The sequence below is a fragment of the Desulfovibrio piger genome, assembly GCF_012843875.1.
GTDB lineage: Bacteria > Desulfobacterota > Desulfovibrionia > Desulfovibrionales > Desulfovibrionaceae > Desulfovibrio.
This window is the reverse complement of sequence record NZ_JABAFY010000013.1, coordinates 1-57,671: the sequence shown is the minus strand read 5'-3', so window position 1 is coordinate 57,671 and position 57,671 is coordinate 1. Positions and strand designations below refer to the sequence as shown.

Here is a 57,671-nt window from a genome sequence, read left to right as displayed (position 1 = left end):
GCGCCACAGCGACACGGCAGCCCAGGCCAACCGTGACGTCATGACCGGGATCATCAATACCATCCGGCAGACCGACGATCTGGGCGACCGCTTCGCGGACATCGCCCGAAAGAGCCTGGAAAGCAAACTGGCTGCCGGTCGTCCCTTGAGCGGACGTGACGCGGCCCGGGTGCTGCAGGACGTCATCCGTATCAAGACGACGGAAGACCAGGCCCGTCTGGAGACCCGGCTCATCAACGCCCAGGACCAGTTCCAGAAGCTCTGCGCCCCCCATGCCGACGGCTCGCCCTCGGATCTGGAAACGCAGACGGCCGCGCGGCGGCAGCGCTTCGGCCTGCCTCCGGCCACGGCGGAACAGCTCCGGGGCTACCGGGACACCGCCCTGCGCGATCTGGAAGCCAGGGCCCGGCGCGCCGACCATTCGCTGACACCGGCCGAAAGCCTGGATGCCCTTGGCGAGAGCGCCCGCATGCTGACCCTGAGGGAAGCCAAGGCCGGCATCGCGGCCATGGCGGAGCAGGTCAGCGGCGAAGGCCCCCACGGCTTCATGGCCCGTCTGGGGGCCGCCATGCAGGCCAGGGGCATCGTTGGCGACATCAGTCCCGCCACCCGCGATGTCCTGGTCCAGACCATCCATGACAAGCTCGTCGCCCGCTGCCTGAACGACAGCAACAACATGCACCAGCCCACACTGGCGGAAGCCACCACGGCGGCCGAAAACGTCATCAACAATTTCGTGGCGGCCCTGGACACGGTGGAACACGCCCGGGCCATGCCCCGGGAGGCCAAGCGCATCCTGCAGGACGAGATCCTGCACTCTCCCAAGCCCGTGAACGCGGCCATGGCGCAGGCCATATGCGACGCCGTACTGGATACGGGCCAGTTCCTGCGCACCCTGACGCTGGCCGAGGCCACCCCCGCCGGACTGAAGAGGGACTTCGATACCTATGCCCAGACCATGCACGCCGCCACCACACAGCCGGACGGCATGCTGCGTCCCGGCATCGAGGGCGGGCCGGAAGCCGGCCTGGTCCGCATCCTGACGGCCCGCGCCGCATGCAGGATGCTGGGCCTCGGCAATCTGGAGCCCCTGAGCAAGGACGAACGGAAGCTTTTCCAGCAGCTCGAACGGGCAAAGCAGCCCGTCCCGCCGGAGCTGGCCGCCCGCGTCGCTGCCCGTATGGACGCCGACTACGCGGCCCGCCGTGCCCTGGGCGGGGGCTCCCCCCTGCATGTCCTGCGCCGTGACCTTGCCCAGGAGGCCGACGAAGGCCTGCGTTCCCGCAACGAACTCCTGCTCATGAACGTCCTGGATACCCTGGCCCAGGCTACGGAAAGCGACGAATTCTATGACATCCTCGACCGGGCTCCCGGTCTTGGCCAGATGCGCATGGCCGAGGCGCGCCGGTTCGTGCCCCAGGGCCTGGGCCTGACCCTGCCCGAAGGTCAGGCCTTCGACATGGCCGCCGCCCGGCAAAAGATGCAGGACGGCCTCAATGCCACCGTCCTGTCCTCCCCTCCGGGCAACGGGGCCACCGCCCTGTCCAGAGAGGATCTGGCCTCTCCCGAACTCATCCGCAAGTGCAACTACTTCTCGGACCAGTTCCTCAAGGACTTCGCCCGGAACGGCATCACCATCAACGGGCACAAGTTCGGCGGCGGGAGATTTACCCATGAGCCGCAACAGATGGAACGGGAGCTGGACGCCCTCATCGCCATGTTCCCCTCCGCCGAAGAGGCCGGACGCATCTGCAGCCCGCTGCATCAGGCCAGCGGCGCCGATATCCTGATGCTCCTCATGGCCGACCCGGCCACCGCCAACGAGACCATGCGCATCGCTGCCCTCCAGTCCCGGCCCCTCGCCAACAGCCTGCCCATCGAGATCATCCGGCACTCTGACGGCTCGTATCACGTCAATATCGAATTCTGCTTCCAGAAGATCGATGCGGAGATGGGCCCCCGTGCCTCCTCCGGCATCAACGCGAGAGCCTCCTTCCTGCTGCCCAATGGCCGGGAACCGCTGCAATTCCGCATCGAGGATCTCGACGTGCTGTTCAACACCCGGCAGGACTAGTGCGGCCAACGGCCGCCTCCGCGCTGGGCTGACCGCGTGCCCGCCTGAAAACGGAACGGGGCATCCGCCTGGCGGATGCCCCGTTTTTCGTTGGCCTGTGGCGCTGCCTGTGAGTGTCCCTGTCCGGCCTGAGAGGCAGACCACAGGCACAAAAAAAGCCCCCGCGAGGCTTTCCTCGTGAGGGCTTGAAATCTGTGGCGCGCCCGGCGCGATTCGAACGCACGGCCTTTGGCTCCGGAGGCCAACGCTCTATCCGACTGAGCTACGGGCGCACACATGTCTTTCTAGGCAAAGGGCGTGCCGCTGTCAAGCCCTGCCCCTGCCAGCTTCGGGCGCATCCGCCCCAGTCCCGAAAATGGGCCGTGCCCCTCTTCCGGGCGCGACGCCGCCCGACATCACGGCAGGCCTGCTCCTTTTCGTGACAGTCTCCTAGTCTTGCGCTATACTTTCTTTCCCCGTTTTGGGGCGCCCCCAACAAGGAGAACGATCATGAGCCAGATCCTCTGGTACGGCCATTCGGCCTTCAATATCAGTTGTGACGACAAGCATGTCGTCGTGGACCCCTTCCTGACGCCCGCTTCCGGTACCACGGCCGAGACCATCGGCCCGGTGGACGTGGTGCTGGTCACCCATGACCATGCCGACCATGTGGGCGATGCCGTGGCCATCTGCAAGAACACCGGCGCCATGCTGGGCGCCATCGTGGGCACGGCCCAGAAGCTGGAGGCCGCCGGTGTGCCCTCGGCCCAGCTGCTCAACTACATCGGCTTCAACATGGGCGGTACCGTGGCCCACGCGGGCTTCGAATTCACCATGACCCAGGCGTATCACTCCAGCGAGTCGGGCTCCCCGGCGGGCTACATCATCCGCACGCCTGACGGCAAGCACATCTACCATGCGGGCGATACCTGCATCTTCGCGGGCATGGAACTGTGGGGCCGCCTCTACCCCATCGACGTGGCCCTGCTGCCCATGGGCGGCGTCTTCACCATGGACGCCCGCCAGGCGGCCCTGGCCTGCAAGCTGCTGGGCTGCAAACAGGTCATCCCCATGCACTGGGGCACCTTCCCGGTGCTGGCCCAGGATACGGAAGCCTTCAAGGCCGAACTGGCCCGCGTGGCTCCCGGCTGTACCTGCATCGACCTGCTGCCCGGCCAGTCCGTGCAGATCTAGCGTTTTGTGGGGGAGCCATCCCGCGCATCAGCGATGTCTCCTCCTCCAAACGCTTCCCGACCCATCAGTAAAAAAGCCCTTCCTGCCATGGCAGGAAGGGCTTTTCGCTTTTTCCAAAAAACGGGAGTCGGGCAATCCCTTAAACAGGATATCGGCCCCACCCGGACATATCGCTTTTTACTTTTTCTCGTCGTCGCTCTTGCCGCGGGCCTTGTCCAGCAGCTCGCCCGCCTGCTGGCCCAGCTCACCGGCTTTGCCGCGAGCTTCCTGCAGCAGTTCCCCGGCCTTCTGGCGGGCACCGTCCACCACTTCACCGCTCTGGCGGCGCAGCTCTTCGGCCTTATGACGGGCTTCCTCCATCATCTCTCCGGCCTGGCCGCGCAGGGAGCCCATCTTTTCCCGGGCCTCGTCCAGAAGCTCGCCCGCCTGCTGGCCCAGTTCGCCCGCCTTGCCGCGGGCCTTATCCACCATCTCGCCGCTCTGGCGACGCAGTTCGCCAGCTTTCTGGCGCGCTTCTTCCATCATCTCGCCGGCCTTGCCACGAGCTTCGTCCAGCAGTTCCCCGGCCTTCTGGCGGGCCTCGTCCACCACTTCGCCGCTCTGGCGGCGCAGCTCACCGGCTTTCTGACGGGCTTCCTCCATCATCTCTCCGGCCTGGCCGCGCAGGGAGTCCATCTTTTCCCGGGCCTCGTCCAGAAGCTCGCCCGCCTGCTGGCCCAGGGCCTGGGCACGGGTGGGCGCGGCCGCGGGCTGGTCCGGCGTGGGCAGCAGACGGTCCTCGTCCCCCTGTCCCTGGGCCACGCGCGCGGCCTCCTCGTCACGCAGGATGCGGCGCAGCACCTTGCCGATGAGGCTCTTGGGCAGTTCCTCGCGGAACTCGAAGAACTTGGGCACCTTGTAATTGGCCAGACGCGCCCGGCAATGGGCCGTCAGCTCGGCCGTGGTCAGGGTCTCGCCGGGACGGGGCACCACATAGGCCTTGAGCACTTCACCGCGGGTGGGATGCTTGACGCCCACGGCCACGGCCTCGGCTACTTTGGGGTGCTCGTACAGGACCTCGTCCACTTCGCGGGGGTAAACGTTGTAACCGCCCACGATGACCAGATCCTTCTTGCGGTCCACGATGTAGTAGTAGCCTTCTTCGTCGTAGTAGGCGATGTCGCCGGTATGCAGCCAGCCGTCGGTCAGGGTGACGGCCGTCTCTTCGGGACGGTTCCAGTAGCCCTGCATGACCTGCGGGCCGCGCACCAGCATCTCGCCCTCCTCATTGGGGCCCAGGACATGGTTGCTGTCGTTGATGTCCACGATGCGGATCTCGGTATGCGGGAAGGCCACGCCGATGGAGCCTTCCTTCTGCGGGCCGTCCAGCGGGTTGGCCGTGACGCAGGGCGAGGCCTCGGTCAGGCCGAAACCTTCGGTGATGCTGGCGTGGGTCATGCTCACCCAGCGGCGCAGGGCCTCGGTGGGGAACGGCGCCGAACCGGAGACGCAGATCTCGATACAAGTGAGGTCGTATTTCTTGATGTCCTTCTGCTGCATGAGCGACATGTAGACCGAAGGCGCGCCCACGAAGAAGGTGGGACGGAAGCGGGCGATGGTCCGCAGCAGGTCGGCGGGCGTGTAGCGCGGCACCGGGATGGTGGTGGCCGCCAGGGCCGTGGGCAGGATGATGTTGCCCACCAGGCCGAAGACGTGGAAGAAAGGCATGATGCTCAGGAAGGACATGGGCTTGCAGTTTTCCCAGTCCATATGGAGGATGGCCAGCAGCTGCTGCATCTGGGCCGAGATGCAGGCATGGCCCAGCATGGCGCCCTTGGGCTGGCCGGAGGTGCCGCCCGTGTACTGGAGCAGGGCCAGGGCGTCACCGGGGTCCTCGTCGGTGGGCACGCTGAAGCGGCCGCGAACCTTGATGAAATCTTTCCAGCGCAGCACTTCCTGCCCGTAGGGCACCTGCGGCACCTGGCCCTGACGGCGGGCCTTGATGCGATACAGCCAGTTGAGCGGGAAGGCCAGACCGTCCGAGATGTTCGTGACCACGGTCAGGCGCAGGGGCAGGCGGTCGCGCAGGGGCTCCAGCTTGGCCCAGAGCAGGTCCAGGGTCACCAGCACCTCGGCCCCGGCATCATTAAAATGATGCAGCAGCTCCTTTTCCATATAGAGCGGGTTGGTCATCACGGCCACGGCCCCGGCCTTCATGATGCCCCAGAAAGCGATGACGGTCTGCGGGATGTTGGGCAGCATGACGGCCACCCGCTGGCCGGGCTTGACGCCGCGCAGGCGCAGGGCCTCGGCAAAGCGTTCCGCCGCTTCGTGCAGACGGCTGTAGGTCATCTGGAAATTCTGGAAACGGATGGCCAGACGGTTGCCGTGCGTCCTGGCGGCCCTGTCCAGCAACGAGGCCAGATGCATGGGCCGGATGACGCATTCCGTGTCCTCGTGACCCGCAAAATGCCGCCACCAGCCGGGGCGTTGACCGTCGTCCAGGATATTTTCCATGGCGCCGTCCAGGGGGCGGGCCGTTTCCGTCTGCGAAGGGGTAGTCATGCGCTGCTCCAGATGCATGCTGCAAGGGTTGGGCGCGGCCTCACGGCACACGCGTTGTCATCCCCCGGCCCGGAGACCGGGGGCCGTCATCAGGAGGGGCGCCGAAGCGCCCCTGTCGAACACTATCGAGAAAAGGATCAGGCCAGGGCGGTCAGGTCGTAGGTGCTGCTCTCCACGATGTCGCCCTGCACCAGCGCGCCGGGGGCCACGCCCAGGCCGCTCACGTAGGTGATGCCGTCCACCTCGGGCGCCTGGAACCAGACACGGCCCACATGCAGGCCCGGCCATTCGTCATGCGGCGCATCCACCAGCACCGGCATGGTCTGGCCCACCGCTTCCTGCAACTGCCGCTCGCTGATCTCGGCCTGGATCTCCATGAGCGTGGCGCGGCGTTCCTCGCGCACTTCCATGGGCACCTGGTCGGGCATGGCCGCCGCGGGCGTGCCTTCCTCGGCCTGATAGGCGAAGACGCCCAGATGGCGGAAGCGCGTCTCTTCCACAAAGCGGCACAGGGTCTGGAAATGCTCCTCGGTCTCGCCGGGATAGCCCACGATGAAGGTGGTGCGCAGGGCGGCCTCGGGCAGGGCCTCGCGCACGCGGTCCACCACGCGGCGGGGATCATTGGCGAAGGGGCGGCCCATGCGGGTCAGCACCTCGGGATGGGCGTGCTGCAAGGGGATGTCGAAGTACGGCAGCAGCCGCGGCCCGGCTTCGCGCATGTAGCGCAGCAGTTCGGGCGTAACGCCGCTGGGATAAAGGTAGAGCAGGCGCAGCCAGGTCAGGCGGTCCAGGGGCAGCAGCTCGTCCAGCAGGTGGGGCAGGCTTTGGGGCGTGTCGAAGTCACTGCCCCACGAGGTCAGGTCCTGGGCCACCAGGACCAGTTCGCGCACCCCGCCGGCCAGCAGGCTGCGGGCCTCCTCGCGCAGGTCGGCCGCAGGCACGGAGCGCAGCGGGCCCCGGATGGACGGGATGGTGCAGAAGGCGCACTTGTGGCGGCAGCCTTCGCCCACCTTGAGCCAGGCATAGGACGGGCCCGTGGAGAGCAGGCGGCCCGGCGCGGCGGGAGCCGCGGGCAGGCCCAGGGCCTCGCGCACCATGGCGGGCCAGTTTTCCAGCTCGCCGGTGGGCAGCCACAGGTCCACCTCGGGCAGGTCGGCGGCCAGATCCTTGACGCCGTAGCGCCCCACCATACAGCCGGCCACGGCCAGCAGGGGGCGGCGCTTGCAGCGGCCCAGACGCTCCACGGCATCGAGGATGGAGCGGATGGACTCGCGTACGGCAGGCTCGATGAAGCCGCAGGTATTGATGAAGACCAGACGTGCCCGGCCCATGTGTTCCACGCTGTGCACGGGCATGCCCAGCGAGCCCAGCAGATGCTCGGTATCCACACGGTTCTTGGGACAGCCCAGGCTCAGGGACCACACCGGCAAAGAGCCGGACACACGGGCGCGCGTCAGGGGCGCGGCCGCTCCGGCTGCGGAAGAAAAGGAATGGACAGTCATGGAGATAGCCTATCCGTCTCTGTTTTTTTTGTCATCACAAATTGCGCGATATGGTTGCGCAGGCAACGGGATAGGCTGTGTCCGGCGGCAGAGGCGCCGCCGTGCGGGACCGCCCCGCAGGAACGGGGCAGAACGGGAAGATGTCAGGCTAGAAGGCGTGGACGCGCCACGGCAGGGCCAGGAAGCGCAGACTGTTGGGCTGGATGACCAGCAGGCGTTCCCGCTGCACGTCGGCGCTGCGGGTCACGAAGCTCTCGCGCGGGATCAGCGTCACGGCTTCGTCCTCGTGGCTGCAGTCGAAAAGATGCAGCAGGTCCCCGTCCATGCGGTCGGCGCAGGTCCAGTGCCGGTTCATGGGCGGCGTCTCGGGCGTCAAATGCCGCAAAAAGCGGAACAGGATGCAGCGGCCCTCGCCCGGTGCCAGCCACTCGCGGCAGGCTTCCCACAGGGCGTCGGGCGAAACGGCCTCGCCTTCGGCAAAGGGCTTTTCCACCAGCAGGGGGTAGCGCTGCTGGCGGGCCTGGATCATGTCGTCCACCAGCTGCATGTAGTCCGTGTCCTGCTCCAGCACGGCCCGCAGGGCACCGGGCTTCCCGGCCAGGGAAAGCAGGGTCTCGTTGAGGATGTCGCGCGCCTTGAGCGTCTGGATGCCGTGGGTCAGGCGCAGGGCGTTGAGCACGGCATAGATGGCACAAAACGTATCCAGTTTCCCCTGGAAAAAAGGTTTGAGCATACGAACCTCCGCATGCTGTTATGCCTGTTCCCCACGGGCAAGGCAACCGGAAACGCCGGACAGCACAGAAGTTTTTTCTCCCCGGCCCGGCTGCGGGGCTTTTGCGGCTTTACAAGGCCTGCCGCAGCAGGTATAAGGGAATCCCCACTAACTATATCACCATACCTTGATATGCAGATATTCACCAATCCCCAAGATCTGGCGGCCCAGTGCCGCTCCTGGCACGCGGCCGGCGAGGACATCGCCCTTGTGCCCACCATGGGCTATTACCATGCCGGTCACGAGGCGCTCATGGACCAGGGCCGCGGCCTTGCCAAGCGTCTTGTGGTCAGCCTTTTCGTCAACCCCACCCAGTTCGGCCCCAATGAAGACCTTTCCGCCTATCCGCGCGACATCGAGCGCGATACGCAGATCGCCGCCGCCCACGGCGCGGACGCCATCTTCATCCCCGAACCCGCGTCCATGTATGCGGAAGACCACGCCACCTGGGTGGAAGTGCCGGACCTTTCCCGCATCATGTGCGGCCTGAGCCGGCCGACCCATTTTCGCGGTGTCTGCACGGTGGTGCTGAAGCTGTTCATGATCACCCAGGCCGACGTGGCCGTCTTCGGCCAGAAGGACTGGCAGCAGCAGGCCATCCTGCGCCGCATGGTGCGCGACCTCAACGTGCCGGTGCGCATCGAGACCTGTCCCATCGTGCGAGAGGAAGACGGCCTGGCCCTCTCCTCCCGCAACGTCTACCTCACCGAGGAAGAACGCCGCCAGGCCCCCTGGATCCATCGCGGCCTGCAGCTGGCCCGCGACATGGCCCAGAAGGGACAGACCCACGCCAAGATCCTGCGTGAGGCCGCCCTCTGCACCTGGGCGGACCACCTGACCCTGGGCCGTCTGGACTACCTCAGCGTGGTGGACCCCGTGTCCATGGAGCCGCTGGACACCGTGGATGGCCCGGCCCTCATGGCCTGTGCCATCCGCATGGGCAAGGCCCGCCTGATCGACAATATCCTGCTCAGGGACTAGCGGACAGGCCATATGTTTTTTCGGCAGGGGCCGGACCGGGGCTGATGTCCCGGCCCGGCTTCCCCATGCCTGCCCGGCCGCCCGCACGGGCGGTGCAGGCGACCTGCGGTCCGGCAACGGCCGCGGGCCATACTGAACCATGGAGAACAGACCAATGCAAACCAAGGGCAAATATTTCTTCACCTCCGAGTCCGTGACCGAAGGCCATCCCGACAAGGTGGCGGACCAGATCTCCGACGCCGTCCTGGACACCCTGCTGGCCCAGGACCCCAACGCCCACGTGGCCTGCGAGACCCTGGTGACCACCGGCATGGCGGTCATCGCCGGCGAGATCACCACCACGGGCTATGCCGACCTGCCCCACGTGGTGCGCGAGACCATCCGCGAGATCGGCTACACCAGCTCCGACATGGGCTTCGACGCCGACACCTGCGCCGTGATCTCCTCCATCGACCACCAGTCCCCCGACATCGCCCAGGGCGTGCTGCGCGCCGCTCCCGAAGACCAGGGCGCCGGTGACCAGGGCATGATGTTCGGCTTTGCCTGCAACGAGACCCCCACCCTCATGCCCGCCCCCATCTTCTGGGCCCACCAGCTCTCCCAGCAGCTGACCAAGGTGCGCAAGGACGGCACCGTGCCCTTCTTCCGTCCTGACGGCAAGACCCAGGTCTCCTTCGAATACCTGGACGGCAAGCCCGTGCGCATCAACAACGTGGTGGTCTCCACCCAGCACGCCGCTTCCGCCTCCCAGGCCGACATCATCGAAGCCGTGAAGAAGCACGTGATCCGCCCCGTGCTGGAGCCCTCCGGCTACTTCGATGAAAAGGACTGCGAGATCTTCATCAACACCACCGGCCGTTTCGTGGTGGGCGGTCCCATGGGCGACTGCGGCCTCACCGGCCGCAAGATCATCCAGGACACCTACGGCGGCAGCGGCCATCACGGCGGCGGCGCCTTCTCCGGCAAGGACCCCTCCAAGGTGGACCGCTCCGGCGCCTACATGGGCCGCTACATCGCCAAGAACGTGGTGGCCGCCGGTCTGGCCCCGGTGTGCGAAGTCCAGATCGCCTACTGCATCGGCGTGGCCGATCCGGTGAGCGTGCTGGTCTCCTCCCAGGGCACCAGCGAGATCCCCGACGAAGTGCTGACCAAGGCCGTGCGTGAAGTCTTCGACATGCGCCCCTACTTCATCACCAAGCGTCTGGACCTCAAGCGTCCCATCTACTCCAAGACCTCCTGCTACGGCCACTTCGGCCGCGAGCTGCCCGAGTTCACCTGGGAAAAGACCGACGCCGTGGCCGACCTGCGCACCGCCGCCAAGGTCTAGTCCGCACGACTGATCCTGTTGAAGGCCGGGGCTTTCCCCGGCCTTTTTTGTATCCGCCGCCCGGCTCCCGCCCTCCCCGCGGACGGCCATTCCCGCGGGCGGCCGCCACGATGACCGCAAAGGAGAGGGAGCGGCCCCTCCCCGGCATCCTCGCCACCGACAGCGGGCACCGGCGTTTACGGGCTCCCCTGCCGATCCTCCTGCAGGGCCGGGATGCGTCAGACCTCGTACCGGCTCCGCCTTCGGCCCGCTGCCATGCCGCAGGGCACCCGCCCCGGCCAGGATACCGGGCTCCCCCCGGGCGCTCGCGTCCGGCCTGCAACTTGCAAGCCCTGTGCGGATTAAGTACATTGAGTGATTACGGATGCCGTGACATCCGCCGCCGCGCCCGGCGCGCGGCACAGCCACTGACCCGCAAGACCGGCGGGGCCCGCGGGCCTGCCGCCATCCCATCCACCTTTCCGCGTGCCGAGGCATCATGAACCCGCAAACCTACACGGCCCCGCAGGAACAGCAGGAGGCGCCGGCCTCCTTTGCCGCCATCCTGCCCCTGCTGCTCTTTTTGCTCATCTTCATCGGTACGGGCGTCAGCCTGAGCCTGGCCGGTGTGGACATGGCCTTCTACCAGCTCTCCGCCACGGTGGCCATCCTGCCCGCCATCGCTCTGGCCCTGATGCAGGGCCGGGCCCGCCTGTCCAAAAAGATCACCATCTTCCTCACCGGTGTGGGCGAGATCAACATCATCACCATGTGCATGATCTACCTGCTGGCGGGCGGTTTTGCCGCCACGGCCACGGCCATCGGCAGCGTGGATGCCACGGTGAACTTCGGCCTTTCGCTGGTGCCGCCGGCCTTCATCCTGCCCGGCCTGTTCCTCATCGGCGCCTTCGTGTCCACGGCCATGGGCACCAGCATGGGCACCGTGGCCGCCATCACGCCCATCGCCCTGGGCGTGGCCGCCCAGACAAGCATCGAAGTGCCCGTGCTCATGGGCGTGGTGCTGGGCGGGGCCATGTTCGGCGACAACCTGTCCATGATCTCGGACACCACCATCGCCGCCACCCGCACCCAGGGCTGCGAGATGGGCGACAAGTTCCGCATGAACTTCCTCATCGTCCTGCCCGCCGCCCTGCTCACCGTGGCCCTGCTCTGGTTCTCGGCCTCGGGCGGTACCGAAGTGACCCTGCACGACTTCGAGCTGATCCGCGTCCTGCCCTACATCGCCGTGCTGGTGCTGGCCCTGACCGGGCTCAACGCCTTCATCGTCCTGGCCACGGGCATCCTGTTCAGCGGCCTGGTGGGCCTGTTCTGCGGCATCCCCGGCGCGGACGGCCAGATCGTGCCCTACAGCCTGCTCCGCTGGGGGCAGGACATCTACAAGGGCTTCACCGGCATGAACGAGATCATGGTCCTGTCCATGCTCATCGGCGGCCTGGGCGAGCTCATCCGCTACCACGGCGGCATCGCCTGGCTGCTGGCCCGCGTGGACGGCCTGGCCCGCCGCCTGGCCGGGAAAAGCGGCGGCAAGGGCTCCTCGCGGGTGGGGGAATCCTGCATCGCCCTGCTGGCCAGCCTGGCCGACATCTGCACGGCCAACAACACCGTGGCCATCATCCTCACCGGCGGCCTGGCCCGCGAGATCGCCCTCAAGAACGGCATCGACCCGCGCCGCAGCGCCAGCCTTCTGGACATCTTTTCCTGTGTCTTCCAGGGCCTGATCCCCTGGGCCGCCCAGCTGCTGCTGGCCGGTTCCCTGGCCAAGATCTCGCCGCTGGAGATCACCATCAACAACTGGTACTGCATGCTGCTGGCCGTGGCCGGCATCCTGGCCATCATCCTGGGCCTGCCCCGCATCAAGGCCCGCAGCACGGAGGCGTGATATGGCAGGCAATTCCTTTGGGCGCATCCTGCGCCTCACCTCGTACGGCGAATCCCATGGGCCCGGTCTGGGCGGCGTGCTGGACGGCTGCCCCGCAGGCCTGCCCCTGAGCGAGGAAGACCTGCAGCGCGAGCTGGACCTGCGCAAGCCCGGACAGGGCGCCACGGCCACCAAACGCAAGGAATCCGATACCGTCCGCATCCTTTCCGGCGTGTTCCAGGGCCTGACCACCGGCACGCCCATCGCTTTCCACATCGCCAACGAGGACCAGCGCTCCCGCGATTACGGCAATCTGGCCCAGGTCTTCCGGCCCGGGCACGCGGACTGGGGCTTCTTCAAAAAGTTCCACGGCATCCGCGACTACCGCGGCGGCGGCCGCTCCTCCGGGCGCGAGACCGTGGCCCGTGTGGCGGCCGGGGCCATCGCCAAAAAGCTGCTGGCCACGCGCGGCATCCGGATCGTGGCCGGGGCCGTGGAGCTGGGCGGCATCGCCGTGCCCCCCGAAGCGTGCGATCCGGACGCGGCCCTGAGCCGTCCCTTCTTCGCCGCCGCCGACAGCGTGGTCCCGCTCTGGGAAGAACGCGTCGCCGCGGCCCGTGCCGCCGGGGACACCCTGGGCGGCGTGGTGCAGGTGGTGGCCCGCAACGTGCCCGCCGGTCTGGGCGAGCCCTGCTTCGACAAGCTGGACGCCCGGCTGGCCTACGCCCTCATGGGCGTGGGCGCGGTCAAGGCCGTGGAAGTGGGCGAAGGCTTTGCCGCCGCGCGCCTTACCGGCTCGCAGAACAACGATCCCATGCTGCCCGGCGGCCGCTTTGCCAGCAACCATGCGGGCGGCATCCTGGGCGGCATCTCCAGCGGCCAGGACATCGTGCTGCGCGTGGGCGTCAAACCCATCGCCTCCATCGCGCAGGAACAGCAGACCATCGACGTCCACGACCAGCCCGCCAGCGTGCTCATCGGCGGCCGTCACGACCTTGCGGCCATCCCGCGCATCGTGCCCGTGCTCACGGCCATGACCGCTCTGGTGCTGGCCGACGCCCTGCTGCTGCAGGAGCGCATGGCCGTCCTGCCCGTGCCCGACGGCGTGGACTGGTTTTAGCAGTGTTTGTTGAGGGGGAAGGGGCCCTTTTTCCTGCGGTAAAAAGGTCTCCCTTCCCCTCGAACTCCCCCATCCCTCCAAAAACCGCTCTCCTGGTCTGCCATGTCTGACGATCTTCCCCTGCTGCGCGATCCCGATGCCGTGGAGCTCACCGGCACGCTGGAACGTGTGGTCTTCCACAACGAAGAGAACGGCTATACCGTGCTGCGCCTGCTGCCCGACAGGGCCCTGCCCGTGGAGGCCAAGGTCAAGGGCGCGCCCAGCCGCACGGTGAGCCGCGATCCCGTGACCTGCGTGGGCCACATGGTCAACCCGCAGGTGGGCGTCCAGTTGCAGGTCAGCGGCCGCTGGGTCAACAACGCGCGTTTCGGCCGCCAGCTGGCCTTCGACATGGCCGAGGAGATGCTGCCCGCCACCAGCGAGGGCATCCGCCTGTACCTGGCCTCGGGCCTCATCAAGGGCGTGGGCGAGGAGATGGCCGGGCGCATCGTGGCGGCCTTCGGCACGGACACCATCCGCGTGCTGGACGAAGAGCCCGAACGCCTGCTCAAGATCAAGGGCGTGGGCAAGAAGAGTTTCGAGAAGATCAAGGAAAGCTGGGCCGAGCACCGGGGCATCCGCGACCTGCTGCTCTTTTTGCAGCCCCACGGCATCACGCCCGCCTATGCCGTGCGCATCTACCGCGCCTACGGCGGCGAGGCCCTCAACGTGGTGCGCGAGAACCCCTACCGTCTGGCCATGGACATCCGGGGCATCGGCTTCGTGACGGCCGACGCCGCGGCCCGCAAGCTGGGCTTTGCCGAGGATCATCCCCTGCGCATCCAGGCGGGGCTGCTTTATGTGCTGCAGAAGGCCACGGACGACGGCAACGTCTTCCTTCCCGAGGAGGAGCTGCTGGATCAGGCCTGCCAGCAGCTGGCCGTGGATCGCGACCTGGCCCGGCAGGCCGTGCTGGCCCTGGAGCAGGAAGAGCGCGTGGTGCGCGAGAGCCTGGACGAGCTGCCCGGGCGCCTGCCCGCTGTCTTCCGCGAGGACGGCGAGGAGGCGGAAGCGCCGGAAGTGGCCGTCTACCTGCGCCGCTACCATCATTACGAATCCAAGACGGCCTTCTATCTGCACCGCCTGCTGCACTCGCCCAAGGCCGTGCGTTTCGCCGAGCCCGACGCCCTGGTGGAAAAGGTCACGGAGTCCCTGTCCATCAGCCTGGCCCCGGAACAGCTGGAGGCCGTGCGCACCGCGGCGCGCAGCAAGGTCATGGTGCTCACCGGCGGCCCCGGCACGGGCAAGACCACCATCATCAACGCCATCATCCGCCTGTTCGCCGAGGTCAAGGCCAAGATCCTGCTGGCCGCGCCCACGGGCCGCGCCGCCAAGCGCATGAGCGAGACCTCGGGCCGCGAGGCCCGCACCATCCACCGCCTGCTGGAATACAGCCCGCAGGAGGACGGCTTTGCCCGCAACGAGGACAATCCGCTGGCCTGCGGCCTGCTGGTGGTGGACGAGGCCTCCATGATGGACACCCTGCTCTTCTACCACCTGCTCAAGGCCGTGCCCATGGGCGCCACCGTGGTGCTGGTGGGCGACGTGCACCAGCTGCCCTCCGTGGGGCCGGGCAACGTGCTGGCCGACATCATCGCTTCCGGGGCGGTGCCCGTGGTGGAGCTGACCGAGATCTTCCGCCAGTCGGCGGAAAGCGAGATCATCTACAACGCCCACCTCATCAACAAGGGGCAGGTGCCCTCGCTGGAATCCAGCAAGGACAGGCTCTCGGATTTCTATTTCATCCACCAGAACGACCCGGAACGCGCCGCCGACATGGTGGTGGATCTGGTGCGCAACCACATCCCGCGCCGCTTCGGCCTGGACCCGGTCAACGACATCCAGGTGCTCACGCCCATGCACAAGGGCGCCGTGGGCGCGGCGCAGCTCAATCTGCGCCTGCAGGCCAGCCTCAACCCCAACGGGCTGGAAGTGCGGCGCGGCGAACGCAGCTTCCGCCTGCACGACAAGGTCATGCAGATCCGCAACAACTACGACAAGGACGTCTTCAACGGCGACGTGGGCCGCATCGTCTTTCTGGACAGCAAGGAGCGGACCCTGAGCGTGCGCTACGACGACCGCGTGGTGCCCTATGACTTCGAGGAGCTAGACGAACTGACGCCCGCCTACGCCATCTCCATCCACAAATCGCAGGGCTCGGAATACCCTGCCGTGGTCATCCCGCTGATGATGCAGCATTACGTGCTGCTGCAGCGCAACCTGGTCTATACCGGCGTCACGCGCGGCAAAAAGCTGGTGGTGCTGGTGGGCGAGAGCCGCGCCCTGCACATGGCCGTCAAGAACAACAAGACCCGCACCCGCCACACCCGCCTTGCCCTGCGTCTGCAACCGTTGACATAGCCCTGACATAGCCCGCCATCCGGTTTAGGAGGCAATAATCCTTATCTGCAAAGTAAGGAATTTCGCCACTCCTGCGCCGGATGACCGGCCGGATCAAAGGTACTGCATGACGCCAAAAAATTATGACCTGACCTTCCACTATTTCAGGGCCTTCGCCATCGTCTCCGTCATGCTCACCCACATGTGGGTGGGCCCCGTCCTCGCGGGCAGCGAGGACGCCGCCAAGCTCCAGGACAGCCTGCGGCTGTGTCTTTTCCACTCCGCCACCATCTACTTCGTCTTCATCTCCGGCTATCTGTTCGACTTCGTGAACCGCAGGAAAGGCCAGTTCTCCCCCCTGCGCTTCTACAAGTCCAAGATCGTCAACGTCTTCTGTCCCTACTTCATCCTGTCGCTGCTCCTGCTGGCCGCGGGCTGGATCTCCCACCACTGGTTCGGCTACGACATCCCCTTCATCAACGACGGCACGCCCGTGGCCTCCCTGTGGGACGTCCTGCGCTGTCTGGCCTACGGGTCGGCCAGTCTGGTGCCCTACTGGTACATCCCCTTCATCATGACCGTGTTCAGCGTCGGGCCGCTCATCTTCCACCTGCCCACCGGGCTGCTGCAAAAGATCCTGCTCCCGGCCTCCGTCCTGCCCCTGATGGTGCCGCGCCTGCTGGTCTCGCCCTTGCGCAACCTCTGCTTCTTCGTGCCCATCTTCCTCATGGGCGTGTACTGCGCCCGCAACCGTGACGCCTGTATGGCCTTCATCCGCCGCCACCTCAGCGCCATCCGCGTGACGGCCGTACTGACCTCCCTGCTCATCGTGGCCGACCATTACTTCGGCAGCTTCATGCCCAACATCGAAGGGGCCTACTCTGTGCAGAAACTCTGTATCGGCTCCTGGGTGCTGGAACTGCTGGAAGGCATGGACAGGGAAGTGCTGGCCCTGGACTTCCTGGCCCGCTACAGCTTCCCGCTCTTCTTCCTGCATGCCATCTTCCAGGGCATCTTCCAGGCGCCCCTGTTCCAGGTGCTCGGCGCCGCGCTGCCCGGACAGGTCTTCACCATCGCCAACCTCACCGTGACCGTGGAGATAGCCCTTTGCATCCTCTGCATCCTGGGCATCAAGAAAGTCATGGGCAAACGCTCGCGCTATCTCATCGGCGGCTAGGCCAAAGGAAAGCCTGCCGCGGGTACAGCACTGACAGTGCTGGAGGATGCCGCCGGCAATGACGGGACCGGGGCCGCCGGAAAGGCGGTCCCGGTCTTTTTTTTTCGGCAGGGAACACGCTGGCGACGCACAAAAAAAGGGGGACATGGTCCCCCATCGATGTTTCGTGTCACGCCGGTCGCCTGTTGTGGAGCTGTCCCCGCATCCCTGCGGCGGGCTCATGCCGGGGTTCTCCCTTCCTGAAGATGCGGGGAAGGAGCCGTGGAAAGCCGCCCGCCCGGACAGCGCCTTCCGGGTGGTGCAGGGCCCGTCCCCGTTTGCCCGAAGTCCCGGCAGACGGCAGCGGAGCAAAGGACTCCCTCCCCTTCAAAAACACGCCCCGCCCAAGGGCGAAAAATACAAAATCAACAAGTTATTTCAATTAGATAGACAACATCCGAACATATCTCCAGTGAAGGGCCTGCCGCAGGTCCAGCGCTCATCTGAAAAAGCGCGCCGGGGAAAGGATGGGCGCGTTGGGGAATAGGCCCCTCGCGCACGGGCGACGACCGAAGGCGGCTGCAGACCTTAGCCGTGAGCGACGAAGGCGCTTTACGGGCATCGGCAGCAGCGATGAGGGCTTTCCCTTCCCCCAGCAAATGCGGCGAGCGTTCCCCCTAGCAGGCCTGGGCCCAGCCCGCCGGGAACACGTCCAGCGGCATGGGGCGGCACAGGTCGCAGGCAGGCTGCAACCAGTGCAGGACCACACGACCTTTGCGCCGCAAACGCAGGGGCGGCAGGCACAGCAGCCCGGCCCTGTCTGCCAGGGCGTTGAGCTCGTCCACCGTATGCCCGGCCGGTACGGGGCGGCCGTTTTCCCGTCCATCCGCGTACACCAGCACGCACTGGCCGCCGGGACGCAGCAGACGCCGGATCTCGCGCAGGCAGGCGGACAGATCGCCTGCCCAGAACGCGGGCTCGAACGCGGTGATGACGTGGAACATCTCCGCCGGGAACGGCAGGGCGGGGAACGCGCCCCGGCAAATGCGGATCCTGCCCCGGGCCACGTCATGGCGGTTGCGCACCGTGGCGGCCGATACCGCCGCAGCGGTGGCGGCCACGCCGTAGACGGCCCCCGAATACAGGGCAAGCTGGGCCAGGGCACGGCCGCCACCGCCCAGATCGAGGACCACGTCGCGCACCCGCAGCCGCAGGGAACGCACGACCTCCCGCTGCACGGCAGCCTGCCCGTTCTGCTTCAGGTACAGGGTAAAACGCCCCCAGACGTCCCCGGGGCGGATGATATGCTGCCAGATATCCATGCTTTGCTCCTTGCATGCGGCCGCCCCCCAGAAAAAACTTGCCTTGCATGCCCTTCCCGTATATCTTAATTGAAAATGAAATTCCAATTTATTTAAAAGGACCCCTGCATGAGACCCAGCCACGTCTGTGAGGCATTGCATCATCTGGTGCGCATCCGGCAACCCGTGTTCCTCTGGGGGCCGCCCGGTGTAGGCAAAAGCCGGCTGGTGGCCGACGTGGCCCGCCGCCAGGGCCGCAAGCTCTACGACCTGCGCGCCGTGCTGCTGGACCCGGTGGACCTGCGCGGACTGCCCCGCATCAGCGATGAGGGCATCACCTCCTGGTGCGTGCCGGAATTCCTGCCCCATCCGCAGGACACGGAGGAAGGCATCCTCTTCCTGGACGAACTCAACGCCGCCCCCCCTCTGGTACAGGCCGCCTGCTACCAGCTCATCCTCGACCGGCGCGTGGGCCAGTACCGCCTGCCCGACGGCTGGGCCGTGGTGGCCGCGGGCAACCGCGAGAGCGACCGGGCCGTGACCTACCGCATGCCTTCGGCCCTGGCCAACCGCATGGTGCATCTGGATGTGGAATGCCATATCGACGACTGGCTGGACTGGGCCCGTGACAACGGCATCCGCGAGGAGATCCAGGCCTTTTTGCGCTTCCGGCCGCGCCTGCTGCATGATTTCGATCCCCGTTCGTCGGACAGGGCCTTCGCCTCGCCGCGCTCCTGGGAGTTCGCCTCCCGCATCCTCGATGCCGCCCCGGACGGCCCGCTGGAAGAAGAGCTGCTGGCCGGGACCATAGGTCAGGCGGCCGCGGCGGAACTGAGCGGCTTTTTGCGGGAATGGCGCCACCTGCCCAGTGTGGAGAGCGTCCTCAGCGATCCCGAAGAAGCCCCCGTGCCTGCCGACCCGGCCTCCCTTTACGCCCTGTGCGAGGCCCTGGCCCTGCGCACCGCGCCCGCCACCATGGAAGCCCTGGCCGCCTATGCCGGACGCCTGCCCGCCGAGTTCGGCGTGCTGCTCATGCGCGATGCCGTCCGGCAGGATCCCGCCGTGGTGGAAAGCGAGCCCTTTGCCCGCTGGGCCCGCGACAATGCCGAGGTCCTGATGTGAACAGGGACGATCTTCCTGCCCTGCCCCGTGCACCCCTCTCCCGGGGCGTGCGTGTCCCCTCCTCCGTCAGCCGCCGGGTTCCCGCCCCCGCGGCCAAAGACACCCGCTCCACACCAGACGCCGCGGTATGCCCGCCTTCCCCGGAAACGCCCGGGACGACACGGCAGGATCCCCGGCCGGAGCGCCCGTCCGCGTCACAGGGCATGCGCCACAGCCCTGCGGCGGACGTTCCGGCCCCTCCTCTGGAGCAGCGCGCCCTCACAGCCATGATCCGGGCCCGGGCGGATCTGGTGCTCCGGCAGCCCTTTTTCGGCTCCCTGGCCCTGCATCTGGCCCTGAAGCCGGACAGCACCTGCCGCCACCTCTGGACCGACGGCCGCACGCTGGGCTTCAATCCTGTCTGGGCGGCCACCCTGCCCCACGAGCGGCTGGTGGGGGCCCAGGCCCACGAAGTCATGCATCTGGCCTGCGCCCATCATGTCCGGCGCAACGGACGCGATGCCCGGATCTGGAACGAGGCCTGCGACGTGGTGGTGGACGCCCTGCTGCTCGGTGCCGGCTTCCGGCTGCCGCAGGGCCATCTGGAACATCCCGAATATGCGGGACTCAGCGTGGACGAGGTCTACAGCCGTCTTGCCTCCCTGCAGGACACGCCCCTGCACGGCGGCGCGCAACAGCAGGCCGCCGGACGCAGCCCCCGGGAAAAGGGCTCCGACCAGCAGAGACATGACGGCCGGGAGCGGCAGGACGCCCCCGCGGCTGCGCCCTCCCGTGCAGGAGAGACTGACGAGGCAGCCGCCCCGGAAGCCGCGGGCACCGCCCGCCCTGCCGGGGACAAGCCGGAAAGGGAGCAGCCTGTCCCGTATTTTTCCGGTGAGGTCCGTGACCATCCCCTGCTGGAAGACGGCCAGGGAGACGCGCACCGCAAGGCGGAACAGGAGGCCGAGCTGCGTCTGGAGCAGGCCCTGCAACGGGCGCGGCACATGGGCCGCGAGCCCGCGGGCTTCAGCCGCCTGTTGCGCGGCGGCCGCCACGATGGCGGCACGGACTGGCGCGGCCTGTTGCGCCGCTTTCTGGAGAACTGCGCCCTCAACGACTACACCTGGAGCGCGCCCAACCGGCGTTACCTGCATCACGGCATCTACCTGCCCGGACGGCAGGAGCAGCGCATCCCGCAGCTGGCCGTGGCCGTGGACTGTTCGGGCTCGGTGGACGATGCCGCCCTTTCCCTGTTCTGCGAGGAGCTGTCGTCCATCCTCGCCGCCTACGAGACGGAGCTGGTGGTCATCTTCCACGACAGCCGCGTGCAGGCCGTGCAGACCTTCCGGCGGCAGGACCTGCCCCTGCATCTGGCCCCCGTGGGCGGCGGCGGTACGGACTTCAGGCCCGTGGGCCGCTGGCTGGACGACAACGGCCTGCGCCCGGCCTGCCTGCTCTGGTTCACGGATCTGGAATGTTCGTCCTTTCCCGACGAGCCCGCCTGCCCCCTGCTCTGGGCCGTCTGGGGACAGGGAGGGGAACAGCCCCCCTTCGGCGAGCTGCTGCGCCTGCCCGCCGGAGCCTGACCATCAAGGAGCCTGTATGCGGATCACCTGGAAAATAGAAAAAAAGCGCGGCAACCTGCGCCCCGTCCTGACCTATACCGTCACCCTGGAAGACTTCGAACGCCAGCTGGCCACGCCGCCGCTGAGCATCACCTCGCTCATCCCCGAACCGCCGGAATCCTGGCAGGAACACTGCTGGCCCGGGCAGCACGAACGGGCCGGACAGGACGATGCAGGCGAGCGGCCCTGCTACCAGCTCTCCATCCCGTCCCACAAGGGACGGCACGGCAGCCAGAGCCTGCGCCTGCCCTGGCGTGAGGACAACAGCTATCCCGAAGTGGAGGCCTCCTTCCGCCTGCTGCGCGAAGCCTTTGCCAGCGAACTGGAACGGGCCGGGGCCAGCCGCCCCATGCATGAGGAAAACAGCCTGGAGCTGGGCGGTACGGCCCTGCGCTCCGTGGCTCCGGCCATCCTCGGCCAGCGTTTCCTGGAAGCCGTGGGCAAGGCCTAGGCCTGCCCGGGATCTTTCTTCTTTTGCCCTTCCTCCAGCCTGCCTGCCGGATCGCGATGCTCCCGGATCACCGGACAGCTTGCGCTCCGGCAGGAAATCATGGAACAATCCGCCATCGCGAACCATGAAGCCGCAGGACATGACATGGCCAGGAACAAGGAAGGCAAGCAGCCCCTGTGCCCGCTCGAATACGGGCTGGACATCTTCAACGGGAAATGGAAGACCCGCATCATCTGCCTGCTGGGTGCCAGCGGCACCTTGCGCTACAAGGAGATCAGGGACAACCTCGACGGCCTGACGGACGCCGTGCTTGCCGCCACCCTCAGAGACATGGTGAACGACCGGATCGTAGACAGGCGCCAGTACAACGAGATCCCGCCGCGCGTCGAATACTCCCTGAGCGAAAAGGGCGCCTCCGCCCACAAGATACTGCGCAGCATCTGCTGCTGGGCCGTGCGCTACTGCCCCCTGCCGGAAGAATCCCTGCCCCCCTGCAAAAAGGTCGGGGGCTGCCCTCTGTAAAAAAACAGGGGCGGTCTCCCGCCCCTTTCCGCATCTGCCCGTTTCCGGGCTTCTTCTAAAAGATGTATTCGTTCTCCCGCCGAGCCTTCAGGCGCCGGCTGAAATCCCGCGCGAAATCGAGGTAGCTTTCCACATCCATGTGCTTGGCCCCCGCAGGGCAGCTGCGGATGCAGCGGAAGCAGGAAAGGCAGCGCGTGCCGTCGATGCTGCGATGGTCGGCCGCGATGGCCTGCACAGGGCACAGGGAGGCGCACAGGCCGCAGTCCGTACAGGCCTCGGAGGTCAGCGGCACGAAGCCCACGCCCCTGCCCTCTCCCCGGTACGGACGCTGCCCCTTGATGGCCAGCGCCACGGGCGAGGCAAGATCGCCCTGCCTGGCTGCCAGCAGCTGCTGCACGAAGCGGCGGTTCTCGGCGGCATCCCCGGCATCGGGACGCCCCACCTGGATCTCCCCGAAGGTATGCTGCCCCACCAGCGCCGCCGCGCCCTGGACGATGAAGCCCTGACGCTGCACGATGTCCTGCAGTTCCAGCAGGGAATCATCATAGTCACGGTTGCCGTAGGTGATGCTGATGATGCAGGGGGTCCGGTGGCCGTGCACCTGCTCCAGACGCCCGGCGGCCACTTCCGGTACCCTGCCGTTATAGCAGGGCACCGAGAACACGACGACGTCCCCGGGACCGAAATCCCCGGCAACGGCGCCACAGGTGATGTCCAGCTCGGCAAAACCTTCAGGAGCCAGGGCCGCGGCAAGGCTGAGCGCGGAGCGCTTGCTGCCGCCGGTGGGAGAAAAATACAGGGCTGTGACGTTCACGGATGTCTCCTTTGCATGATTTTGCGGCAGCATAGCCCGTAACCACGGCATCCCCCAACAAAATCAGCCGGCCATGAGCCACTATGCTCCGGCAAAGCGACCCCGGAACAACGTCCCCGCCCTGCGGCAGGACGGCCTGAGCCCTGTCGGCTCAAGTCCTCACAGCGCGTCCCCGGCCGCAGCGTCTTCGGTGAGCATGTCGCGCAGGCGGCGTGCGGCCAGGCTCAGGGTATGGCCGTCGTATTCCAGCAGGCTGATGCTGCGCGACGGCAGCTCCTCCGCGAGCCGCAGGGCGAACACCTCCCCGGCGGCCAGGGCCTCTCTGGCGGCCACTTCCGGCAAAAAACCGATGCCCAGGCCGTGCCGGGCCAGATCCAGCACCAGCCCCGTAGTGTCCGGCTCCATGGCCGGGGCAAAGTCCACGCCCCGCGTCTTGCACATGCTCTCCAGGAATTCGAAGGTGAGGCTGCCCTGCTTGTGACAGATGAAGGGGTGCCGCATCACTTCATCCAGGGGCACGTCCCTGCCGCGCAGCTGCCCGAAGGCCGACGAAGCCACGAAGACGTCCCGCAGCGGGCACAGGCGCGTCTCCTTCAGGGCCCGGAAACCGCCGCCGGGCACGGCGGCCACGGCAAAATCGATGGCCCCGGACTTGAGTTCATCGATGGCCTGCCGGGACGTACCGCCGAACAGCCGGAGCCGCACCCCCGGATACAGGGCATGGAAGCGGTCCAGCCGCGGCAGCAGCCAGTGGCGCAGGGCCGTCTCGCTGGCCCCCAGGGCGATGCTGCCCGATTGCAGGCCCACGGCCTGCTCCAGCTCTTCCCGGCCCCGGCGGAACTGCTCGCAGCCCGCCTCCACATGGGCGTAGAACATGCGGCCTTCGGGCGTGAGCTCCACGCCGCGCCGGTTGCGGATGAACAGACGGCAGCCCAGCTCGCGCTCCAGGGCCGCCATGGAGCGCGATACCGCGGGCTGGCTGGTGAACAGCATGGCCGCCGCCCGGCTGAAATTGCGGCAGCGCGCCACCTGGTAGAATATCCGGCAAAGCTCCCAGTTCAGCTCCATGCGCTCTCCTGTTATGCATTTTTGATATATCTACGATATCAACTAAGCATTTTACCGTATCAGGGCCCCTTGCTATAGGCAAGCGCAGCACTTCTCCAGCAACAGATTTCCAACCAGGGACCTTGAACGATGAACCGCGGATACATTTTCATCTTTCTTGCCACCGTGTTCTTCAGCTCCATGGAAGTGGCCCTGAAGACCGTGGCCCATGATTTTAACCCCATGCAGCTCAACTGCACCCGCTTCCTCGTGGGTGGCCTGCTGCTCATCCCCTTTGCCCTGCGCGGCCTGCGCCAGCACGGGGCACGGGTCACCGCCGCCGCATGGAAAGGCTTTGCCTGGCTCGGCTTCGTGGGCCTGGTGGTGAGCATGATGTTCTACCAGATGTCCATCCTTTACGCCCCGGCCTCGGTGGTCAGCGTGCTGTTCAGCTGCAACCCCGTGCTGGTGTTGGCCTTCGCCTATCTCATCCTGCGCGCCGACATCCGGCCCCAGCACATCACCGCCCTGGTCATGGAAGTGGCGGCCGCCCTCATCATCATCGACCCGCTGCACACTACGCTCGATCCCGTGGGCATCACGCTGGTGCTGCTCTCGGCCGCCACCTTCGCCCTTTATGCCGTGCTGGGCAAAAAGCAGTGCGCCCAGTACTCCGGCGTGGCCGTCACCTGCTTCAGCTGCCTGGCCGCCAGCGCCGAGATGATCGTCCTCATGCTCATCAGCCACATCCCCGCCGTGGCCGATGCCCTGCAGGCCGCCGGTCTGCCCATGTTCGCCGCCATGCCCTTCTTCAGCGGCTACACCACGGGCAACCTCCTCAACGTGCTCTATATCTGCGTTTTCGTCACCGCGGGCGGCTATGCCTGCTACTTCATGGGCATGGAAGCCACCTCCGCCATGCAGGGCTCGCTGGTCTTCTTCTTCAAGCCCGTGCTGGCGCCCATCCTGGCCATGCTGATCCTTGGCGAGGAGATCCCCTGGAACATGTGGGCCGGTATCGGCCTCATGCTCGTGGCCTCCGAGGTCTCCATGATCCCCACCTGGGAAACGCTCCTGTCCGTGCGCCCCTTCATCATCGACCGCATCCTTCACCGCCAGCATTGATCCGGCGGGGGCGCCCCTCCTCCGTCCCCCGCCGGTATCCGGCCCGGATAAAACCGGGCATAAAAAAAGGACGCTGTACAGCGTCCTTTTTTTCATACTTGCCCGGCCGGCCGCCGGCAGCTTTCTTTCCTGGTATTCATCAACTCCAGCCGGCGACCACGGCAAGCCCTGTCCTGGGACAGGAAAAGAGGATCAGACGGCTGGGGCTCAGGCCCGGCCTTCCTGCCGTTCACGCCAGCGCACGATGTCCGCCACGGCCAGCAGGGGCAGGTCGTTGGCACGGGCAAAGTCCGCCACCTGCGGCAGACGCGCCATGGTGCCGTCATCGTTGGTCAGCTCGCACAGCACACCGCAGGGCGGCAGGCCCGCCAGGGACATCAGGTCCACGGTGGCCTCGGTATGGCCGCGCCGTTCCAGCACGCCGCCGGGACGGGCCCGCAGCGGGAACACATGGCCGGGATGGCGCAGGTCCTCGGGACGCGCGCCCTCGGCCACGGCGGCCTTGACGGTGGTCACCCTGTCGGCGGCGGAAACGCCGGTGGTCACGCCCTCGGCGGCCTCGATGGAGATGGTGAAAGCGGTCTGCTGGGTATTGGTGTTGTGGGCCACCATGGGCGGCAGGCCCAGGCGGGTGGCGCGCTCGTCGGTAAGGCACAGGCACACGATGCCGCTGCAATGGCGGATGAGGCGGGCCATCTGCGCATCGGTCAGGCTGTGGGCGGGATAGATGAGGTCGCCTTCGTTCTCGCGATCCTCGTCGTCCACCACCAGGACGCCCCTGCCCGCACGCACGGATGCCAGGGCGCGTTCCATACGCGTTTCCCAATCACCAAAAGAAGCCAGGATATCGGGGGACTGATGCATCATCGTCTCCTTGGTCGGCCCGGACGGGCCGGAAGATGTGCATCAGGGCACGGCTGCCGTGCGCGCTGCGGGGCGGCCGCCAAGACCGTCCTTTTTTGCGCCCCACACGGCAGAAAAACGAACCGTTCTCTTTCATCCGGACTGTTACCGTCGGCTCCGGGATCTCACCGGTATCTGCTGACCCGCACCACGTTGCATGGTACGGCGCTCGCGGGCTCATGCGGAAAACCGCCATCACCGCCGGTGGGGACTTGCACCCCGCCCTGAGAATGGAGCCACCATACGCCCGCCTCCCACGTTTGGCAATCCCCGGCCATAAAAACCGGAAACCTCCCAGACTGCCGGGAACAGGCCAAAACGTATGGTTGAAGCGCATGGGGCTACCTTTCCCCGTTTTTGGAAAAGTTTTCCACAGCATGTTGACAACTAGCCGTCCCACCTTACTTCTATGTCAACAAGGAAAAATATCAGGAGGCATTGAAATGAGCCTTATCCGTGTATATCCCCAGCATTGGTTCTCTCCCCGCAACGCCCAGCAGCCCGAACAGAGCTTCCAGCCCCTGGACCGCCTGCATCACGATATCGACCGTCTGTTCAATGGTTTCTTCACGCCCGGCTGGCCGACCAGCCTGATGGACAAGCCGCAGGCCGACATCCGTCCCAGCCTGGACATCCACAGCGACGACAAGGCCTACACCATCCACATGGAAGTGCCCGGTGTGGACCCCGATGAGGTCAAGGTCGAAGTCCGTGACGGCATGCTGACCGTTGAAGGTGAAAAGAAGATGGAAAGCTGCGCCGCCCCTGCCGCCGAAGGCGAAAAGGCGGAAGCCAAGGAACCCGTCTGCCATGTGCAGGAACGTGTCTACGGCTCCTTCTGCCGCCAGATCGGCCTGGCTGAAGATGCTGATGTGGAAAACATCAGCGCCAGCCACAAGAACGGTGTGCTGACCATCGTCATCCCCCGCAAACAGCCTGAAGCCCCCGCCGCCCGTTCCATCACGGTGCAGAAACAGTAATCCCCCCTCTTGAAGGACCCTCCTCCGGCTCCCACTCCTCGGGGAGCCGGACCGCCCGCAACGGGCGGACTCCACGGCCTGCCGCGCACGCGGCAGGCCGCTTTTTTTATGCGCGACCGGACAGCGGCCGCGTGTCCCGCCTTTCCCCGCCCTGCTGCGCACCCGGACACCCCCGCCGAAGGTAAGGACTGCACGACGCCCTGCGGCACGCCCGGCTTCGGGCAAAGCGCTTCCCCGGCCCTTTCCGCCTTCCGGTCCTTAAAAAAGCCTGCGCGCCCCCGATCCCGCAACATACGGCTCCCGGCGGACCGCCTGCCCCACGCCCGGCACTGCAAGTATCCCCCCTTCCCCCGCTGCATCCCGGCCCCTCCACAGGACAGGGATGCCCGATTTCCCGGCGGGCCCGGCGTTTTCCGCAGCACGGGCACGAAAAAAGGCGGCATCCCGCGCAGGGACACCGCCTTGTCAGATTCGCTGTTCGGCTGTGGACTACTTCTTGCCCGCAGGCTCGATGACTTCCACGCCGTCCATGTAGGGCACCAGGGCCTTGGGCAGCACGATGCTGCCGTCCTTCTGCTGGCCGTTCTCCAGGATGGCGGCCATGGCGCGGCCGGTGGGCAGGCCGGAACCGTTGAGGGTGTGGCAGTAGGTGCTCTTGCCGCCCTTGGGCTTGAAGCGGATGTCCGCACGGCGGGCCTGGAAATCGATGCAGTTGGAGCAGGAGGAGATCTCGCGGTAGGTGTTCTGGGCAGGCAGCCAGACTTCCAGGTCGTAGGTCTTGGCGGAACCGAAGCCCATGTCGCCCGTGCACAGGGTGATGACGCGGTAGGGCAGCTCCAGCTTTTCCAGCAGGGTGCGGGCATGGCCCACCATGATCTCCAGCTGGTTGAAGCTGTCGTCAGGATGGGCAAAACGCACCATCTCCACCTTGGTGAACTGGTGCAGGCGGATCAGGCCGCGCGTGTCCTTGCCGGCGGCACCGGCTTCGGAACGGAAGCAGGGCGTGGCGGCGCAGTAGGCGCGGGGCAGGTCGGCCTCGTCCAGCACCTCACCGGCGTGAATGTTGGTCAGGGGCACCTCGGCGGTGGGGATGAGGTAGTAGTCCCAGGCGGGCATCTTGAAGAGGTCTTCCTCGAACTTTGGCAGCTGGCCCGTGCCGGTCATGGTGGCGCGGTTGACCATGAAGGGAGGACAGACTTCGATGTAGTCCTCGTGCTTCACATGCTGGTCCAGGAAGAAGTTGACCAGGGCGCGGTCCAGACGGGCGGCCCAGCCCATGTACAGGGCAAAGCGGCTGCCGGCCAGACGGGTGGCGCGCTCGAAATCCAGAGCGGCGCCGCCCAGCTCCCAGTGCTGACGGATATCGAAATCGAACTGGCGCGGCGTGCCCCAGCGGAGCACTTCCACGTTCTCGGTCTCGTCCTTGCCCACGGGCACACTGGCGTCCGGGATGTTGGGCACACCCATGAGCCAGTTTTCCACAGCGGCCTTGGCTTCGGCGGTCTGCACGTCCAGGGCCTTGATGCGGGCCGACAGGGCGCCCAGTTCTTCCATCATGTGGGAGGCGTCCCCGCCTTCACGCTTGATCTGGGCCACCTGACGGGAGGCGGCGTTCTGCTGCTGTTTCAGGCTTTCCACTTCGGCCAGCAACGCACGACGGCGGCCGTCCAGTTCGAGGAACTCATCCACTTTCAGCGGCGACTGCCGGTCGGCCAGGGCCTTGGCCAGCACTTCGGGCTGTTTTTGCACCAGTTTGAGGTCGATCATAAAAACTCCTGCATAGCATGCGCAATGTGGAGGCCACGCTACCACGAGCCCCCAGACCTTGCAAGACAAGGGCATTGCGTATATAAAAAGTCTCAAAACTTTTTAAAACATCTATCCTGCGAGACCTTGCCATGAAATCCGCCCGTATCACACGCCTTCTTTTCCTTTTGCTGGCGCTCATGCTGGCCATGTTCCTGACTGCCTGCGGTCCCAGCAATACCGTGCGCCTGCTTTCGCCCGCGCCTGCGGTCAATCCCGTGCTGCCCGCTCCCAATGCTCCGCGCGTGACCGTGGTGCCCTTCACCGATAACCGTCAGGACACCACCAACCTCGGCGTGCGCCGTGACGGCAGCGCCTTCGTGGCCAGCGACGACCTGGCCCAGTGGGTGAGCCGCGGCCTGGCCGACGAGCTGCGCCGCCAGGGCGTGCAGGTCTCCTACGCCATGGACGAGAACCAGGCCCGCAGCGGCAACCCCGACTATATCGTCACCGGTACCGTGGAACAGGCCTGGCTGCGTGAAGTCTCCGCCACCGAACTGGCCACCTCCATGCGCGCCACCTACCGTCTGGCGCCCCGCAGCGGCCGCGTGGTCAAGGAGACCCTCAACTCCAGCCAGAACCGCAGCGGCATCCCCACCGGCGGCGCCGCGGAAGAGATCATGCTCAACAGCATGCGCGAGCTGGTGCAGCCCATGGCCCGCAAGATCAAGGCCATCGTGGACGGCAAGTAGACAGGATATCTCAGGGGCTCCCGAAAGGGAGCCCTTCGCTTTCCGGGGCCCCGCCGCAAGCGGGGCCTTTCTTTTTTGGGACACTTGCCCCAAAATGAGACCTCGCCCCGGCCGCCGGACGCGCCGCGCCCCTGCTGTCCTCCTGCCGCAACCCCTTTCCCCGGAGCCTGCTGTGCGCGATCCCCTGGTCAAGGCCTACGGCCATGTCTACCCTGTGACGCCCGCCCTGTACGCGGCGCTGGAATCGGCCCTGCACGATGCCCTCAACGACGACGAGGACGTGCCCCTGCTCTGTCAGGAAGGCGATATGGCCCGCATCTCCATGGAAGGTTCCTACTTTCCCGAAGACGAGGTGGTGGAGGCCTTCCGCGCCCATCTGACACCGGACATGCAGGGCAAGCTGGACGTGCTCGACATGGACGGCTGGCGCCTGACCCGGCATGTGTTCACCGGCGGGCAGGTCAAAAGCAGCAGCGCGCCCCTCAACAATGTTCTGGACTATTCCGGCCATTGATGCCGGAGCCTCGCCCTTTTTCCACATTTTCCCCAAGGAGCCCGCATGGATATCGCCTCCTTCATCCGCCACGTCCCCGACTACCCCAAGCCCGGCATCCTGTTCTACGACATCACGCCCCTGCTGGCCTCGCCCGAAGCCTTCGGGGACGTCATCGAACGGATGGCCGATGCGGCCCGTCCCCTGCGGCCCACCCGCATCGTGGCCGCCGAAGCGCGGGGCTTCCTGTTCGCGGCGCCGCTGGCCCAACGTCTGGGCGTGGGCCTGGCCCCGGTGCGTAAGCCCGGCAAGCTGCCCTGTGAAGCCTTCGAGGCCAGCTATGACCTGGAATACGGCTCCAATACCCTGTGTCTGCACAAGGATGCCCTGACGCCGGAGGATCGCGTCCTCATCGTGGACGACATCCTGGCCACCGGCGGCACCCTGGATGCCATGATCCGTCTGGTGGGCCAGAGCGGCGCCACCGTGGCGGGCTGCTGCATGCTCATGGAACAGGATGCCCTGGGCGGCCGCAAGGTGCTGGGCGACATCCCCCTGTCCGTGCTGCTGCACGTGTAGTCTGGAGCTTTGCCTTTTGTGACGGTGCAACTGTCGATGCCATAAGGCTTTTATTTTGAGGGGAGAACCCCTCGCCTAGCGCGAGAGGGGTTCCCCCCTCAAGCTCCCCCTTCCCCAGCGCGCTTTATGCAACGGCCAGTCCCTCCTGCTTTTGCAGGAGGGACTAGCCGTTTCACATGGAACAGGAAGATATGCACGGGAAAAGATACAATGTCATGGGAGATGGAGGGAGAAGATACGCTCCCTCTGGATGAAGCACATTTGGAGGAGGGATGCGAGAGAGTTGAACGCGACTGAAGGCGGCCCGCAAGCCCCTTACGGGCATCAGCAGCAAGGATAAAGGAGGCTACTCCCCCGCAACGCCTCCCTTTGGAAAACAAAAGGCCCCTGGCGCGAAAACTCGCCGGGGGCCTTGGCATCAAAAACGAAAGGACAGCCTACAGGGTGGCGGCGTACCAGTCGCCGGCCAGACGCAGGCCGGTGCGCACGTCGAACTGGGGCTCATAGCCCAGCAGGGTGCGGGCGCGGGTGATGTCGGCCAGGGAGTGGCGCACGTCACCGGCACGGAAGTCGCGGTGCGTGGCCGTGGCCGTGGCGGCTTCGGGCATGTGGCGCACCACTTCCTCACGGATAAGGTCGAACAGTTCGTTCAGGGTCGTGCGCTGGCCAAAGGCCACGTTGTAGACCTTGTTGCGGGCTTCGTCCGTGGCGAAGCTGGCCAGCAGGTTGGCCTGCACCACGTTGTCGATGTAGCAGAAGTCGCGGCTGGTCTCGCCGTCGCCGTTGACGAAGACGGTCTCTTTCTTCAGCAGGCTGGCGAACCACTGGGGGATGACGGCGGCGTAGGCGCCGTAGGGATCCTGACGCTGGCCGAAGACGTTGAAGTAGCGCAGGCCCACGGTGGTGAAGCCGTAGCAGCGGGCGAAGACGTCGGCGTAGAGCTCGTCCACATACTTGGTCACGGCATAGGGCGACAGGGGGTTGCCGATCTTGTCTTCCACCTTGGGCAGCTCGGGGGAATCGCCGTAGGTGGAGGAGGACGCGGCGTAGACGAAGCTCTTCACGCCCGCATCGCGCGCGGCCACCAGCATGTTGAGGTAGCCGGTGATGTTGCAGCTGTTGGACAGGATGGGATCGTCGATGGAGCGCGGCACGGAACCCAGGGCGGCTTCATGCAGCACATGATCCACACCTTCGCAGGCCTTGCGGCAGGTATCCAGATCGCGGATGTCGCCTTCGATGAAGGTGAAGCGGCTCCAGGCTTCGGGGCCCACCAGGGCTTCCACCATGTCCAGGTTCTTCTGGTAACCGGTGAGGAAGTTGTCCAGACCCACCACGGTCTGCCCCATCTTGAGCAGATGTTCCAGCAGGTTGGAGCCGATGAAACCGGCAACGCCGGTCACCAGCCAGGTGGAGGGTTCGGCACGCATTTTTTCGCACAGTTGGGTATAGGCGGTCATATTGCCTTCCTTATCAGAGGTCGTGGTTGCCCGCCGGGAGGCCGCGAAAACGGGAGGACCCGCCTTCGCGGCACAGACGGCGTGCTTTCCTTGTACGCTGTGCCGACGCCGCTGTCAAAAGACGGCCCCCCTGCCCCGGCAGGAGCTTTTTTGCCGCATCCTGCCGGAATCGCGTTTTTTTGTTCACATCCTGTCCCCGCCCGCAGGGCCCCTTTGCCTCTTTTCAGCGGCAAGGGATGCTGGTATAGCCCGTGAAGAGCCCACCAAACAGGGGGCCGGCCGCACCCGGCCGACACGTCTCCCCTTTCCGGTCCGGCCAGGCGGGGACGGTCTTTGCCCCGCAGGACAGACAGCGCCCCATCACGGAGCGTACCCGCCGGACAGGTGGGCAAAGGATATGCCGTGAAAATACTCATCCTGGGCAATCAGGCCCGTTCCACTTCCAATTTCTGGACCGTCCTCATGCGCCGCATGCGTGCCGCCGGGCATGAGGTCCTTTGCGCCGTGCCCGCGGGCGACGACGCTGCCGAGGCCGCCATCCGCGCCATCGGCGAAGAAGATCCCGCCTTCCGGAAAGGCCCGGCCGTGCGCCTGTGCCATTATCCCCTGGACCGCAAGGGCCTCAATCCCCTGCGCGACATGGCCACCATGCACGCCCTGTACCGCCTGTTCAGGCAGGAAAAGCCGGACCTGCTCTTCGCCACCACCATCAAGCCCGTCATCTACGGCTGCATGGCGGCGCGTCTGGCGCGGGTGCCGCACATCTACGCCACCATCACCGGCCTGGGCTACGCCTTCGAGGCGGACAACTTTTTCAAGAAATGCGTCAACCGCCTGAGCATCGGCCTGTACCACTGCGCCCTTGCCGGGGCCGAAGGCGTGTTTTTCCAGAACCGCGACGACGCGGAGCTGTTCCGCAAGGTCGGCATCCTGCGCCGCAGCGCGCGCGTGCTCATGGCGCGCGGCACCGGTGTGGACATCCGCCGCTTTGCCGAAGCGCCCCTGCCGCCCCTGCCCGCCGAAGGCTGCGCCCCCGAAGAACGGGAGATCATCTTCCTGCTGGTGGGCCGCCTGCTGGAGGCCAAGGGCCTGCCCGAATACGCCGCCGCGGCCAAGGAACTGAAAACGCAGTACCCCGCCGCCCGCTTCCAGCTGCTGGGCCCGCCGGAACAGGGCCTGGGCAGCGTGGATCTGGCCCAGGTGCGCCGCTGGCAGGACGAAGGCAGCATCGAATACCTGGGCGAGACCCGCGACGTGCGCCCCTATGTGGAGGCCTGCCACGCGCTGGTGCTGCCTTCGTGGCGTGAAGGCACGCCCACGTCCATCATGGAAGGCATGAGCATGGGCCGCGCCGCCGTGGTCACGGATGTGCCCGGCTGCCGCGAGGTGGTGGAAGACGGCGTCAACGGCTGCATCTGCGCCGCCCACGATCCGCGGGCGCTGGCCGCCGCCATGCGTCGCCTGCTGGACGAACCCGGACTGCTGGTCCGCATGGGGGCCGCCGGCCGGGATCTGGCCTGCCGCGAATTCGATGCCGAAGTCGTGGCCGAGAAGATCCTGGTCGACATGCGCGTGCCCCGCGCGGCCGGATAAACAAGCAACCATGCGGGCCCGTGGTGGCCCGCTCCTGTCCCGGCCCCGCCGGGACGACGGTGTCTCGCGGTCACAGGGACAGCCCGTCCGCCGCAGGCGGCCCACGGGCCTGTCCCGTCCACTGTACGAAAAAATGGAGAAACTATGATCAGCCGTTACCGCATGGCATTGATGCAGGTGGTGGACCTGTGCTGCATCCTGCTGGCCCTGGCCGTTTCGGGCATGGTGACCATCGCGCCCGACCTGAGCGTCTTTGACGACTACACCGGCGCCTCCCTGTTCACCATCTTCTTCTATCTGCTGTTCTTCTACATCCTCGATGCCTACAGCGTGGGCATGGAAGACTTCAAGGACACCCTGGGCCGCATCCTGGTGGCCTGCGTGCTGGGCATCATCAGCTCGGCCACGGCGTCCTTCGCCCTGGAGAACTGGCGCTTCGACCGCGTGACCGTGCTCCTGCTCTTCGCGCTCTCCTTCGTGTTCTGCCTGGGCTGGCGCTTCCTCTACTACCTCAATGCCGACAAGCTGACCCATCCCCTGCGCGTCCTGCTGGTGGGCGTGGACCGCGGCGGCAAGGTGCGCAAGCTGCTGGCCGAAGGCCTGCCCAAGGCCCGCATCCTGGGTTATGTGGGTGAAAAGGACCAGGATCCCGACGCCGGTGAGTGCTTTGGCCCGCCCTTCATGGCCCTGGAAGCCGCCAAGAAGCACGGCGCGACCATGATCGTGCTCCTGCCCGACGCCCCCATCGACGACGACATCGCCCATGACCTGCTGGAAGCCAAGCTGCACGGCGCCATGGTGGTGGACATCCGCACCTTCTACGAGCATGTGGTGCAGCGCCTGCCCCTTTCCCAGATCACCGAGGAATGGCTGCTGCAGACCGAAGGCTTTTCGCTCAACACCCGCGGCAGCCTGCGCCGCCTGAAGCGCGCCTTCGACCTGTTCCTGTCCCTGATGCTGCTCATCCCGGCCGCGCCCATCATGCTCATCACCGCCCTGCTGATCCGCCTGGAATCGCCGGGCCCGGTCATCTACCGTCAGGATCGTGTGGGCCTGTATGAAAAGGAATTCACGGTCTACAAGTTCCGCTCCATGCGTACCGACGCCGAAAAGAACGGCGCCGTCTGGGCCGCCGCCAATGACGCCCGCGTGACCCGCGTGGGCAAGTTCATCCGCAAGGTGCGCATCGACGAGCTGCCCCAGATCTGGAACATCATCAAGGGCGACATGAGCTTCATCGGTCCCCGTCCCGAACGCATGACCTTCGTGAAGCAGCTCAAGGAACACATCCCCTATTACAGCCTGCGCCATACCGTGAAGCCCGGCCTCACCGGCTGGGCCCAGGTCTGCTACCCCTACGGCGCCAATGAGGAAGATGCCCGCCACAAGCTGGAATACGACCTGTTCTATGTGAAGAACATCTCCATCCTGCTGGACATCCACATCATCTTCAAGACCGTGGGCGTGGTGCTCTTCCCCAAGGGCGCACGCTAGGCCGGACATCCCGGTACACGCACGACGGGGCGGATCAGCCGGCTGATCCGCCCCGTTTTTTTCTTCCCGTCCGAATGCAGAGGGGCCCAAAGACGGCCCTGCGGGGCTCAGGGATGCTCCTGCCCCGTGCGCTGCTGCCGTGCCTGACAGTACTGGCAGTTCTCGCCGTCGATGAGGCTCTTCAGGATGCCGCAGCCTCCTTCCCGGCTGCCGTCGCATTTGTGGTACAGGGATTCAAGATGCGCCCTGAGGTGCTCAAGATCCCGTATCTGCTGCTCCACCGCTTCGATATGCGTGCGGATGAGCCTGTTGATCCAGTCGCAGCTGCCCGTGGGATGGTCGCTGTACACCAGCAGGGTGCGGATCTCGTCCAGGCTCATGCCGTGCCGGCGGCAATGCCGGATGAAGCGCAACCGCGCGATGTCCTCGTCCCCGTAAAGACGATAGTTCCGTTCCGTGCGTTCCGGGCGTTTCAGCAGCCCTTCCTTCTCGTAATAGCGGATGGTGACCACCTGACAGCCGGTCATCTTCGCCAGCTCGCCTATCTTCACTTTCATGCGCGTCCTCCGGTCCGGGCCTGTCCGGGACGAAACGGCAGCTGCCGGAAAAAATTTTTTTCCAACGCTTCCTCCCCTCTTGACCCTATAGTGACTATAGGCCCTATGGTCTGTCTATAGCAAGAACGACCAGGGGACGCCGGACACCGGCATCCCCGTGGAGGAACGACCATGAGCAGTGAAACACTGTTTTTATGCCCCTGCGGTGCCCGGCACCCGCACGGCTTCGTATGTGACAAGGTACTTCATGCCACCCTGCCCGCCGGGCACGAACACCACGGCCACGAGCACGGCAGCCACAGCCATGACCACAGCCACGAGTGCTGCGGCCATGACCACGGACACGGCGACCACCCGCACGCCCATGCGGAAAGCTGCCATGCGCATGACCACAAAAGCTGCGACCACGACCATGCGCACGAGCACGGCTCCTGCTGCTGCGGCCATGACGCGCCCCAGGCCGTGGACTGGAGCACGCTGGCGGCCCCTTCCGCCACGCGCGCCGTATACCGCATCCTCAACATGGACTGCCCCATGGAAGAGGCGCTCATCAGGAAGAAGCTGGCCACTGTGCCCGGCATCACCGGCCTCACCTTCAACCTCATGCAGCGCGTGCTCACCGTGGAACATGAGCTCCCGTCCACCGCGTCCATCGAGGCGGCCCTGAAGGCCATCGACATGACGCCGGAGCCGCTGGATGCCGCCGAAGGCGCCACGGCCGTCTTTGCGGTGAGCGGCATGGACTGCCCCACGGAAGAACGCCTCATCCGCAAGGCCCTGGAGGGCCTGCCGGGCCTGCTCGGCTTTGAGATCGACCTGATGCAGCGCCATGTGCGCGTACGGCACGAGCCCGCGGCCCTCCCGGTCATCACCGCCGCTCTGGAAGGACTGGACATGGGCGCCCGGCTGCTGGAAGGCACGACACAGGCGCACGATGCCATCCCGGCCCCCCGCATCCCCTGGAAGCGGCTGGCCGTGGCCGGCGGCTTTGCCGCCCTTTCCGAGATCCTGGAACTCATCCAGCACTGGGGGGCGCGTCCCTTCGGCCTCGACATGGCCTCATGGAGCGTGGGCGGCTGGCCCGTGCTGACGCTCCTGCCCCTGTGCTGCGCCCTCATCGCCATCCTGCTGAGCGGCCTGACCACCTACCGCAAGGGCTGGCTGGCCGTCTCCAACCTCGACCTGAACATCAATGCCCTCATGTCCGTGGCCGTCACCGGGGCCGTGCTCATCGGGCAGTTCCCGGAAGCCGCCATGGTCATGGTGCTGTTCAACGTCTCGGAAGCCATCGAGGCCAAGGCCCTGGACAGGGCCCGCAACGCCATCAAGGACCTGCTGGCCCTGGCGCCCGATACGGCCACGGTGCTGCGTGAGGACGGCAGCTGGCAGGAAGCCGACATCCGCACGGTGGCCGTGGGCAGCCGTGTGCGCGTGCGCCCCGGCGAAAAGATCGCCCTGGACGGTCTGGTGCTGGACGGCCGTTCCCTGGTGGACCAGTCGCCCATCACCGGCGAGAGCATGCCGGTGGAAAAGCAGGCCGGGGACACGGTCTACGCCGGGACCCTCAATACCTCCGGCTCCTTTGAATTCCGGGTGACCGCCGCGGCCACGGACTCCACGCTGGCCCGCATCATCCATGCCGTGGAAGAGGCCCAGGGCAGCCGCGCCCCCATGCAGCGCTTTGTGGATACCTTCGCGCGCTACTACACCCCGGCCGTCTTCTTGGTGGCCCTGCTGGCCGCCCTGGTGCCGCCCCTGTTCCTGGGCAGCGCCTGGACGGACGCCATCTATACCGCGCTGGTGATACTGGTCATCGGCTGCCCCTGCGCCCTGGTCATCTCCACGCCGGTGAGCATCGTCAGCGGCATGGCCGCCGCCACCCGCTACGGCATCCTCATCAAGGGCGGCATGTTCCTGGAACAGGGCAGACGCCTCGACTGCCTGGCCCTGGACAAGACCGGCACCCTTACCCACGGCAAGCCGCGCCAGACCGACTGCCTTTGCACGGGGCAGGAAGATGAAGCGGCCGTCCGTTCGCTGGCGGCCAGTCTGGCGGCCCGCTCCGACCATCCCGTTTCCGGGGCCATCGCCCAGGCCGCCCTGGCGGACCACATCCCCCTGCAGGACGTGGACGACTTCACGGCCCTGCCCGGTCAGGGCGTCAGCGGTATCATGGCCGGCCGGCGCTGGTATCTGGGCAACCGCGCCCTTGCGGCATCGCTGGGCCGGTACCCGGCAGCCCTCGACGAACGGATCTCCCGGCTGGAGCAGCAGGGCAAGACCGTGGTCGCACTCGTGGGCGACAACGGCATCCGGGCCCTGCTCGCCGTGGCCGATACGCTCAAGGCAAGCAGTCTGGAAGCTGTCAGGGAACTGAAGGCACTGGGCGTGACCACGGTCATGCTCACCGGTGACAACGAGCACACGGCAGCGGCCATCGCCCGTCAGGTGGGCGTGGACAGCTTCAAGGCCGGTCTGCTCCCGGCGGACAAGCTCGCCGTCATCGAGGAACTGGAAGCCCGGGGGCACAAGGTGGGCATGGTGGGCGACGGCATCAACGACGCCCCGGCGCTGGCCCGGGCCGACGTCGGTTTCGCCATGGCCGGCAACGGCACGGACACCGCCATCGAGACCGCCGACGTGGCGCTCATGGACGACGACCTGCGCAAGATCCCCCGCTTCATCCGCCTGTCCCGGGCCACCTTTGCCATCCTGGTGCAGAACATCACGCTGGCGCTGGGCGTCAAGGCGCTGTTCTTCGCCCTGACCTTCACCGGTCACGCCACCATGTGGATGGCCGTCTTCGCCGACGTGGGCACGGCCCTGCTGGTGGTGGCCAACGGCCTGCGGGCCATGCGGCAATAGAGATGCCCGGCTGCGGCAGCTGCAGCCCCGGCTTCATGGGACTCTGCATTTGTCTGTGAGGCCCCGCTGCTTCCCATCCCCTGAATGAAAGACCGGGACAGTCCCTGAGGGACTGTCCCGGTCTTTTTTATCCATACGGCACCCGGATGCCCGCTTTCCCTGCACGGTCAGAACAACTTCCCGCCGGTCATGGGCAAATGCACCCTGCGGCTGAGGCCCGTCGGCACCGGAGCGTGGCCTTCCCGCAGCGTATGGGAACGCCGCGCACGCCACAGGGCCGGAGGCCTCACTGCCGCCGCTTGAACAGTTTCTCCAGCGCCACGGCATCCCAGCGCAGGATGCTGGGGCGGCCGTGGGGGCAGTATTCCCGCTCCGGCGTATGCAGCCACTGGCGCAGCAGGGCCGCGGCCTCGTCATCGGCCAGACGCTGCCCGGCCTTGATGGCGCCCTTGCAGGACAGGGAAATGAACATGGCGCGAATGTCGTCCTTGCGACCGGCCAGCACCTCGCGCAGGAATTCCCCGGCTTCGCTGCGGGACAGGGAAGGCGGGATGCCCCGGGCCAGCAGGCGGCCGCCGGAGCAGGAGACATCGAAGCCCATGCGCTCCAGATTGTCGCGTACTTCCAGAAAGCGCTCTTCTTCCACCGGCTGCAGGGCCAGCTCCAGCGGCAGGGCCAGGCACTGGGCCGTGCCCGCGAAGGCCCCCTTGCGCAAACGCTCGTAAAGCACGCGCTCGTGCGCCGCGTGCTGGTCCAGCAGCATCAGGGCGCCGGAAGCATCGCGCAGGACAAGGTAGGTCTCGGCCACCTGGCCCAGATAGGTCAGGCCGCCCACCACCAGTTCATGCCGTCCGGCGGCGCTTTCGTCCGTCACGGCAGTACCGGGGCCGCAGGCGGCATCCCCGGTTCCCGGCAGGCCCTCCGGCCCGCCCGTCTCCGGCACAGGAAAGCGTTCCGCTGTGGTCCCGTCCGAGCCTTCACGGCCCGTCACGGTCGTCACATGATCGGGCGGCATGGCCATGCGGGCCGTCTGCCGGGCACTCTCGAAAAATTCCTGTCTGTCGGCGGACAAACGTCCCGTCCCTTCCGCATCCTCCGCAAAGGACGCGGCCGAAAACGCCGAAGGAGACACGGCTTCCCGTAGGCCCGCAGGGGCCGTCCGCCCGGAGGCGAAGGCCGCCGCACTGCCGGAAGATGACGGCACGGACGGGGCATCCGCCACGGCTCCCGTGCCCGCCATAGATCCAAGGGCCGTGCCGTCGTCCGCATCGGGCCGCCGCACCTGCCACTGGCCTTCGTCTTCCCGCGTCTCGTCCTCCACATGCCGCATCAGGGGCGCGGCATCGGCGCTGCCCCAAAAGCCCTGCGGGCGCGGAGGCAGATCGTCCCACAGACGGGACTGCGCCGCCACGGGACGGGCATCGTCGGCTTCGCGGGCCGCGTCCAGCACGCTTTCCACATCGCTGACCAGGGCCCCCTGCACGGCATGAAGCACGGCGGAAAAGACCGAGGACTCGTCCCGGAAACGGACTTCGCTTTTGGCCGGATGCACGTTGACGTCCACCATGTCGGGCGGCATGTCCACAAAGAGCACCACCTGCGGATAGTCCCGGCTGGTGATGCGCCCCTTGTAGGCCTCGCGCACGGCAGCCAGCAGGCGTTTGTCGCTGACGCTGCGGCCGTTGACGTACAGCAGGATGCGGTCCCCGCGCTGCTGGCTCACCGACGGCAGGGCCGCCAGCCCCCGGGCCCGGATGCCGTGGCGTTCGGCATCGAACGGCCGCAGGGCCTCCACCACCAGACGCGGCCACAGCAGGGCCAGGCGGTCGCGCAGGCTCTGCCCGGGCAAAAAGCGCAGGGCCTCACGTTCCCCGGCCCTAAGCGTGAAACCCACGTCGCAGCGGGCCAGCGCCAGACGCACCAGCCAGTCCTGGGCCCGTTTGAGCTCCGTGGCCGGGGTCTTCAAAAACTTGAGCCGTGCGGGTATATTGGTGAACAGATCGCGCACTTCCACGATGGTGCCCCGATGCAGGGCCGAAGGCTCCACCGCCAGCAGGCGACCGAATTCCACCACGATGCGGCTGGCCTCCGTCCCGCCGTCGGCTCCGGTCACGGCGGATTCCATGCTGAAGCGGGCCACCGAGGCGATGCTCGGCAGGGCCTCGCCACGGAAGCCGTAGGACGCGATATGCTCAAGATCGTCCATGCTGGCGATCTTGCTGGTGGCGTGACGGGTCACGGCCAGTTCCAGTTCGCCGGGGGCGATGCCCGCGCCGTCGTCCTGCACGCGGATGCAGCTCTGGCCGCCGTTCTCCAAAAACACGTCCACGCGCGTGGCGCCGGCATCCAGGCTGTTTTCCACCAGTTCCTTGACCACACTGGCCGGGCGCTCCACCACCTCGCCGGCGGCGATCTGATTGCGCAACTCAGGCGGTAACAAACGAATATGACGAGATACTCCAGACATGCGGCCACTCTATCCGGCCGCCAGATGCAAGGCAAGCGCGCCCTCCGGCGCCCCCTCAACCGCAGACGCCCCCTGCTGCACGGCAGCCGCTCCCTGAGCGCGCGGCAAGAGGCCCCCCATACGGTCAACGTGCCCGTGCTGCCGCAGCCGGAAGCCTTCGATCCCGACATGCTCTATGTGGAGTGCGGCCATTGCGGCGCGCCCATCGTCTGGGAAAAGGGGCGCACCCGCCGCCTGCTGGCGGCCGTGGGCATCGACCCGCTGGAACTGGATGCCAGCTGCGTGCTGATCACCGATTCCTGCCCCCTGTGCGGCGGCAAGGGCCGCTACACCATCCAGATCTACCGCATCAGCGCGGCCCGCAGCGCCCGCCACGTGTTCTACGCGGGCAATGCCTGATCCTTTCCCGCAGGCCAAAAACAGGGCGCCCGTCTCCTTCAGGAGGCGGGCGCCCTGTTTTTTATATTTCCGAACCTGCCGGACATCTTCCCCAAAGCCCGGCGAAAACAGGCCCGGCGTCCGGGGCCCATCCCTGCTGCCGCAGGCACACCACGAATCCGTATCCCCCAGCCTCGGCCGATCCCGTCAAAACACGCTGGGGAGGGGATGGGGCTTGGGGAAAGGGGGCCGCGTTGGCAACGACCGAATGGCGGCCCAAAGGACCGTGCCCGTCAGCGACGAAGGAGCTTTACGGGCATCGACAGCAGAGATGATGGGTCCCCCTTCCCCCAAAAATCCGCACAGCCCCTAACTATCCTCGCGCCGGCCTTTCTGGCCGCCCCACTGGCTGAGCAGCACCCCGGCCACCACAAGCACCGAGGCCATGTACTGGCCGGGCAGGAAGACCTCGCGCAGCAGGATGACGCCGCTGGCCAGGGTCAGGATAGGGATAAGGTTGGTGTAGGCGGCGGCACCGGCGGCGGAAAGACGGCTGACCCCCACGTTGTACAGGCCGTAGCCCCCCAGCGAGACCACCCCGCCCAGATAGACCACACTGGCCCAGGGGGCCCAGTCCGGCACTTCCACATGCAGCAGCACGGGCGTGTAGTCCAGGGGCGCCAGCGCCAGCAGCCCGGCAAAAAAGCTCATGCCCACGAAGGACTGCACGGCCGTGATCTGCAAGGGCGAATAGGCGGCGGAAAGACGCCGGGCCAGCACGGTATACAGGGCGGCGCAGACCATGGCCAGCCCCTCGAAGAAATTGCCCAGCACGGGCGCCGTGGCGGTCTCGTCCACGGCCGACTGCAGGGAGAGCCAGACCACCCCGGCCACGGCCAGGGCAAAGCCTATCCAGCCGCGCAGGCTGACCCGTTCGCCCAGCAGACGCCAGGCCACCACGGCGGTGATGAGCGGCAGCAGCGAGATGATCATGCCCGCCTGCGAGGCCGTGGTCAGGCACAGGGCGCGGGTCTCCAGCAAAAAGTAACAGCAGGGCTCGGCAAAAGCCATGAGCAGGAGCCAGCGCCACTGCCCCTTGCGGCGTAAGTCGCGCAGCAGCCCGCCCCACAGCGGCAGGAACAGCAGTGTGGCCACGCCCATGCGCCCGGCCATGACCGTGAACGGATCCAGCGCGCTGAGCGCGATGCGCAGGGCCACATAGGACGTGCTCCAGAAAACCATGGCCAGCAGCAGGGCCAGATGCGGCCAGATGCGAACCCACATGACGATATCTCCTCCTCGGTAGCCGGGGCCGGAGGCGCGGCCGGTCCGGGCCTCCGTGCGTCGCAGCAGCATGCCAAAGCCGGGGCAAAAGGTCGAGCGAAAGAGCAGCCCGTCCGCACACATACCGCAGGGTGCCGCCCCGGCACGGCTGCCCGCCCTGCCGCCCCGTACCGTGCACAAAAGTCCCCCACACCTTGCTTGCCCAGCCGTACGATAGAGCGTATTGCAAAGTTCCGGGCTGCCTCTGCCCGGTACTTTTCCATGAAACATGAGGAGATGCCATGAGCATGCGTCTTTCCCGTTCCATCGTGGGCGAAGCCGAGGCCGAAGCCGTCCGGCGCGTCATCGTCGAAGACGGTTATCTAGGCATGGGACACGAGACCTGCCTGTTCGAACAGGAACTGGCCGCCTATCTGGGCGTGGCGCCCGAACAGGTGGTGACCACCAACACGGGCACCGCCGCCCTGACCCTGGCCGTGGACGCCATCGCCCCGCGCGATGCCGCCCGCAAGCCGCAGATCCTGGTGCCGTCCCTGACCTTCGTGGCCTCCTTCCAGGCCATCGAGGCCGCCGGTTGCGAGCCCGTGGCCTGTGACGTGCTGGCCGAGACCGGCACCATCGACCTCAAGGACGCTGCCCGCCGCATCACGCCCGACACGCTGGCCATCATGCCCGTCCACTACGCCAGCAACCCCTGGCACCTGGACGAGGTCCATGCCTTCGCCAAAGAACACGGCTTGCGCGTCATCGAAGACGCCGCCCATGCCTTCGGCTGCCTGCACCACGGCCGCAAGATCGGCAGCTTCGGGGACGTGGTCTGTTTCAGCTTTGACGGCATCAAGAACATCACCTCCGGCGAAGGCGGCTGCGCCGTCTTCTTCAATGCCACGGAAGCCGGCTATGCCGCCGACGCCCGCCTGCTCTCCGTGGAAGGCGACACCCGATCCCGCTTTGCCGGTACCCGCACCTGGGACCCGGACGTGAAGCGCATCGGCTGGCGCTTCCACATGAGCAACATCATGGCCGCCATCGGCCGCGTGCAGCTCTCGCGTCTGGACGGGGAATTCATCCCGGCCCGCCGCGCCCTGGGCGACATCTACCGGCAGCGTCTGGCGGGGCTGGACGGCCTGCGCCTCCTGCAGGCCGACCCGCAGGACTTCGTAGTGCCGCACATCGTCTGCGTGCGCGTGCTCAACGGCCGCAAGGACGAGCTCAAGGCCGCCCTCACCGCCGCGGGCATCCCTGTGGGCGTCCACTACAAGCCCAATCATCTGCTGAGCCTGTTCCGTCCCGCTCCGGGCTCCCTGCCCCTGCCCGTGACGGAGCAGCTTTACGGCGAACTGGTGACCCTGCCCATGCATCCCGGCCTGAGCGCCGCCGATGTGGAACACATCTGCGACGTCATCACGGCAACCCTGGCCTGACCTTTCCCGATAACGGAGCCGCCGCAGGCGGCTCCGCCCGTCCGGCCCCTGCCGGTACGGGGCCATGCCCGGCGCATGCCACCCGAACATGCCATGACGATACTGTCCGAGACCACGGCCTTTGCCCGCAGCCTGCTGTCCCGTTCCCTGCTCCATTTCGGCATGGTGGGCAGCAGCGCCACCCTCTGCTATCTCTGGGCGGGCCATCTGCTCGTCAGCTGGGCTCGCTGGCCCGCCCCGGCGGCCCATGGCCTTGCCGGGCTGCTGGCCCTGCTGGCCGCCTATGCCGGGCACTGTTTCTGGACGTTCGGCATCAGGGGCGGCGACCACGCCCGCATGCTGCCCCGCTTCGTCCTGGTGCAGGGCGCGGGCCTCTGGCTGGGCGACCTGTTCGCCCGGGGGCTCGGCTGGTGCGGCGTCCCCCACGGTCTGGCCCTGCCTGCCGCCTCCCTGGCGGCCCCTCTCTTCCTCTATCTGCTATGCCGTCTCTGGGTCTTCCGGCCCGTACGCTCCATGAACCTGTCGTCCCCGTCATCGCGAGGTACATCCATGCATCATGTCCCCATGTCCGAGGCCCCCGTGGTCTCCGTCATCATGAACTGCCTGAACAGCTCCGAGCATCTGCAGGAGACCCTGGACAGCCTGGCCGCCCAGACCTTCACCGATTTCGAGGTCATCTTCTGGGACAACGGCTCCACGGACAGCAGCCCGCAGATAGCCAGGGGCCATGCCGGGCTGGCCGGCCGCCTGCGCTATTTTCGCGGCGAAGAGACCGTGCCCCTGGGCGCGGCCCGCAATCTGGCCATCGCCCGGAGCCGGGGCCGCTATGTGGCCTTTCTGGACTGCGACGACCTGTGGCGGCCCGAAAAGCTGGCCCGTCAGGTGGCCTGCTTCGAAGCCGATCCGCATGTGGGCCTGGTCAGCACCGATACCGAGATCTTCGACGGCAAACATGTGCTGAAGCGCCTGTTCGCCGAGTCCCGCCCCCAGCGCGGCAAGGCCTTTGCCGCCCTCATGGAACGGCAGTGGATCTCCATGTCCTCGGCCATGCTCTCCCGCGCGGCCCTGGACAGCGTGGTCTGCCCGCCCGCCCGTGAGGGAGGCGCGCCGGTCTGGTTCGACGAGAGCCTCAACGTTTGCGAGGAGGCCGATATCTTCTACCGCGTGGCCCATGACTGGGAACTGGATCATGTGGACGCGCCCCTGGCCCTGTGGCGGGTGCACGGCAACAACACCACCTTCCGCAAGTTCGGCCAGTTCGCGGACGAGACCCTGTACATCCTGGAAAAGCACCGCCGCCTCTGGCCCGGCTATGATGCGGCGCATCCCGGGCTCGTCAGCCTGCTGACGCGCCGCGCCGCCTTCCAGAAGGCCGTGAGCCTGTGGCGCGAAGGGCGCGGCAGCGAGGCCCGCGCCGTCATCCGGCCCTGGCGTGACGGCTCGCGCAAATACCGCCTGTTCTGGTGGGCCAGCTATCTGCCCGGGGCCTGCTTCGACCTGGCCGCGCGTCTGTATTTTGCCCTGCCCTCCGTGATCCGCCGCCGCTAGGGGATATTGGATACATCAAGACCACCCGCACGGCGGGTGGTCTTTCGTTTCGGGCCGTGGCGCCGACAGGCTGATTTGTGGACTTTCGTCCGGGGCTCCGGACGGCGGACTGCAAGCCTTCCCGTATGGCGGCTGGGATATTTCAGGCGGCGGCGTTTCGTCTGTGGACCGATATATCGGGGAAAGGATAGAGGCGCGCGGGCTTCGAGAAGACCGCAGCCGTGGGGCATCCGCTGTCGGACACGGCGGCAGGATGCCGCCCCCGGCGTGGAGGAATCAAGAAGGCAGACCCCCGGTCCTTTGTGGAGACACTTCCCTGGAGAAAGCGCGCGAGGGGCACGGACAGCGCGGCAGGCAGGGATACTTCCTCCTCAGGGCTCTTTGGTTCAGGCCTCGAAGACCAGGCTTTCGAACCAGAAGAGCAGGGCCTGCGGATCACGCCAGCTGCCTGCGGGCAGACCGGCCTTGCGGCAGAGATGTTCCAGATATTGCCCCAGATCCCAGCCCTGTTCCACGGGCACCTGCGGCAGGAAGACGCCCTGGCGCATGCCCAGGCGCAGCAGCAGGCCGTGACGGCCGATGACGATCCGCGCCGGGTCCGGGCAGGGGCTCAGGGGGCCCAGCACGGAGATGTGCAGGTGGCAGTGCGGCCATTCCTCCGCATCCAGAGCAGGGAAGCGGGGATCCTCGAAGGCGGCGGCACGGGCCATGCGCCAGACGTTCTGCCAGAGCGTCTCCCGGCCCACCATGTTGCCGATGCAGCCCCGCAGGTCGCCGTCCTTGTTCAGGGTCACGAAGGAGCCCAGGGACTGGGCCAGCGTCCCTCCGGCCAGCGCGGACGGCAGGGGCGGCGGGACGTCCTCCCGGCCCTCAAGGGCCGTGGTGATGCTTTCCCGGGCCAGCCGGGAGAGCCATTGCCGTTCTTCGTCATTGAGGGAAAAGCTGACGCCCATGACAGACCTCCGTAACGGGCGCGCAGGAAGTGCGCGATCCCGAGGGGCTCGCGGCCGCCTGATGCCCGCACGGAAAGCTGTGAGGGGCGGCAGGTCGCGGCATATGGCCGCAGTGTAGGCGGGGCGGGCGGAGGATTCAAGCCGGCTGTGATGCGGGCGCAGGAGGGGCGGCATGGGGAGGAGGGACCGCTCAGCCCGGTACGGAGGACGTTCTCCCCACGTGCGTACGAGGGGGCTCAGCCCGGTGACCGGCAGGTACAAAAGCGCTGCCCGGCGCAGGCAGGAGGCGGAGGGACTGGCGCAGGCCCCTGCCCATCCCTGCCGCCGCCGGAAAGCGGGACGGGAAACACCGGGGGCGCTGTCGCCGCAGACCGCCGGGGACGATAGGCGGAGCAGGGCCCCTTACCCTCGCCGAACAGGCGTTGCATCCGTGCGGAAAACGGAAATGCCGCGATGGCTCGCGGCATTTCTGTGGGGTAAGGCAGGGCACATGCTCCTGAACGGTATTTGGCGGCATACCGTATGATATTTGCGTCCGTCGCGGTCCCGACTGCGTGGGGTGCGGACTGTTGCCGGTGCGGGAGGCACGACCGCCCGGCAGTCGCTTAATCTTCGCCCTCGGTGTGGGCCTGCTTTCCGGCCCCCTTGAGGCCGTACATGGTGGTGGAACCGGAAGACCAGAATTCCAGCACTTCCTCATTCACCAGCCTGGTGAGGATCTTCTTCACTTCGCGGGGGCCCTTGTCGGGGAACAGGTCCGTGAAGTCCTTGAAGTAGAATTTGGACTTGGAAGCGGACTTGCCCTTCAGGAATTCGACGATGATGTCTTTTTCGTCAGCCATGTTTTTTCTCCTGGCCCCGGCGACACTGCGGCGCGCCGCCGGGGCGTTTTCAAGACCGGCCTAGAACTTGAACTGGGTGCTCTGGCGCCAGGTGTAGTACGCCGGGTCGCGGAAGTCGTCGATCAGGTGGTGGGTGAACTTCAGGCCGGTCAGCTTGAAGAAGCTTTCCCAGCCGATGCGTTCGGCCCAGTCGCCCAGACGTTCGTACTTGTTGGCGTTGGCGGCATAGACTTCGACGATGTGCTTCACCGTCTTGGTCAGGGTGGGCCAGCGCGGCGGCTCGTTGGGGATGTAGCCCACGACCACCTTGGAGAACTTGGGCATGCTGATGCGGTTGGAGACCTTGCCGCCCACCATGATGGCGATGCCGTCGCCTTCGTGGTCGGCGATGGGCAGGGCGGGGCACATGGTGTAGCAGTTGCCGCAGTACATGCAGCGGTCCTGCTTGATGGCGATGGAGTTTACCTTCTGGCCGTTGTGTTCCACCTTGGTGGGACGGACGGCAGCGGTGGGACAGGCGGCCACGGCCAGCGGGATCTCGCACAGCTGGTCGGCCCATTCGTGGTCGATCATGGGCGGTTTGCGGTGGATGCCCACCAGGCCGATGTCGGAGCAGTGCACGGCGCCGCACATGTTGATGCAGCAGGCCAGGGAGATGCGCACGGGCGCGGGCAGGCGCATGTTCTTGAAGTCCTCGAACATGGCGTCCATGACGCATTTCACGGGGCCGGAAGCGTCGGTGGCGGGGGTGTGGCAGTGCACCCAGCCCTGGGTGTGCACCATGTTGCTGACACCGGCGCCGGTGCCGCCCACGGGGAACTTGAAGGAGCCGCCGTCGAACTTGCGGCTGTTGAGCTCGTCGCGCAGGGCCTTCATGGTGTCTTCGTCTTCCACCATGAACTCGATGTTGCTGCGGGTGGTCCAGCGCAGGTAGCCGCCGCAGTACTTGTCGGCGATGTCGCACAGCTCGCGGATGTGGGTGATGGACATGGTGCGGGTGCCGCCCACGCGGACGGTGTACACCTTGTCGCCGCCCTCGGCCACGTGCATCAGCACGCCGGGCTCGAGGATCTCGTGATACAGCCACTTGCCGAAATTCTTTTTGATGACCGGCGGGAAGAACTCATCGTACTTGCGGGGACCGATATCGGTGATGCGCCCTTCCATGGGCTTGGCCGGATTGTAGCCGGAAGAAATAAAAGCCATGGTCTTTCTCCCTTACACTAGCGTTGATGGCGTTTGCGGAATTCGGCCAGGTCGCGGTTCCAGCCGCCGGGCACTTCCTCTTCCTTGAAGAAGATGTACGGGTTGGAGCGGGGAGCCGTGACGTGGTACGGAGCGGCCTCGGTGTCGGTGACTTCGAGCAGCTTCTGGAAGGAAAGACGCTTCATGGTCTCGCCCACGCGTTCGCGGTTCTTGCCTTCTTCCATCCACCAGTCCCAAATCTTTTCGATGACTTCCTTGATTTCATCGTAGGGAGCTTCACAGGAGATGAAGGGCACCAGCAGCGAACCCATCTGGGCGCCGTCCACCACGGGGGCCTTGGCGCCCACCAGGATGCTGGCGCCGCGTTCGTCACCGATGTGCAGGGCGCGGGGCATGGTGTTGATGCAGTGCATGCAGCGCACGCAGTCGGCGGTCTTGATGGACAGCTTGCTGCCGTCCCAGCTCATGCACTTGGAGGGGCAGCGGTCCACCACTTCGGCCTGGATGTCGAACTTGCCCCAGTCACGACCGGCGTGAGCACCGGCGTTGGGCTTGAATTCGCCGCCCACGTAGGCTTTCACGGCATCCTGGTCGATCTTGATGTCGTCCTTCCAGGTACCCACCACAGCGAAGTCGGAACGGGCCATGGCGCACACGCAGCCGTTGGGGCAGCCGTCGAACTTGAACTTGAACTTGTAGGGGAAGGCGGGACGGTGCAGTTCGTCCTGGTAGTCCTGAGTCAGCTGGTAGCACATGTCCTGGGTGTTGTAGCAGGCATATTCGCAGCGGGACTGGCCGAGACAGGCTTCGGGGGTGCGCAGGTTGGAGCCGGAACCGCCGAGGTCGTTGTGCAGCTTGTGGGTCAGATCGTGGAAGATCTCTTCCAGCTGCGGGGTCTGGGTGCCCAGGAGCACGATGTCACCGGTGGAACCGTGCATGTTGGTGATGCCGGAACCGCGCAGGTCCCAGATGTCGCACAGGTCGCGCAGGAATTTGGTGTTGTAGTACTTGGCAGCGGGCTGGGCCACACGCATGGTGTGGAAGTGGGCCACGCCGGGGAATTTTTCTGGCTGGTCGCAGTAACGGCCGATGACGCCGCCGCCGTAACCGAACACGCCCACGATGCCGCCGTGCTTCCAGTGGGTCTCCTTTTCTTCGTAGGAAAGTTCCAGGACGCCCAGCAGGTCTTCGGGGGCATCAGCGGGGATCTGATAGTCGAGTCCTTTGGGATTGGCCGCACGGGCGGCGGCTTCCTGTTTGATGTCGGACACAAAGCTCGGCCAGGGGCCGCTTTCGAGCTGGTCCAGCAGGGGAGTCGCATGTTTCGGCATTGCCATACCTCCATGAGTGCATATTTCAACGAAAAATCGTTGAATATTTTACCAAATGCTGAAAAATGGCGCATCCTCGGGGGTAAAGATGGCCTTTCCAGCCACGGTATGGCTTCTTGGTAACAAAAAATCGTTGCTCTTGGCAATAGAAAAAGAGGAATTTTCGTTTTTAGACAGCAAAATTTATGCTCGCGGTGTTATTTTAACGGAAAATCGTTGAAAAGGGGAGGGATAAAGGGCGCGGGGCTCCGGCACGGTCAGGACCGTGCGAAGATGCGCCGCCATCCTGCGGTGTTGGAGTGGGCATGGCAGGACGGGCCGGGCCGTGAGGGCTGGCGCGGGCCGTGAGGGCTGGCGCGGGCCGGGTTCCCCGGCGCGGCGTGCCTTCCGGCCCGGATCAGGCATCCTGTTTGCGGAGGCCGAACTTCTTGATGCGGGAGCAGAGCGTGGTGGGGCTGATGCCCAGCAGGGCCGCGGCCCCGTCCTCACCATAGATCTTGCCGTGGCACCGTTGCAGGGCATTGGCGATATTGGTCCGCTCCAGGGCCTGCATCTCCGCCTCGGTAAAGACGATGGCGTTGTCGTCGGCAGGCAGGACGGGCCGGGGCGCGGCAGAGGGAGGGGACGGCGGCAGGGCCTCCAGGTACAGGAGACCGTCCGTGCTGCCTGCGGCCGCGCGCAGGAGGCATTCCTGCAGTTCGCGGACATTGCCGGGCCAGGCATAGGCCTGCAGGCGTCCCGGAGCGTCGTCGGCAAAGGCCAGTTCCGGCCGCTGCAGGTGGGCCCGGTCATGTTCCAGAAAGGCCTGGGCCAGCGGCAGGATGTCTTCCGGGCGCTCACGCAGGGGAGCGATGCGGATGGGGAAGGCATTGAGGCGGTAATAGAGGTCTTCGCGGAAAAGCCCCGCGCGCACCAGCTCGTAGAGGTCGCGGCTGGTGGCGGCCACAAGGCGCACGCTGAGCCGGTGTCCGCTGTCCTCGCCGCCGCGGTGGAACTCCTTGTCCTGCAGGACGCGCAGGAGCCTGGCCTGCAGAGGCAGGGGGAGCTCGTCCACGGCATCCAGGAAGAGCGTCCCGCCCGAGGCGGCCTCCAGAAAGCCCATGCGGGCCGCATGGCCGAAGAACTCGTCTTCGAAGCTGTCGGGCGCGATGGCGGCACAGTTGACCCGCACCAGCGGCCCGCCGGCCACGAAACTTTGCCGGTGCAGCTCGGCGGCCACGGCTTCCTTGCCGCTGCCGGCTTCGCCGGTGATGAGGACGGGCACGTCCGTACAAGCCACCTGCCGGATCTTTTCCTTCAGCGTGCGCATGCAGGGGCTGTCCCCTGTCAGCGCCAGGGCGGCCGGGGGAAGGGCATCGTTCTTCAGGTAGGCGTTCTCGATCTCCAGCTGCCGCTTCAGGCGGGTCAGCTCTTCAAAGGCCTGGGCATTGGCGATGGAGACCGCCAGATAGTCCGCGATCATGCGCAGGCGGTCCATGGCCTGGGCATCCTGCACTTCGCGGCTGAAGACCGCGAAGACCCCCAGCACGCGGCCGCGGTGCACCAGCGGCTGGCCCAGGAAGGTGCGGATGCCTTCCCGGCGTATCCAGTCGGGCGAGGTCACCCAGTCCATATCCGGGCGGACGGCATCCACATGATAGGCGGTGCCTGACTGGGCGATGAGCCCCACCTTGCCCAGCCCCAGGGAAAAACGGCTGTGCTCGCCATCCAGAGCGGTCCAGGCATGCCCGTCCACGCGGGAACGCCCGGTGCTGGCCGCCAGCCGCAGGCACTGGCGATGGTCGCGGCAATCGTAGAAATGGCGGCAGCTGGCGCAGAGGCTCGGCTCGGTCTGTTCCAGCAGCCAGATGCGACACAGGGCCACGTCCTGCCGGGCGGCGAAGGTCTCCGCCACCAGACGGAAGATCTGGTCCAGCGACTGGCAGCGGGCCATCTCCAGAAGCAGGGCCCGGATCTGCCCCATGTCCTGTTCGGGGGCCGGGGTTCCGGCAGGCAGGTCCGCTGTGGCTCCGGTGCGGGGAAAAGCTGGATGGTGGTCGTGCATGGTCTCTCCGTCTGATGGCTGCTGTATCCAGAGCTGATGGGAGCGGTAAGGCGCTCTCGTGCTCTTTGCGCCCGGCCAAATAGTGGTGGGCAGGCTCTTTTGGGCGTGTCGCAGCCCCAGACTACTGGTGACGGCAGGCTTTTTCAACGAAAAATAGTTGGAGCGGCGACGATGCCGTCCCGTGGTCGTGGGGGCGCTCCTTCGTGGCCAGAGGTGAGAGGGACGAGTCTCTCTGTCCGGGCGGAGCTTCGCCGCCCGACAGCGGGCGTAAGACGTACTGTCCCGGAAAAAGGCGGCCGGTGCTCCCCGATGTCATGACTGGGAAGGATATGCCGCAGAAGGGGCGTGTGATGCCGGAACGGTCGCAAGGAAGGCTGGAAAGAAGAGTGGGGAGGGATGCGCGTTGAGAGGCTACAGGCGCCGGTAGGGAGCGTGTCGCGGGGATGGAAGGACGCTGCCGGAAGCTGGAGATGCCGCAGGCCCCGGAAATTTTTACAAGGACAAAAACAAGAAACGCCACAACAGAGGTTGTGGCATTTCTTGAGAAAGGAGTCGAAGCTCCAATGGCCTTTGTAAACGCACAGACGTTGCAGTCGGGGCGTTCAAAAGCCGAAGGCAAAAAGACTAGTCTTCGCCTTCGGTGTGGGCCTGCTTGCCAGCGCCCTTCAGGCCGTACATGGTGGTGGAGCCGGAAGACCAGAATTCCAGAACTTCTTCGTTCACCAGCTTGGTGAGGATCTTCTTCACTTCGCGGGGGCCCTTTTCGGGGAACAGGTCCGTGAAGTCCTTGAAGTAGAACTTGGACTTGGAGGAGGACTTGCTCTTCAGGAATTCGACAACAACGTCTTTTTCGTCAGCCATTTTTTTTCTCCTGAACCCGGCGGCGCCGGAAAGCGCCGCCGGGGTATTTTCAAGCTCGGCTTAGAACTTGAACTGGGTGCTCTGACGCCAGGTGTAGTAAGCCGGATCGCGGAAGTCGTCGATCAGGTGGTGGGTGAACTGCAGGCCGGTCAGCTTGAAGAAGCTTTCCCAACCGATGCGCTCGGCCCAGTCGCCCAGACGTTCGTACTTGTTGGCGTTGGCGGCGTAGACTTCGACGATGTGCTTCACCGTCTTGGTCAGGCTGGGCCAACGGGGAGGTTCGTTGGGGATGTAACCCACGACGACCTTGGAGAACTTGGGCATGCTGATGCGGTTGGACACCTTGCCGCCCACCATGATGGCGATACCGTCGCCTTCGTGGTCGGCGATGGGCAGGGCGGGGCACATGGTGTAGCAGTTACCGCAGTACATGCAGCGGTCTTCCTTGATGGCGATGGAGTTCACCTTCTGACCGTTGTGTTCAACCTTGGTGGGACGAACGGCAGCGGTGGGGCAGGCGGCCACGGCCAGAGGAATTTCGCACAGCTGGTCAGCCCATTCGTGGTCGATCATGGGCGGTTTGCGGTGGATACCCACCAGACCGATGTCGGAGCAGTGCACGGCGCCGCACATGTTGATGCAGCAGGCCAGGGCGATGCGCACGGGAGCGGGCAGACGCATGTCCTTGAAGTCATCAAAGATGGCGTCCATCACGCACTTCACCGGGCCGGAGGCGTCGGTGGCGGGGGTGTGGCAGTGCACCCAGCCCTGGGTGTGCACCATGTTGCTGATACCAGCGCCGGTGCCGCCCACGGGGAACTTGAAGGAACCGCCGTCGAACTTGCGGCTGTTCAGGTCGTCGCGCAGGGCCTTCATGGTTTCTTCGTCTTCCACCATGAATTCGATGTTGTTACGAGTGGTCCAGCGCAGGTAACCGCCGCAGTACTTGTCGGCGATGTCGCACAGTTCGCGGATGTGGGTGATGGACATGGTGCGGGTGCCACCCACGCGGACGGTGTACACCTTGTCGCCGCCTTCGGCCACGTGCATCAGCACGCCGGGCTCAAGAATTTCGTGGTACAGCCACTTGCCGAAATTCTTTTTGATGACCGGCGGGAAGTATTCGTCGTACTTGTGGGGGCCGATGTCGGTAATGCGGCCTTCCATCGGTTTGGCGGGATTGTACCCGGAAGAAATAAAAGCCATGTTCTTCTCCCCCTTAAACTAGCGTTGATGGCGTTTGCGGAATTCAGCCAGGTCGCGGGTCCAGCCGCCGGGCACTTCTTCTTCCTTGAAGAAGATGTACGGGTTGGAGCGGGGAGCCGTGACGTGGTAAGGAGCGGCTTCGGTGTCGGTGACTTCGAGCAGCTTCTGGAAGGAAAGACGCTTCATGGTTTCGCCCACGCGTTCGCGGTTCTTGCCTTCTTCCATCCACCAGTCCCAAATTTTTTCGATGACTTCCTTGATTTCATCGTAGGGAGCTTCACAGGAGATGAAGGGCACCAGCAGCGAACCCATCTGGGCGCCGTCCACCACGGGGGCCTTAGCACCCACGAGGATGCTGGCGCCGCGTTCGTCACCGATGTGCAGAGCGCGAGGCATGGTGTTGATGCAGTGCATGCAGCGCACGCAGTCGGCGGTCTTGATGGACAGCTTGTTGCCGTCCCAGCTCATGCACTTGGAGGGGCAGAGGTCGATGACTTCCTTCTGGATGTCGAATTTGCCCCAGTCACGACCGGCGTGAGCACCGGCGTTGGGCTTGAATTCGCCGCCCACGTAGGCTTTCACGGCATCCTGGTCGATCTTGATGTCGTCCTTCCAGGTACCCACCACAGCGAAGTCGGAACGGGCCATGGCGCACACGCAGCCGTTGGGGCAGCCGTCGAACTTGAACTTAAACTTGTAGGGGAAGGCGGGACGGTGCAGTTCGTCCTGGTAGTCCTGGGTCAGCTGGTAGCACATGTCCTGGGTGTTGTAGCAGGCATATTCGCAGCGGGACTGACCGAGGCAGGCTTCGGGGGTACGCAGGTTGGAGCCGGAACCACCGAGGTCGACGTTCAGCTTGTGGGTCAGGTCGTGGAAGACTTCTTCCAGCTGCGGGGTCTGGGTGCCCAGGAGCACGATGTCACCGGTGGAACCGTGCATGTTGGTCATACCGGAACCGCGCAGATCCCAGATGTCGCACAGGTCACGCAGGAACTTGGTGTGGTAGTATTTGGCAGCGGGCTGGGCCACACGCATGGTGTGGAAGTGGGCCACGCCGGGGAACTTTTCGGGCTGGTCGCAGTAACGGCCGATAACGCCGCCACCGTAACCGAACACGCCCACGATGCCGCCGTGCTTCCAGTGGGTTTCCTTTTCTTCGTAGGAAAGTTCCAGCACACCGAGCAGGTCTTCGGGGGCGTCAGCGGGGATCTGATAGTCCAGCCCGTCCGGATTGGCCGCGCGGTGAGCCGCTTCCTGTTTAATGTCGGACACAAAGCTCGGCCAGGGGCCGCTTTCAAGCTGGTCCAACAGGGGGGTTGCATGTTTCGCCATTGCCATACCTCCACATGGTTTGTTGTATCACATCGCGTGATGTGCCTTCGTCATGACGCTTGGGGCCGTAGTAGCCCGGAACCGCACACGACAAAACGCCGCCGGGGCGGCCTCGTCTTGCGGCCTGCACACATATGTGTGCCGCCCCAGGTGCTGTTCCCTTCCGGCGTAGTCAGACGGGGGATCGCAGGCGCAGCGGCAGACGCTGTTGGACGTCCGGCACTGCGGGCTGCAATGCAGTTCTGCTTCTTTTAGCGTATTTCTTTGGCGATGACAACCGCTGTTTCTTGTGATTGACCGCTTTTTCACAGCACAGTCACAATGCGGGCTGCGCAGGCATGTTGTTTGTATGGTGCGGATAACTATGTGAAAAAAATGTCATATCAACTTCTCCAAAAATATACGCTATGCCGCCCTGATAGACACGGTGCAGTCACGGGACCGGTCCATTGCCGGGCAGCCTGTGCAGAGCGTTCCGCTGTCCCGTGCGGGAGCGCTCCCTGTGCTCGCCTTGGCAAAAAAAACATTAGCGGCTATGGTTCGGGCAGTATTTCACAGTGCCGCCGGGAGCGGCCCAGCAAGGAAAAAAGCATGAAAGACGAGCGTGGTTTGTACTATTTCCCCAATGCCGCGGACCACAGGGCCCGCATGTACGTGCGGCGCGGTGAGGACGGCGGCGTGCAGTTCCGCCTTTGGCAGTCCGACCATCCAGAGGTCTGGGACCGCCACCAGTGGCTGGACCTGCAGGTCATCGAAGACGCGGCGCGCCTGTACCGTGAGGAGCGCAACGCCGATGCCGATCCCCTCAAGCTCTATGATGCGGCCGTGGCCCGCGCCCTGCTGGAGGAGGCCGGTCTGTGAACGGGCGCTGGTCGCCGGAACGCAAGGCCTTTTTAGTGCGCGACCTGGTGCGTGACTACTGCCAGGTCTATGAGGGGCTGGAAGAGCAGCGCCGCCGTTTCGATCACGAAGGCGCCGTTTCCTATTCGTCCATCCGCGACCTCCTGGGCGAGGCCATGCGCAAGGGCGTGTTCTGGCGCCTCAAGGACACGGCGCATCACCTGTTCCGCAACAGCCAGTCCCAGACCCCGGACAAGGACGCCATCCTGCTCTGGCAGTATTCCGGCAGCCGTCATCCCGACGGCCTGGTCAGCCAGCAGCCGGTGGAGGCGCTCATCGACTGGTGCGTGGGCTATGCCTTCCACGAGTGCGCCAAACTGCGCGAGGACGCCTTCCAGCGCCAGCACTATGCCAACCGTCTGGCCCAGCTGGGACGCCATCAGGGCGTGACGGCCGAGCTCTACGATCCTTTGCGCCAGCTGGGCGAGCAGACCGCCGAGAGCTCCGCGCGCGAGCTGCAGCGCATCCTGCATGTGCTGCGGCATGGTCTGTTCCTGCTGCTTCGCTATCTGGAAGGGCAGGAGGACAACACGCATCTGGCCCGCTGGCTGGTCATGGAAGAGGCCCGTGCCCGTGCGGTCTTCGCCGACCTGTATGACGACCTGCTCTCCGCCCTGTACGGGAGCCGGCCCCAGCGCCTGTACATGCTGGCGGCCTGGGACCTGCTGGAGGCCGGTCGCAGCGAGGAGGCCCGCTGCATGCTGGAATGCGCCGCCCGTATGGGGCGCCTGGATGCCGAGAGCCTGACCCTGTTGCGGCAGCTGGAACAACTGCAGGAAGAGGGACGATGATGACGGAGCGACAGTTTTCCTTCCCCCGTCTGCTGGTGAACCTGTCCTGCCTGTTGCTGGCGGCCGTGCTGCTGGCCGGTTGCGGCAGCAGGGACACCTCCTGGCGCAAGGGCGGCGTACCGGGCTCCAAGCCCTATACCGTGCGCGGCAAGACCTACTATCCGCTCAAGTCGGCCCACGGCTTCGTGGAAGAGGGCGTGGCCTCCTGGTACGGCCCCGGCTTCCACGGCAAGAAGACGGCCAGCGGCGAGCGTTTCAACCAGTACAACATCAGCGCCGCGCACAAGATCCTGCCCTTGGGCACGGAAGTGCGCGTGACCAACCTGGAGAACCACCGTTCCCTCATCCTGCGCATCAATGACCGCGGGCCGTTCGTGGACGACCGTGTCATCGACCTTTCGCGCGGAGCCGCCCAGCGGCTGGGCGTCATCGGCAAGGGCACGGCGCGGGTGCGCATCCAGAGCCTGGGCGACGTGCCCCAGGTGGAAGACGGCGATGTGGTGCGCGGCAACTTCTTCGTCCAGATCGGCGCGTTCTCCAAAAAGGACAACGCCCAGGGCCTCATCGAGCGTCTCACCCGCAGCGGCCAGAAGGGCCGCATGATCTTTGGCAGCAACAACCTCTGGAACGTGCAGGTGGGCCCGTGGGAAGACTCCCGCAAGGCCGACGAGATGATGCGCGTGCTGCGTGCCCTGTACCCCCACGCCTTCGTGGTGGGCGACGGCGGCGCGAGCTAGATAGTGTCGTCAAATTCAAAAGTATGTTATAATCTCTTCACTTACAATGAGGAGAGACCATATGGCGGCACAT

General features: G+C 65.8%; 46 protein-coding genes, 1 tRNA gene and 1 riboswitch (1 of these 48 running past the window's edge). Of the genes, 26 read left to right on the top strand and 21 right to left on the bottom strand.

Annotation, left to right across the window (positions count from 1 at the left end; genetic code table 11):
- Nucleotides 1-2,074 carry the 3' portion of a hypothetical protein gene (locus HF854_RS05245; RefSeq protein WP_168935346.1) on the top strand. Its footprint begins 137 nt before the window's first position, so the window shows 2,074 of its 2,211 coding nt (coding positions 138-2,211); the start codon falls outside the window, past its left edge; it ends in the stop codon at nt 2,072-2,074.
- A gap of 195 nt (nt 2,075-2,269) precedes the next feature.
- On the opposite strand, the gene HF854_RS05240 is transcribed toward HF854_RS05245, so the two are convergent.
- A tRNA-Arg gene (locus tag HF854_RS05240) sits at nt 2,270-2,346 on the bottom strand.
- Nucleotides 2,347-2,560: 214 nt separating this feature from the next.
- Here HF854_RS05240 and HF854_RS05235 point away from each other — a divergent pair.
- On the top strand, nt 2,561-3,247 hold the full coding sequence (locus tag HF854_RS05235; protein WP_204625856.1) for a metal-dependent hydrolase: 687 nt from the start codon (nt 2,561-2,563) through the stop codon (nt 3,245-3,247).
- Nucleotides 3,248-3,424: 177 nt separating this feature from the next.
- On the opposite strand, the gene HF854_RS12830 is transcribed toward HF854_RS05235, so the two are convergent.
- The 3 genes from HF854_RS12830 to HF854_RS05220 form a co-directional block, all read right to left on the bottom strand.
- Nucleotides 3,425-5,791, bottom strand: a complete 2,367-nt coding sequence (locus tag HF854_RS12830) for a long-chain-fatty-acid--CoA ligase (protein ID WP_168935344.1) — start codon at nt 5,789-5,791, stop codon at nt 3,425-3,427.
- 137 nt (nt 5,792-5,928) lie between these two features.
- A complete protein-coding gene (gene rimO, locus HF854_RS05225; protein WP_240937665.1) occupies nt 5,929-7,293 on the bottom strand; it encodes a 30S ribosomal protein S12 methylthiotransferase RimO in 1,365 nt (454 codons plus the stop codon).
- 148 nt (nt 7,294-7,441) lie between these two features.
- Entirely contained in the window at nt 7,442-8,026 is a 585-nt protein-coding gene (locus tag HF854_RS05220) for a hypothetical protein (RefSeq protein WP_168935343.1), read from the bottom strand.
- A 171-nt stretch (nt 8,027-8,197) separates the two neighbouring features.
- Between HF854_RS05220 and panC the strand changes: the two genes are divergently transcribed.
- The 6 genes from panC to HF854_RS05190 all read left to right on the top strand — a co-directional run bounded on the left by panC (nt 8,198) and on the right by HF854_RS05190 (nt 16,907).
- Nucleotides 8,198-9,046, top strand: coding sequence for a pantoate--beta-alanine ligase (gene panC, locus HF854_RS05215; RefSeq protein ID WP_168935342.1), 849 nt, complete (start codon nt 8,198-8,200; stop codon nt 9,044-9,046).
- 154 nt (nt 9,047-9,200) lie between these two features.
- Nucleotides 9,201-10,373: a methionine adenosyltransferase gene (metK, locus tag HF854_RS05210; protein ID WP_168935341.1), complete on the top strand. Its 1,173-nt coding sequence runs from the start codon at nt 9,201-9,203 to the stop codon at nt 10,371-10,373.
- 478 nt (nt 10,374-10,851) lie between these two features.
- The gene (locus tag HF854_RS05205) at nt 10,852-12,252 is read left to right on the top strand and encodes a Na+/H+ antiporter NhaC family protein (RefSeq protein ID WP_168935340.1); all 1,401 of its coding nucleotides are present in this window, start codon (nt 10,852-10,854) and stop codon (nt 12,250-12,252) included.
- A 1-nt stretch (nt 12,253) separates the two neighbouring features.
- On the top strand, nt 12,254-13,351 hold the full coding sequence (aroC, locus tag HF854_RS05200; protein ID WP_168935339.1) for a chorismate synthase: 1,098 nt from the start codon (nt 12,254-12,256) through the stop codon (nt 13,349-13,351).
- A 102-nt stretch (nt 13,352-13,453) separates the two neighbouring features.
- On the top strand, nt 13,454-15,751 hold the full coding sequence (recD2, locus tag HF854_RS05195; protein WP_168935338.1) for an SF1B family DNA helicase RecD2: 2,298 nt from the start codon (nt 13,454-13,456) through the stop codon (nt 15,749-15,751).
- 106 nt (nt 15,752-15,857) lie between these two features.
- Nucleotides 15,858-16,907: an acyltransferase family protein gene (locus HF854_RS05190; protein ID WP_168935337.1), complete on the top strand. Its 1,050-nt coding sequence runs from the start codon at nt 15,858-15,860 to the stop codon at nt 16,905-16,907.
- Between the two features lie 656 nt (nt 16,908-17,563).
- On the opposite strand, the gene HF854_RS05185 is transcribed toward HF854_RS05190, so the two are convergent.
- Entirely contained in the window at nt 17,564-18,208 is a 645-nt protein-coding gene (locus tag HF854_RS05185; RefSeq protein WP_168935336.1) for a class I SAM-dependent methyltransferase, read from the bottom strand.
- Between the two features lie 108 nt (nt 18,209-18,316).
- Here HF854_RS05185 and HF854_RS05180 point away from each other — a divergent pair, with 108 nt between their 5' ends.
- The 4 genes from HF854_RS05180 (at nt 18,317) to HF854_RS05165 (ending at nt 21,886) form a co-directional block, all read left to right on the top strand.
- A complete protein-coding gene (locus HF854_RS05180) occupies nt 18,317-19,309 on the top strand; it encodes an ATP-binding protein (RefSeq protein WP_168935335.1) in 993 nt (330 codons plus the stop codon).
- A gap of 203 nt (nt 19,310-19,512) precedes the next feature.
- Nucleotides 19,513-20,874, top strand: a complete 1,362-nt coding sequence (locus tag HF854_RS05175; RefSeq protein WP_168935334.1) for a vWA domain-containing protein — start codon at nt 19,513-19,515, stop codon at nt 20,872-20,874.
- Nucleotides 20,875-20,890: 16 nt separating this feature from the next.
- Complete coding sequence (locus HF854_RS05170) at nt 20,891-21,364, top strand: hypothetical protein (protein ID WP_168935333.1); 474 nt, start codon at nt 20,891-20,893, stop codon at nt 21,362-21,364.
- A 99-nt stretch (nt 21,365-21,463) separates the two neighbouring features.
- The gene (locus tag HF854_RS05165; protein ID WP_205906038.1) at nt 21,464-21,886 is read left to right on the top strand and encodes a winged helix-turn-helix transcriptional regulator; all 423 of its coding nucleotides are present in this window, start codon (nt 21,464-21,466) and stop codon (nt 21,884-21,886) included.
- 55 nt (nt 21,887-21,941) lie between these two features.
- Here the strand turns inward: HF854_RS05165 and HF854_RS05160 are convergent, their stop codons facing one another.
- Complete coding sequence (locus HF854_RS05160) at nt 21,942-22,700, bottom strand: 4Fe-4S dicluster domain-containing protein (RefSeq protein WP_168935332.1); 759 nt, start codon at nt 22,698-22,700, stop codon at nt 21,942-21,944.
- Nucleotides 22,701-22,859: 159 nt separating this feature from the next.
- Complete coding sequence (locus tag HF854_RS05155; protein WP_168935331.1) at nt 22,860-23,768, bottom strand: LysR family transcriptional regulator; 909 nt, start codon at nt 23,766-23,768, stop codon at nt 22,860-22,862.
- Nucleotides 23,769-23,897: 129 nt separating this feature from the next.
- Between HF854_RS05155 and HF854_RS05150 the strand changes: the two genes are divergently transcribed.
- Nucleotides 23,898-24,872: a DMT family transporter gene (locus tag HF854_RS05150; RefSeq protein ID WP_168935330.1), complete on the top strand. Its 975-nt coding sequence runs from the start codon at nt 23,898-23,900 to the stop codon at nt 24,870-24,872.
- 207 nt (nt 24,873-25,079) lie between these two features.
- On the opposite strand, the gene ribB is transcribed toward HF854_RS05150, so the two are convergent.
- Nucleotides 25,080-25,736: a 3,4-dihydroxy-2-butanone-4-phosphate synthase gene (ribB, locus tag HF854_RS05145; protein WP_168935351.1), complete on the bottom strand. Its 657-nt coding sequence runs from the start codon at nt 25,734-25,736 to the stop codon at nt 25,080-25,082.
- 120 nt (nt 25,737-25,856) lie between these two features.
- A riboswitch (FMN riboswitch) is annotated at nt 25,857-26,011 on the bottom strand.
- A gap of 207 nt (nt 26,012-26,218) precedes the next feature.
- On the opposite strand from ribB, the gene HF854_RS05140 reads away from it, so the two are divergent.
- Entirely contained in the window at nt 26,219-26,755 is a 537-nt protein-coding gene (locus HF854_RS05140) for an Hsp20/alpha crystallin family protein (RefSeq protein ID WP_006006980.1), read from the top strand.
- Nucleotides 26,756-27,244: 489 nt separating this feature from the next.
- Here HF854_RS05140 and serS read toward each other — a convergent pair whose 3' ends face one another.
- Nucleotides 27,245-28,522 (bottom strand): serine--tRNA ligase, encoded by a 1,278-nt coding sequence (gene serS / locus HF854_RS05135; protein WP_168935329.1) that lies wholly within the window; start codon nt 28,520-28,522, stop codon nt 27,245-27,247.
- A 131-nt stretch (nt 28,523-28,653) separates the two neighbouring features.
- Here serS and HF854_RS05130 point away from each other — a divergent pair, with 131 nt between their 5' ends.
- From HF854_RS05130 to HF854_RS05120, 3 genes are all read left to right on the top strand, one after another.
- A complete protein-coding gene (locus tag HF854_RS05130; RefSeq protein WP_168935328.1) occupies nt 28,654-29,253 on the top strand; it encodes a hypothetical protein in 600 nt (199 codons plus the stop codon).
- 172 nt (nt 29,254-29,425) lie between these two features.
- Nucleotides 29,426-29,767 carry a hypothetical protein gene (locus HF854_RS05125; RefSeq protein ID WP_168935327.1) on the top strand — a complete coding sequence of 114 codons (342 nt, stop codon included), beginning with the start codon at nt 29,426-29,428 and terminating at the stop codon, nt 29,765-29,767.
- Between the two features lie 45 nt (nt 29,768-29,812).
- On the top strand, nt 29,813-30,325 hold the full coding sequence (locus HF854_RS05120; RefSeq protein ID WP_168935326.1) for an adenine phosphoribosyltransferase: 513 nt from the start codon (nt 29,813-29,815) through the stop codon (nt 30,323-30,325).
- A 437-nt stretch (nt 30,326-30,762) separates the two neighbouring features.
- Here the strand turns inward: HF854_RS05120 and HF854_RS05115 are convergent, their stop codons facing one another.
- A complete protein-coding gene (locus tag HF854_RS05115; protein ID WP_168935325.1) occupies nt 30,763-31,785 on the bottom strand; it encodes an NAD-dependent epimerase/dehydratase family protein in 1,023 nt (340 codons plus the stop codon).
- A 402-nt stretch (nt 31,786-32,187) separates the two neighbouring features.
- Between HF854_RS05115 and HF854_RS05110 the strand changes: the two genes are divergently transcribed.
- Nucleotides 32,188-33,378, top strand: a complete 1,191-nt coding sequence (locus HF854_RS05110; protein ID WP_168935324.1) for a glycosyltransferase family 4 protein — start codon at nt 32,188-32,190, stop codon at nt 33,376-33,378.
- Between the two features lie 144 nt (nt 33,379-33,522).
- The gene (locus HF854_RS05105; protein ID WP_168935323.1) at nt 33,523-34,872 is read left to right on the top strand and encodes a sugar transferase; all 1,350 of its coding nucleotides are present in this window, start codon (nt 33,523-33,525) and stop codon (nt 34,870-34,872) included.
- 107 nt (nt 34,873-34,979) lie between these two features.
- Here the strand turns inward: HF854_RS05105 and HF854_RS05100 are convergent, their stop codons facing one another.
- Complete coding sequence (locus tag HF854_RS05100; protein ID WP_168935322.1) at nt 34,980-35,429, bottom strand: Cd(II)/Pb(II)-responsive transcriptional regulator; 450 nt, start codon at nt 35,427-35,429, stop codon at nt 34,980-34,982.
- Between the two features lie 171 nt (nt 35,430-35,600).
- Here HF854_RS05100 and HF854_RS05095 point away from each other — a divergent pair, with 171 nt between their 5' ends.
- Nucleotides 35,601-38,294 carry a heavy metal translocating P-type ATPase gene (locus tag HF854_RS05095; protein WP_240937663.1) on the top strand — a complete coding sequence of 898 codons (2,694 nt, stop codon included), beginning with the start codon at nt 35,601-35,603 and terminating at the stop codon, nt 38,292-38,294.
- 286 nt (nt 38,295-38,580) lie between these two features.
- On the opposite strand, the gene mutL is transcribed toward HF854_RS05095, so the two are convergent.
- Complete coding sequence (gene mutL, locus HF854_RS05090) at nt 38,581-40,761, bottom strand: DNA mismatch repair endonuclease MutL (RefSeq protein WP_168935321.1); 2,181 nt, start codon at nt 40,759-40,761, stop codon at nt 38,581-38,583.
- Between the two features lie 24 nt (nt 40,762-40,785).
- Between mutL and HF854_RS05085 the strand changes: the two genes are divergently transcribed.
- Complete coding sequence (locus tag HF854_RS05085) at nt 40,786-41,160, top strand: hypothetical protein (RefSeq protein ID WP_239463824.1); 375 nt, start codon at nt 40,786-40,788, stop codon at nt 41,158-41,160.
- A gap of 348 nt (nt 41,161-41,508) precedes the next feature.
- Here HF854_RS05085 and HF854_RS05080 read toward each other — a convergent pair whose 3' ends face one another.
- Nucleotides 41,509-42,423: a DMT family transporter gene (locus HF854_RS05080; RefSeq protein ID WP_040369675.1), complete on the bottom strand. Its 915-nt coding sequence runs from the start codon at nt 42,421-42,423 to the stop codon at nt 41,509-41,511.
- A 281-nt stretch (nt 42,424-42,704) separates the two neighbouring features.
- On the opposite strand from HF854_RS05080, the gene HF854_RS05075 reads away from it, so the two are divergent.
- Both HF854_RS05075 and HF854_RS05070 read left to right on the top strand, forming a co-directional pair.
- Nucleotides 42,705-43,847: a DegT/DnrJ/EryC1/StrS family aminotransferase gene (locus HF854_RS05075; RefSeq protein ID WP_168935319.1), complete on the top strand. Its 1,143-nt coding sequence runs from the start codon at nt 42,705-42,707 to the stop codon at nt 43,845-43,847.
- A 93-nt stretch (nt 43,848-43,940) separates the two neighbouring features.
- Nucleotides 43,941-45,395: a glycosyltransferase gene (locus HF854_RS05070; protein WP_168935318.1), complete on the top strand. Its 1,455-nt coding sequence runs from the start codon at nt 43,941-43,943 to the stop codon at nt 45,393-45,395.
- Between the two features lie 386 nt (nt 45,396-45,781).
- On the opposite strand, the gene amrA is transcribed toward HF854_RS05070, so the two are convergent.
- From amrA to dsrA (HF854_RS05030), 8 genes are all read right to left on the bottom strand, one after another.
- Nucleotides 45,782-46,348, bottom strand: coding sequence for an AmmeMemoRadiSam system protein A (amrA, locus tag HF854_RS05065; protein ID WP_168935317.1), 567 nt, complete (start codon nt 46,346-46,348; stop codon nt 45,782-45,784).
- Nucleotides 46,349-46,953: 605 nt separating this feature from the next.
- On the bottom strand, nt 46,954-47,190 hold the full coding sequence (locus HF854_RS05060) for a dissimilatory sulfite reductase D family protein (protein ID WP_168935316.1): 237 nt from the start codon (nt 47,188-47,190) through the stop codon (nt 46,954-46,956).
- 60 nt (nt 47,191-47,250) lie between these two features.
- Nucleotides 47,251-48,396: a dissimilatory-type sulfite reductase subunit beta gene (gene dsrB, locus HF854_RS05055; protein ID WP_168935315.1), complete on the bottom strand. Its 1,146-nt coding sequence runs from the start codon at nt 48,394-48,396 to the stop codon at nt 47,251-47,253.
- Between the two features lie 17 nt (nt 48,397-48,413).
- Nucleotides 48,414-49,727, bottom strand: a complete 1,314-nt coding sequence (gene dsrA / locus HF854_RS05050; RefSeq protein ID WP_168935314.1) for a dissimilatory-type sulfite reductase subunit alpha — start codon at nt 49,725-49,727, stop codon at nt 48,414-48,416.
- 397 nt (nt 49,728-50,124) lie between these two features.
- Nucleotides 50,125-51,771: a sigma-54-dependent Fis family transcriptional regulator gene (locus HF854_RS05045; protein WP_168935313.1), complete on the bottom strand. Its 1,647-nt coding sequence runs from the start codon at nt 51,769-51,771 to the stop codon at nt 50,125-50,127.
- Between the two features lie 624 nt (nt 51,772-52,395).
- Nucleotides 52,396-52,632, bottom strand: a complete 237-nt coding sequence (locus tag HF854_RS05040) for a dissimilatory sulfite reductase D family protein (protein WP_168935312.1) — start codon at nt 52,630-52,632, stop codon at nt 52,396-52,398.
- A 60-nt stretch (nt 52,633-52,692) separates the two neighbouring features.
- Nucleotides 52,693-53,838, bottom strand: coding sequence for a dissimilatory-type sulfite reductase subunit beta (gene dsrB / locus HF854_RS05035; RefSeq protein WP_168935311.1), 1,146 nt, complete (start codon nt 53,836-53,838; stop codon nt 52,693-52,695).
- Between the two features lie 18 nt (nt 53,839-53,856).
- A complete protein-coding gene (dsrA, locus tag HF854_RS05030; RefSeq protein ID WP_168935310.1) occupies nt 53,857-55,170 on the bottom strand; it encodes a dissimilatory-type sulfite reductase subunit alpha in 1,314 nt (437 codons plus the stop codon).
- A 591-nt stretch (nt 55,171-55,761) separates the two neighbouring features.
- On the opposite strand from dsrA (HF854_RS05030), the gene HF854_RS05025 reads away from it, so the two are divergent.
- The 3 genes from HF854_RS05025 to HF854_RS05015 are packed head-to-tail and all read left to right on the top strand — an operon-like array spanning nt 55,762 to nt 57,598.
- Complete coding sequence (locus tag HF854_RS05025; protein ID WP_168935309.1) at nt 55,762-56,031, top strand: hypothetical protein; 270 nt, start codon at nt 55,762-55,764, stop codon at nt 56,029-56,031.
- Nucleotides 56,028-56,861, top strand: coding sequence for a hypothetical protein (locus HF854_RS05020; RefSeq protein ID WP_006007091.1), 834 nt, complete (start codon nt 56,028-56,030; stop codon nt 56,859-56,861). The genes HF854_RS05025 and HF854_RS05020 overlap by 4 nt, the downstream gene beginning before the upstream one ends.
- Complete coding sequence (locus HF854_RS05015) at nt 56,858-57,598, top strand: septal ring lytic transglycosylase RlpA family protein (RefSeq protein WP_239465126.1); 741 nt, start codon at nt 56,858-56,860, stop codon at nt 57,596-57,598. Before HF854_RS05020 ends, HF854_RS05015 begins: the two co-directional genes overlap by 4 nt.
- Nucleotides 57,599-57,671 lie beyond the last annotated feature (73 nt).

Excerpts from the sequence above, each read along its gene's own strand:
- dsrA (WP_168935314.1), bottom strand. The coding sequence starts at position 49,727 with ATGCCGAAACATGCGACTCCCCTGCTGGACCAGCTCGAAAGCGGCCCC.
- HF854_RS05105 (WP_168935323.1), top strand. The coding sequence starts at position 33,523 with ATGATCAGCCGTTACCGCATGGCATTGATGCAGGTGGTGGACCTGTGC.
- HF854_RS05040 (WP_168935312.1), bottom strand. The coding sequence starts at position 52,632 with ATGGCTGACGAAAAAGACGTTGTTGTCGAATTCCTGAAGAGCAAGTCC.
- serS (WP_168935329.1), bottom strand. The coding sequence starts at position 28,522 with ATGATCGACCTCAAACTGGTGCAAAAACAGCCCGAAGTGCTGGCCAAG.
- HF854_RS05185 (WP_168935336.1), bottom strand. The coding sequence starts at position 18,208 with ATGGATATCTGGCAGCATATCATCCGCCCCGGGGACGTCTGGGGGCGT.
- dsrB (WP_168935315.1), bottom strand. The coding sequence starts at position 48,396 with ATGGCTTTTATTTCTTCCGGCTACAATCCGGCCAAGCCCATGGAAGGG.
- HF854_RS05175 (WP_168935334.1), top strand. The coding sequence starts at position 19,513 with ATGCGCCACAGCCCTGCGGCGGACGTTCCGGCCCCTCCTCTGGAGCAG.
- HF854_RS05045 (WP_168935313.1), bottom strand. The coding sequence starts at position 51,771 with ATGCACGACCACCATCCAGCTTTTCCCCGCACCGGAGCCACAGCGGAC.
- HF854_RS05220 (WP_168935343.1), bottom strand. The coding sequence starts at position 8,026 with ATGCTCAAACCTTTTTTCCAGGGGAAACTGGATACGTTTTGTGCCATC.
- ribB (WP_168935351.1), bottom strand. The coding sequence starts at position 25,736 with ATGCATCAGTCCCCCGATATCCTGGCTTCTTTTGGTGATTGGGAAACG.
- dsrB (WP_168935311.1), bottom strand. The coding sequence starts at position 53,838 with ATGGCTTTTATTTCTTCCGGGTACAATCCCGCCAAACCGATGGAAGGC.
- aroC (WP_168935339.1), top strand. The coding sequence starts at position 12,254 with ATGGCAGGCAATTCCTTTGGGCGCATCCTGCGCCTCACCTCGTACGGC.
- HF854_RS05075 (WP_168935319.1), top strand. The coding sequence starts at position 42,705 with ATGAGCATGCGTCTTTCCCGTTCCATCGTGGGCGAAGCCGAGGCCGAA.
- HF854_RS05115 (WP_168935325.1), bottom strand. The coding sequence starts at position 31,785 with ATGACCGCCTATACCCAACTGTGCGAAAAAATGCGTGCCGAACCCTCC.
- HF854_RS05140 (WP_006006980.1), top strand. The coding sequence starts at position 26,219 with ATGAGCCTTATCCGTGTATATCCCCAGCATTGGTTCTCTCCCCGCAAC.
- HF854_RS05060 (WP_168935316.1), bottom strand. The coding sequence starts at position 47,190 with ATGGCTGACGAAAAAGACATCATCGTCGAATTCCTGAAGGGCAAGTCC.
- recD2 (WP_168935338.1), top strand. The coding sequence starts at position 13,454 with ATGTCTGACGATCTTCCCCTGCTGCGCGATCCCGATGCCGTGGAGCTC.
- HF854_RS05025 (WP_168935309.1), top strand. The coding sequence starts at position 55,762 with ATGAAAGACGAGCGTGGTTTGTACTATTTCCCCAATGCCGCGGACCAC.
- HF854_RS05130 (WP_168935328.1), top strand. The coding sequence starts at position 28,654 with ATGAAATCCGCCCGTATCACACGCCTTCTTTTCCTTTTGCTGGCGCTC.
- metK (WP_168935341.1), top strand. The coding sequence starts at position 9,201 with ATGCAAACCAAGGGCAAATATTTCTTCACCTCCGAGTCCGTGACCGAA.
- HF854_RS05015 (WP_239465126.1), top strand. The coding sequence starts at position 56,858 with ATGATGACGGAGCGACAGTTTTCCTTCCCCCGTCTGCTGGTGAACCTG.
- rimO (WP_240937665.1), bottom strand. The coding sequence starts at position 7,293 with ATGACTGTCCATTCCTTTTCTTCCGCAGCCGGAGCGGCCGCGCCCCTG.
- HF854_RS05205 (WP_168935340.1), top strand. The coding sequence starts at position 10,852 with ATGAACCCGCAAACCTACACGGCCCCGCAGGAACAGCAGGAGGCGCCG.
- HF854_RS05170 (WP_168935333.1), top strand. The coding sequence starts at position 20,891 with ATGCGGATCACCTGGAAAATAGAAAAAAAGCGCGGCAACCTGCGCCCC.
- HF854_RS05120 (WP_168935326.1), top strand. The coding sequence starts at position 29,813 with ATGGATATCGCCTCCTTCATCCGCCACGTCCCCGACTACCCCAAGCCC.
- HF854_RS12830 (WP_168935344.1), bottom strand. The coding sequence starts at position 5,791 with ATGACTACCCCTTCGCAGACGGAAACGGCCCGCCCCCTGGACGGCGCC.
- HF854_RS05100 (WP_168935322.1), bottom strand. The coding sequence starts at position 35,429 with ATGAAAGTGAAGATAGGCGAGCTGGCGAAGATGACCGGCTGTCAGGTG.
- dsrA (WP_168935310.1), bottom strand. The coding sequence starts at position 55,170 with ATGGCGAAACATGCAACCCCCCTGTTGGACCAGCTTGAAAGCGGCCCC.
- HF854_RS05080 (WP_040369675.1), bottom strand. The coding sequence starts at position 42,423 with ATGTGGGTTCGCATCTGGCCGCATCTGGCCCTGCTGCTGGCCATGGTT.
- HF854_RS05190 (WP_168935337.1), top strand. The coding sequence starts at position 15,858 with ATGACGCCAAAAAATTATGACCTGACCTTCCACTATTTCAGGGCCTTC.
- HF854_RS05085 (WP_239463824.1), top strand. The coding sequence starts at position 40,786 with ATGCAAGGCAAGCGCGCCCTCCGGCGCCCCCTCAACCGCAGACGCCCC.
- HF854_RS05150 (WP_168935330.1), top strand. The coding sequence starts at position 23,898 with ATGAACCGCGGATACATTTTCATCTTTCTTGCCACCGTGTTCTTCAGC.
- HF854_RS05070 (WP_168935318.1), top strand. The coding sequence starts at position 43,941 with ATGACGATACTGTCCGAGACCACGGCCTTTGCCCGCAGCCTGCTGTCC.
- panC (WP_168935342.1), top strand. The coding sequence starts at position 8,198 with ATGCAGATATTCACCAATCCCCAAGATCTGGCGGCCCAGTGCCGCTCC.
- mutL (WP_168935321.1), bottom strand. The coding sequence starts at position 40,761 with ATGTCTGGAGTATCTCGTCATATTCGTTTGTTACCGCCTGAGTTGCGC.
- HF854_RS05095 (WP_240937663.1), top strand. The coding sequence starts at position 35,601 with ATGAGCAGTGAAACACTGTTTTTATGCCCCTGCGGTGCCCGGCACCCG.
- HF854_RS05155 (WP_168935331.1), bottom strand. The coding sequence starts at position 23,768 with ATGGAGCTGAACTGGGAGCTTTGCCGGATATTCTACCAGGTGGCGCGC.
- HF854_RS05165 (WP_205906038.1), top strand. The coding sequence starts at position 21,464 with ATGGAACAATCCGCCATCGCGAACCATGAAGCCGCAGGACATGACATG.
- HF854_RS05180 (WP_168935335.1), top strand. The coding sequence starts at position 18,317 with ATGAGACCCAGCCACGTCTGTGAGGCATTGCATCATCTGGTGCGCATC.
- amrA (WP_168935317.1), bottom strand. The coding sequence starts at position 46,348 with ATGGGCGTCAGCTTTTCCCTCAATGACGAAGAACGGCAATGGCTCTCC.